Source organism: Streptomyces coacervatus (genome assembly GCF_029223485.1).
Lineage (GTDB): Bacteria > Actinomycetota > Actinomycetes > Streptomycetales > Streptomycetaceae > Streptomyces > Streptomyces coacervatus.
This window is the reverse complement of sequence record NZ_JARHTP010000003.1, coordinates 227,798-283,006: the sequence shown is the minus strand read 5'-3', so window position 1 is coordinate 283,006 and position 55,209 is coordinate 227,798. Positions and strand designations below refer to the sequence as shown.

Below are 55,209 nucleotides of genomic sequence, written 5' to 3'. Positions count from 1 at the left end.
CGACGGGTGACCGACGACCCGGAGCTGCTGCGCGTCCTGGAGGCGTCGGTGGAGGAACTCGTCCGGGGCATGGGGGAGATCGGCGGCGCGGTCGACCTGCCCCAGCTCGACTGGGCGTCCGGGCCACTGCAGCGCTGCTTCCCCGTGTACGTTTTCGTGGCCGCGCTGCCGTACACGCGCGCGTACCACCGTGCGCGGGGCGTCCCGGACGACGTCTCCCGGCGCACCCTCGCCGACCTCGGACGGAACATGGCCGTGCATCGCAGGCGGCACCGCCGGGCCGGCGTACAGGCGCCCTGGTGGCTCACCCACCACTTCCGGGGCGAGCTGTACCAGTTGGGGCGGCTGCAGTTCGAGCGGGCACGGCACGGACAGCGCACGTCACGGGTGCTCGCGTCGGCCGGTCTGGACGTGGCACCCGGCACGCCCTGTCTGAACGTCCACATCCCCGACTACCTCGGCCCGCTGTCACCGGCGGCCTGCGAGCGCTCGCTGGCACTGGCGGCGGAGTTCTTCACGCTGCACTATCCCGAGGAGAAGTACCGGGCCGCGCTGTGCCACTCGTGGCTGCTGGACCCGCAGTTGAAGGAGTATCTGTCGGCGGACTCCAACATCGTGCGGTTCCAGGACCGCTTCCGGGTCGCCCGTGAGGACCGGGAGCCGGCCGACTCCGAACCGGTCCAGTTCGTGTTCGGCGACCCGGAGCTGGCGGTCGAGAGCCTGCCCCGGCGTACGGCGGTGGAGCGGGCGGTCGGGGACCACCTGAGGGCGGGCCGGCACTGGTACATCGGGCACGGGTGGTTCCCGCTCTAGTTCCTTCCAAGGCTGTACGGCTCCACGGTGCTCCGGCTCTACGGTGGCGCGAAATTCCGCTCTGCGGCGATGAGTTCCGCAGCGGCGGCCGGTCTACCCCTGTGACAGCACGACGAACCGCTCACCACAGGAGAACCAGATGTCCGAGACCACCGCCCGCGTCGCTTCCGTCCCCGTCGTCGCCGAGTCCGCGACCGCCCGAGGCCGCCGTGCCCGGATCGCCCTGCGCACCGTGCAGGTGCTGCTCGCCCTCTTCTACGGCATCGCGAGCGCCCTGCCCAAGCTGATCGGGAACTCCTACGCCGTCGACGCCTTCGACAAGATCGGCTGGGGCAGCGCGGGCATGTACACCATCGGCGCCCTCGAACTGGCCGGTGCGGTGGCCCTGTTGATCCCGGTGCTGCAGTCGGTGGCCGCGATCGCACTGAGCGCCCTGATGGTCGGAGCGTTCTTCGTCCAGGTCGTCGTCTTCGGCGGTGAGAACGCCGCGACCCCGCTGATCCTGATCGTGCCGCTGGCCCTCATCGCCTGGGCTCGGCGGGGTTCCACCAGGGAACTGCTCAAGCTCGTACGACGACGGGTGTGAGCCCCGACGACGCAGGTGGCGTCCGGTCCGAGCCGGACGCCACCTCCGTGTGCCCGGGTCAGTGCCCGCCGGGACGTGCCGTACCGCCGCCCATCAGGCCCCGTAGGCGCTCCATGTCGCGGCGGTCCCGCTTGGTCGGGCGGCCCGTGCCGCGGTCGCGGATGCCTGCCGGGGCGAAGGGCTCGCGGGGCGGCGGGGGCGGGGAGTTGTCGACGTAGCACTGGGCGGCCACCGGGGCGCCGACCCGCTTGCGGATCAGCCGCTTGACGATGACGATCCGCTCCCAGCCCTCCTGCCGTACGCGCACTTCGTCGCCGATCCGCACGGTGTGCGCGGGCTTCACGCGTTCACCGTTCACATGCACATGCCCGCCCTTGCAGGCGGCCGCGCCGAGCGAGCGGGTCTTGGCCAGACGTACGGCCCAGATCCAGCTGTCGATCCGCACGGTCGCGCCGTCCGCCGGGCCGGCGGCCTCTGCGGCGGCGATGGCCGCGGCGATCTTGGGGTCGACCGCTGCGGCATCGACGGCCTCGGGATCGACTGCCTCGGGGCCGTCGGCCTGGGGAGCCGCCTGCGCTGCGGAGCCCGGCCCGCCCCTCTCCTCGTCAGCTTCGGGAGCCATGCTCCCGACCTTAGTCCCCCGAAGCGGTTGAACCGGATGGATTTCTGTGTCCACGCGGCGGCGCGCGTCACCGCCCGCGTTCCACGTACTTCTTGAAGTGCTGCAGATCCGTGCGGACGAGCCTCTCGATCGTGCTCGCCTGGGCGAATCCTCTGGGACCGCCGAATTCCGCCCTGAGGGCGTCGGGGTCGTACTCAAGGCGTGCCTGGACCCGGGTGTGGGTCCGGTCGATCGGCTGCAGGGAGAAGGAGCCCGTCAGCTCGGGGGCGCCCATGGTGTGCCACTCCATCACGCGTTCCCCGCGGCGGTCGGAGAGCTCGGCCTCGAATTCACGGGGTCGGCCGCCGGCCTCGACGTCCAGATGTGCTCGCCCTTCCGCCTCCGTATGGGCGCCCCGCACTCCCTCCACGAAGCGCGAATAGTTCTCCACCCGGTGGAGGCTGTCCCAGGCCTGGTCGATCGGGACTCCGACATCGACGTGTTCTTCGAGGGTGCTCATGGCCCACCTCCAGGTTCGGCTCATGGCGCATGGCCCGTTGTCCCCAGTGTGCGCCCGGCGGCTACGTCGTGCCGTTCCACTCGTACGGCCCGCCGCCACGCCATTCGATCAGTTCGGGGTCGTCGACGGCCTGGTCCTCCTCGGCGGGCAGGCCCGCACCGTGCAGGAAGTCCAGTACGTCGAAGAGGTTGTACGCGGTGCCGACGCGCTCGCCGCGGATCGTCACACGCCGTCCGCCGTCCGATTGCGGCGGAAGCACGACGACAGGGGGTTGCACGTCCATGACTCCAGCATGTGCCGGGACGGGCGGACCTGCCGCTCGGTGTCCGCCCATCCGGTGGTCATACCGTTGAGGCATGAACAGCCTGGCCGAGCTCGACACCCGGGTCGCCGGGTGCGCCGCATGTCCTCGCCTCGTGGAGTGGCGGGAGCAGATCGGGCGGACCAAACGGGCCGCCTTCCAGGACTGGACGTACTGGGCGCGGCCGGTGCCCGGCTTCGGGCCCGCCGACGCCTCGCTGCTGATCGTCGGGCTCGCGCCAGCGGCCCACGGCGGCAATCGCACCGGCCGTATGTTCACCGGCGACCGCTCCGGGGACGTGCTGTACCGGGCGCTGTACGACGTGGGGCTGGCCTCGCAGCCCACCTCCGTCACCGCCGACGACGGTCTCCAGCTGTACGGCGTCCGCGTCACCTCGCCAGTGCACTGCGCCCCGCCCCAGAACAAGCCCACCCCGGGGGAGCGGGACGCCTGCCGGCCCTGGCTGGTCCAGGAGCTCGCGCTGCTGCGGCCGACCCTGCGCGCGGTCGTCGTGCTCGGCGCCTTCGGCTGGCAGGCCGCGCTGCCCGCGTTCGCCGAGGCGGGCTGGACGGTGCCCCGGCCGCGGCCCGTCTTCGCACACGGCACGCGCGTGCCGCTCGACGGCCTCGACCTCTTCGGCTGCTTCCACGTCAGCCAGCGCAACACCTTCACCGGCAAGCTCACCCCCGAGATGCTGCGGGACGTGCTGCGCACGGCGGGGGAGGCGGCGGGGCTGCCCGTCCGGACCGGCCGGAAATGAGGCGGCGAGGCGGCGGCAGAGAGATTACGGTGCCCGGATGGGCCTCTACCCGGAGATCGAACCGTACGACCACGGCCTGCTCGATGTCGGCGACGGCAACCGCGTGTACTGGGAGACCTGCGGAAACCCGCACGGCAAGCCCGCGCTGGTCCTGCACGGCGGACCGGGCTCGGGCTGCACGCCCTACTTCCGGCGGCTCTTCGACCCCGCCGCCTACCGGATCGTGCTTCTCGACCAGCGTGGCTGCGGACGCTCGACGCCGCGGGCGAGCGCGTACGACACCGACATGAGCGTCAATACGACCGCGCATCTCATCGCCGATCTGGAGCTGCTGCGGCGGCACTTGGGGATCGGGCGGTGGCTGGTGTGGGGTGTGTCGTGGGGGTCGGTGCTGGGGCTGCGGTACGCGCAGACGCATCCGGGCGTCGTGAGCGAGCTGGTGCTGACCGGTGTGGCGACCGGCTCCAATCCCGAAGTGGCCTTGCTGAGCAGGGGACTTGGGCAACTCTTCCCGGAGGCCTTCGAGCGGTTCGTGGGTGAACTGCCGGAGGGCGAGCGGGACGGCAACCTCGCCGCCGCCTGCAACCGTCTGCTGGAGTCGCCCGACCCCGAGGTGCGGGCGCGTGCCGCGCGTGCCTGGACCGACTGGGAGACGGCGACGATTCCCGCGCCGCCGAGGTCGGTCGAGCGGTTCGAGGACCCGGCCTTCCGCATGGGCTTCGCCCGCACCGTCACCCATTACTGGGGCAACGACCACTTCCTGGGCGAGGGCAACGACGAGGGCGTCGTCCTGCGCGACGCGCCTCTGCTCAAGGACATCCCGGGCACCCTCGTCCAGGGCAGTCTCGACTTCGGCAACCTCCTCGGCACCGTCTGGCGTCTCCACCACGCCTGGCCCGGCAGTGAGCTGGTCGTCGTCGACGAGGTCGGGCACGATGCCGGGGCGCCGGGAGTCGCGGATGCCCTGGTGGCGGCGACGGACAAGTATGCGGTCACTCGGAGGCGAGCTGCGCGCCGAGCTTCTTCAGCTGGGTGCTGACGACCGTGTCCGGTACGACGGCCGCTTCCTTGCCTCGGCCCGACACGCTGAACATCGCGACCGTCGCCCCCTGCCGGACGGCCACCACCGCGTACGGAACCCGGACGGCGTCGTCGTATCCGTCCCCCGTCACCAGCTGAGTCAGCCGCAGGGACACGGACTCGTCGCCGTAACCGGGGGCGGGCCGGACCTTGACGCCTTCGTAGGCGAGGTCCGCGGTGACGTCCTTGAAGCTCCCGCACTTCGCGGCGGCCGTCCGCAGCTGGTCCATCACGCGCACCGCGTCCGCGACGCGGTGCGACGAGAGGGTCAGCCGCGTCGGCCTGCCGGCCTTCTTCGGGTAGACGGACCGGCCGACCCGCGCGGTGGCGGTGAAGCCGCTGCCGCCTCCCACCGCGTGCATGACGGGAGCGCACTCCTCGGGATCCGTCGCCTTGTGCGACGAGCCGACGGACGTGAACGAGCGCTCCACCTCGTAGCCGTCGAGGTCGGTCCCCTTGACTGCGGCCTGTTCCAGGGCCGTCGCGGTCAGCGTTCTGGCCTGCGCACCGGAGGTCCCGGTCCTCGCCGTCCTGTCCGGCGCGGCGCCTTTCTGCGAGTCGTCCCCGGATCCGCATGCGGCCAGCAGGCCGAAGGTCATGAGCATGGCAATGGAGATGCCGCCGAGTCGTGCTGCGCGCGCCACTGTTGTCCCCCGCCTGATTGATCGTCGAGCAGCAGAGTAGAGCGTCCGCGGTCGGGTCGGGACGGATTTTTTCACGGCGATGTCAGTCGCGCGTCTCGGTCTCGCCGAACAGATGCCGCACCGTGGACCGGTAGTTGGTCCGCACGTGGGCCAGCGCGTGCGCGCGGGCGCGGTCCGGGTCGCCGGAGGCGATTGCCTCGTACAACTCCCGGTGTTCCACAAGGAGTTGGGGCCACTCCTCGTTCCGCCGGGTCATCCAGCGCAGCCGGCCGGCGACCGGCTCCAGGGCTTCGGTCAGCAGGCTGTTGCGTGCCATCGCCACGATGCGGTCGTGCAGGCGGCTGTTGACGTCCGTGATCACCTCCGCGTCCCCCGCCTCCGTCGCGGCGGCCGCGAGGTCGAGCAGCTCCTGGACCTGGGCCAGATCCTCCGGTGTCGCGCGTGCCGCGGCGAGCCCGGCGGCGTAGACCTCCAGTGCCTCGCGCAGTTCGAAGAGCTCCTGGACGTCGTGCGGGGTGAGACGGCGTACGACCGTGCGGCGCGGCGTCTCGAAGTGGACGAACCCTTCGGCGACCAGCGCGCGGATCGCCTCGCGGACCGGCACCCGGGAAACCCCGAAGCGCTCGGCCAGCTCCCGCTCGACCAGCCGGTCGCCGGGGCGGAGACTGCCCGCGATGATCTCCTGCCGCAGGCTCGCCAGGACCCGCTCGCGGACCGCGCCCAAGGGTTCGATCTTCGTCGTCGTGGAGCTCATGGAGCCATCTTCGCCGACTCCGGGGGTGTTTTACCGATCGTTAACAATGGCGACATCGGTCGGAATGCTTGACGGCGGGACCATGTCCGCAGTTTGGTATACCAAACGGCTGCCGTCCTCCACCCTCCGCTCCCGTCCCATGGAGGCCCCGTGTCCCTCGCCGACCGCGCCGAAGCCACCGGCGCCCCCGCGTTCGTCCCCGATCCCCGGCTCACCAACGAAGACCTCGCGCCCGCCGAGAAGCGCAACTGGAAGGTCTTCGACCTCTTCGCCATGTGGATGTCCGACGTCCACAACCTCGGCAACTACACCTTCGCCGCCGGCCTGCTGGTCCTCGGCATGAACGTGTGGCAGGTCTTCACGTCCCTGCTCGTCGGCTTCGTGATCATCTACATCGGAATGAACTGGATGGGGAGGATCGGCCAGGCCCACGGCGTCCCGTTCCCCGTCGTCAGCCGCATCAGCTTCGGCGTCTGGGGCGCCAACATCCCGGCCCTCATCCGGGCCGTGATCGCCATCATGTGGTACGGCATCCAGACCTACCTGGCCTCCGTCGCCGTCAACGTGATGCTGCTGGCCGCCTGGCCGGGACTGGAATCCTGGACCCACCACTCCTTCCTGGGGCTCGACGCGCTCGGCTGGGTCTCCTTCGTCTCGCTCTGGCTGATCCAGGCGCTGATCATCAGCCAGGGCATGGAGTCGGTGCGGAAGTTCCAGGACTTCTGCGGCCCGGCGATCTGGCTGGTGATGATCGCGCTGGCGGTGTGGGTGCTGTGGAAGGCCGACTGGAGCATCTCGCTCACCTCCACCCCGCACCCGGTCTCGACCGGCGAGCAGTGGCGGCAGTGGTTCGGCGCGATCGGGCTGATCCTCGCCACATACGGCACGCTGATGCTCAACTTCTGCGACTTCTCCCGCTTCGCGCCGGACTACCGCACCGTCCGCCGCGGAAACTTCTGGGGCCTGCCCATCAACTCGACGGCGTTCGTGGTCGTTTCGGTGATCGTCACGGCCGGCTCGCTGAAGGTGTTCGGCACGGCGATCACCGACCCCGCGGAACTCGTCGCCAAGATCGGCAACACCTGGGTGCTCGTCGTGGCCGCGTTCACCTTCGCGGTCGCCACCATGGGCGTCAACATCGTCGCCAACTTCGTCTCACCGGCGTACGACCTGGCCAACGTCTGGCCGCAGAAGATCACCTTCAAGGTCGGCGGCATGATCAGCACGGTGGCCGCCCTGGTGGTGACGCCGTGGAACCTCTTCTCCAACCCGACCGTCGTCAACTACTTCCTCGGCGGCCTCGGCGCCTTCCTCGGCCCGCTGTTCGGCGTGATCATGGTCGACTACTACTGGGTCAAGCGCGGACGCGTGGATGTGAACGAGCTCTTCGACGCCACGCCCGGCTCCCGCTACTACTACCGCAAGGGCGTCAACCCGAAGGCCCTGTGGGCGTTCCTGCCGTCGGCGGCGGTCGCGGCGGTGCTGGCGCTGGTGAAGACGTTCAGCGACGTGGCCCCGTACTCGTGGTTCATCGGCACGGCGCTGGCGGCCGGGCTGTACCTGGTGATCTGCCGGTCCGAGCGAACCGCTTCTGCCCCCGCCCCCGAGCCGACTGCCGTGGAGGTCTGACGGACGTGCGGATCGTCGTCACCAACTGCAACACCACGCAGGAGATGACCGAGGAGATCGTACGAGGTGCCCGGGCCGCCGCAGGCCCGGGCACCACCGTGCTCGGACTGACCCCCGCGTGGGGACCGGAGTCGGCGGAGGGCTGGCTCGACAGCCATCTGTCGGCCGCGGCCGTCATCGATCTGCTGCGGACGTATGACGGCCCGTCCTACGACGCCGTCGTGATGGCCGGGTTCGGGGAGCACGGGCGGGAAGGCGTACGGGAGTTGGTGGACGTACCGGTCGTCGACATCACGGAGGCCGCGGCACATCTGGCCTGTCTGCTCGGGCGGCGGTACGGGGTCGTGACGACGCTGGAGCGGTCCTGCGGCCAGATCGAGGACAGCCTGGAGCTGGCGGGGGTGGGGCGCAACTGCGCCGCCGTCGTCGGGACCGGGCTGGGGGTTCTCGACCTGGGCGACGCGGACCGTACGGAGGCGGCCTTTCTGACGGCTGCCGAACGGGCACGGGAGGCCGGGGCCGAGGTCCTGGTGCTCGGGTGCGCCGGGATGACGGGACTGCAGCGGGTGGTGGGGGAGAAGCTCGGGCTGCCGGTGGTCGACGGGGTCGGGGCGGCCGTGAAGCTGGCGGAGTCGCTGGTGGCGCTGGGGCTGACGACCAGTCGGGCGGGGAGTTATGCGAAGCCGGTGCCCAAGAGGAGGGCGTGGGGTGCACCCGCCCACGCAACCCGTGATCAGGGTCACCCACAATGAGCGCATGAACCTTCCTGACGGACTCCCCCCGGTCGCCGACGGACTCCACCTGTGGTCCCCCGGCCACGCGGGCACCTGGGGCTTCGCGAACTGCCTGCTCATCACCTCCGGCGAGCAGGCGGCCCTGGTCGACACCCCCTACGACCGCCCGATGACCGAGGCCCTGCTCGCCGCGGCCCGCCCGGTCCTGCCCGCGGGCGCGGCCGCCGTACGGACGATCGTCAACACCCACGTCAACGGCGACCACACCTTCGGCAACGCCTGCTTCCCGGGCGCGGACATCATCGCCACGAAGGCCAGCGCCGAGCACCTCTGCCGCGAACCCTCCCCGCAGCAGATGCACTTCCTCACCCATCAGACACCGGCCGACGCCCCCCTCGGCTGGTACGCGCGCGAGCACTTCGGCCGCTACACATACGAGGGCGTCGACGCGGTCCCGCCCACCACCACCTTCTCCGGCCGGTACGAGCTGACGGTGGGCGACATCGAGGCCGAACTGATCGAGGTCGGCCCGGCGCACTCGGCCGGCGACCTCATCGTCCACCTGCCCGCGCAGCGGGTCGTGTGCGCCGGGGACGTCCTGTTCGCCGAGGACCACCCCGTCCACTGGGACGGCCCGCTCGCCCGGGTCGCCGCGGCCTGCGAGACGATCCTGGCGCTGGACCCCGAGGTGGTCGTACCCGGCCACGGCCCGCTGATGAGCGTCGATGACGTCCGCGGCTACGTCGCTTACGTGCGGGAGCTGGAAGCCCTGGTCCACGCCCGCCACGCGGCCGGCGCCCCCGCGGGCGAGGCCGCCGCGGACATCCTCGCCTCCGGTTTCCACGACCACCTGGGCCTGCGGGAACGGATCGTGATCCTCACCGCGGTCGAATACCGGCACCTCGACGGCGACACCGGGGAGGTGGACGTCGTCGGGCTCGCCGCCCAGGCGGCGGACTGGGCGTACCGGGATCACGGGCCCGGGCGGCCTCAGCCGCTTGTCTGAAGCAACAGTCTTGTGTGAAGCGGTAGTTCAAGGCCGCCACACATACCGCACGTCCGGCTCCCGCTCCTCGTTCCCGCTGCCGTCCGTGTACTCGACGGCGACAAAGCCGTGCCGCTCGTAGAACCGGTGGGCGGGCCTGTTGACCTGGAAGGTCCAGAGGCCGAGCCCACCGGGACTCCGCTCCTTGGCGAGCGCGACGAAACGGTCACCGATGCCGCGCCCCCGCCAGTCGGGGTGGAGGTAGAGCTGGGACAACTCGTCGTCGTTGAGCACCATTACGCCGACGATGCCGCCTTCCGCTCCGGTATCTGCGACCCAGGTCTCCCGCAGCGGCACCACCACGTCCCGGAAGTAGTCGCGGACGTCGTCGGGGGAGCGGGGACTGACGACCGTGGGCAGGGCGGCGGCGAAGGAGGTCAGCCAGACGTCGGCTGCTGCGGCGGCGTCGGGGGTGGCAGCTCGGCGGAGGGCGACGTCGGCGACTTCGGAGCGGCTCACGGCCGTGCCTCCTCCGGGACGACGGCGGTCGCCGTGATCTCCACCAGCTGCCCGGTGTACCCGAGACACGCCACACCGATCAGCGTCGAGGAGTGCGGCCCGACGCTGAGCCCGGACGCCTCGACGACGTCCCAGACGGCGGACATTACTGCGGTGTCACTGCTCACGACGTACACGTCGGTCGCCACGACATGCGCCAAGTCGCTGCCGACGGAGCACAGTTGCTCCTTGAGATTCACCAGCACCTGCTCGGCCTGCCGCACGGGATCACCCTCCCCGACCAGCTGTCCGTCGGCGTCGAGGGGGACAGAGCCGGCGAGGAAGGCGAGCTTGGTGCCGGCCTCGACGACGGAGGCGTGGGAGTAGGTGGGCGGCGGGAAGAGGGCGGGGGAGGTCACACGCCGTATCAAGAGATCCGCTCCTTGAATGGACACACGAGAACCCACCGATCCTCGGGGCCGTCGGCCGGGGGCGCATCCGAATTTCCCCTCCCTCAAGGGTCGTCCCGATCCGGAAGGGATCGGTCGATCGGGTCCTTCCATGCGCACGAAGCACCTGGGACGCTTCACGGCGGCGGGGTTCTAGCGGGCCCTGGGTATGCCGGGCGGCTGCAACACCCACGCCGTCCCCGAACTGCGTTATTCACAAGAGGAGTTGGCCGTGCCCAGCATGCCGGCGGCCGCCCCGCACCGACCGTCGTGGCTCGTCTCCTCAGTTGAGGCCGGACACACAGAACACGCAGCATGCCGACCGACAGGAGCGCAACCGTGCCTGCCCTCACCGACTCCGCCTTCCTCGGCTTCATGGCCGACCGTCTCGCCGCGCTCCCCACCGTCCGGGCCGTCGCCCTCGGTGGCTCCCGGGCGCAGGGCACCCAAAGGCCGGACAGCGACTGGGACTTGGCGATCTACTACCGAGGCCCATTCGACCCCGCCGACCTCCGTGCCGTGGGCTGGGAGGGCGAGATCTCCCAGGTCGGGGGATGGGGCGGCGGCGTGTTCAACGGAGGCGCCTGGCTGACCGTCGACGGGCGGAGGGTCGATGTCCACTACCGCGATCTCGACGTCGTCGAGCACGAGTTGGCGGAGGCGGAGGAGGGGCGGTTCCGGGTGGAGCCGTTGCTGTTCCATCTGGCCGGGATTCCGAGCTATCTGGTCGTCGCCGAACTGGCGATCAACCGGGTGCTTCGAGGGGAGGCGCCCCGGCCCACCGCGTATCCGGAGAAGCTACGTGTCTCCGCCGCAGACCGCTGGCGCGGCACCGCCTGCGCCACCCTCTCCTATGCGAAGGCCAACCACGCCCCGGCGGGCCGCCTCACGGAGGTCGCCGGCGCCATCGCCACGGCTGCCGTGCAGATGGGGCACGCCGTGCTGGCGGCGCGGGGAGAGTGGGTGACCAACGAGAAGCGGATGCTGGAGCGGGCCGGGCTGCGGGGTGTTGACTTGACGGTCGAGCAACTGGGCACGGATCCAGAGGTTTTGGCGCAGGGAATCACCGATGCAGAGGCTCTTTTCGCGTCCACCTTCGCAGCCGCTGCCACCTCTGCGCACGTTGCCACTTGAGCTGCTCGGTATGGCGGTCGGGCGAATAATCCTTCGAGTTGCCGTAGTTGTCACTGCTAACGTCCCAGACGTGGCGAAACTCAATCAGATCATCGCAGTGGAGAAGGGCATCAAGTCCAAGGCTCATCAGGACCTGACGGCCGCTCACCACGGGCTGCAGAAGCCCGCATTGCTGGCCGGTATCTCGCGTACGTACCAGCCGAAGGACGAAGAGGGCGAGCAGTTGCCGCCCGAGTCGACGCGAGTGCAGGTGCAGGCCGAGGGGGTGTTGCGGGAGACCGCGGCGACCCTGACCCGGCTGTTCGACGTGACCGCCACCAAGGACTGGGCCAACTGTGCCGCCCGTGCTGATGTGAAGGTGGACGGGCGGGTGTTGGTCGCCGATGTTCCCGTGTCCTATCTGCTCTTTCTCGAGAAGCAGCTTGTCGATCTCAACACCTTCGTACGGAAGCTGCCCGTCCTCGACGCCTCCGAGTCGTGGATTCAGGACCCGTCCACCGATGCGTGGAAGACCGAGCCGGTGCGGACTCTTCGTACGAAGAAGGTGCCTCGCAACCATGTGAAGGCGGAGGCGACCGAGAAGCATCCCGCCCAGGTCGAGGTCTACTACGAGGACATTCCCGTCGGGTACTGGACCACCGTGAAGTTCTCCGGTGCACTGCCCGCCCGTCGCGTCAATGAACTCCTCGACCGCGTCGAGAAGTTGCAGCAGGCCGTGAAGTTCGCGCGCGAGGAAGCGAACGGTGTCGACGTCGTCGACCAGAGGGTCGGTGACGCTGTGTTCGGCTACCTCTTCGGATAGCGGGTAACCTCAAAGACTCCCCGGTCCCTGCGACCGGGGTGCGCGAAGAGCGCAAGCTGAAGCTGAAGCTTGTCGTGACTGCGCGGTTCCAGTGGAGGTTCGAGTCCTCCCCGCGGCATCAAGAGCAACACAGGCAATCCCCGTGCCGCGGTAGCCCAACCGGCAGAGGCAGACCGCGATCAATCTCAGACTCTCGCTCCAGACTCAGCATTCGCCGTCGATCGCCGGATCGACCGGGTTCAGGCCCCAGCGCGTCGAAATGCTGGTTCAAGTCCAGTCCGCACAGCTCGATGTGCGGTGGTCCAAAGGCAGGACGCGACGACATCACGACTGACCTGGACTCTCAAGTGTGCCGGCGTGCGAACATGGGCGGCATCCCAGGGCCCGGGGGCAGGCTACGCCCCCGGGCCCGCCTTCGTTTCCGCGGTCGCGCAGCTGCCGTACCGGGATTGTGTTCATAAAGAACACGCCTTTCCCTTCGATCGTCACATCGCGGAAATACGAGCGTTCCCATCCCTCCAAGTACGCGATCTACCGTGGACACCACAACCGTCCACAGCCCGGCCACCGTCGCCCGAAGGCTCACCCCCGCCCTCGTCGAGACGACAGGAGCCCCGTGTCCCGCCCCGCCGTAACGTCCGTCCTGCCGCCCTGGCTCGCCCACGCCCTCCGTGCCCAGCGCGGGCCGGTTCCCTGGAGCGCGGTCGTGCGCGGGGCCCTCGCCGCCGGCCCCCTCCTCCTCGCCGCCGTCCTCCTCGACCGCACCTCCCTCGGCGTCGTGGCCGCCATCGCCGCCATGCTCGCCGGGATCAACGACCGGCCCGGCAGCCGCCGCGCCTCCGTCAGGCGGCTCGGGGTGCCCGCGCTCGCAGGAGCCGGTGGGCTGCTCGCCGGGACGTACGCCGGGGAGCACATGGGGGCGGTGGCGCTCACCCTGCTCCTCACCGGCATCGGGCTCCTCGCCGGCGGCATCAGTGCCGTCGGGCCTGTAGCCTCCGGCGCCGGTACGCAGCTGCTCGTCGCCTCCGCCATCGGGGCCGGGATGCCGGGACCGGAGGAGGGGTGGCTGCGCGCCCTCGCCTTCCTGGCGGGCGCCGGGTGGCTGGTTTCGCTCCGGCTTGTGCTGCCCACCCCCGGTGCCATCGCCGGCGACTTCCGGTTCGACGGGGAGCGGGATGCCGTAGCGGCTGTCTACGACGCCATCGCCGATCTCCTCGACGCCGCCGGGTCGGACGACGGCACCGCCCGCCGTGCCGCGCTCACCGCCGCCCTCGACCATGCGCAGGACGCCCTCGCCGGGCCCCGGCTGCGGAGGTACGCCTCCTCCTCCGCCGAGCGGCGGCTGCACGCGCAGTACGCCGCCGCCCTCCCGCTCGCCGAGGCCGCGACCGCGCTCGCATGGGCCGGGGAGGCCGTGACCGGACGGGCCTCCGAAGGGCCCCGGCGGCTCGCCGCCGCCGTACGGGAGAACACGCATACCGGGCCGCTGCCCGCACCCAGCCGCTCGGCTGCCGCCCTGCGCGCCCTCGACGATGCGCTTCTCCACGCCGCCGACGCCTTCGACCAGGGGGAGGCGCGTGACCTGCACACCCGAAGGCGTACGGCAAAGACCCTCTTCCGTATCGCCTTCGGCGCCGGCGGGCGGGAATACGGTCTCCGCGTCGCCCTGTGCTTCGGGGCCAGCGCGGGCGTGGCGCAGGCCCTGCACCACGCCCGCTGGTACGGGCAGCACGCGCACTGGTACTGGCTGCCCGCCACCGCCGTCTTCCTCGTCAAGCCCGACCTCGGGCCGCTCGCGTCCAGGGTGCTGAACCGCGCGGCAGGCACCGTCCTGGGGGCTGTCGTCTTCGCCGGCTTCGCTGCCGTACTGCCCCGGCCCGAAGGGCTCATCGCGCTCGTGGCCGTCAGCGGTGCTCTGATCCCCGTCGCCACGCGGCACTTCGCGGCCCAGACCGCGGTCGTGACCGTGCTCGTCCTCGCCCTGGTGATGGTCGGCGGGGAGCCGCAGGCCTCCGTCAGCCGGATCGGCGAGACGCTGCTGGCCTGCGCGATCGTGCTGATCGTCGGACATCTGCCGATGCCGGGGCAGCGGGGCGGGGGAGTACGGTCCCGGCTCGCCGCAGCCGGCAGTGCCGCGCACGCCTACCTCGCGCACGTTCTGGGCGAGTCCCGCGTCCTGAGCGAGCCCCATGTCCTGAGCGAGTCCCGCGCCGGCGCCCCCGACTCCCGCGCCATCCGCTGGACCCTCCGCCGCGAGGCCTACCGCACGCTCGCCGAGGCCCGTACCGCCATCGCCCTCGCCGCCGCCGAACTCCCCGCGCTCGCCCGGCACTCGGAGGGCGCGGGCGAGGTCGTCGACACCCTGGAACGGCTCGTGGACGCGACCACCGCCTGCGCCGTGCACCTCGACGACTCGGGTCGCCTCTCACGCGGGGACCGTGATCAACTCGCCCAACTGCTCGGTGAGTTAGAGCACAGCCGCGAGCGGACAGGGCTACGGCTGCCCGAGCTGCCCCTCGCCGTGTAGCGAACAGGGGCGGCGCCCCGCAGTCCTGCTCCCGCTGCGGGACGCCTGCCTCACCGGTTGGCAGCACGACTCCTGCTGAAACAGCTGCGGCTACTTCTGCGTCCAGACCTGGTTGGCCTGAGTACCGCCGCCGTAGCAGTCCCATATCTGCAGCGGTGCGCCGTTGCCGGAACCCTCGGCGTCCAGGCACTTCCCGGAACGGGGGTTGGTGATGGTGCCGTTGGCGTTGAACTGCCACTGCTGGGCGCCGGTGCCGTTGCACGACCACAGCCGCACCTTGGCGCCATTGGCCGTGGAACCGGCCGCCACGTCGAGGCACTTGCCGGACTGCGGGTTGACCAGGGTGCCGCCGGTCCGCGTCCACTTCTGGTTCCAGTCGGTTCCGCAGTCCCACAGCTGGACGGGGGTGCCGTCGGCCGTGCCCCAGTCCTTCAGGTCCAGGCAGCGGCCGCTCTGCTGCCCGACGAGCGTGCCGGACGTACCGCCGCCGCCACCGTCACCGCCGCTGGAGCCGTTGGAGTCGTAGGAGAAGGAGTTCACGGCCAGGCCGGGGCCGCCGACCCAGGGCTCGAAGCCGAACTGCACGCTGGTCATGTACCACGCCGACGACAGGTAGCCGCGGCTGAGCGAGTCGCCGGTGAAGTCCTTGATGTTCACCGTGATCGCATGCGTGGGCTGCTGGCGGACGTAGGAGACCGTGTTCCAGGCGGTGCCGCTGCCCTGGCGGCCGTACCAGACGTCCCAACCCGCGCCTTCGATCCACGCCGTCCCCACCTTGGTGCCGAACGGTGTGGGCGATCCGGAGTGGTTGGCCCAGATCATCATCTCCTCGCCGTTGTTCTGGCCCGACGGGTTGGGGCTGGTGTCGAACCAGATGTCGTACGCGGCGTCCCACTGTCCGTCGGCGGTCGAGAAGTCGACGCTGGACTGCGGGTTGCCGAACGCCGACACCTGCAGTGGCAGGCCGTTGCCGCTGGAGCAGTTGCCGTAGTGGCAGCCGGCGTAGATCGACGGATACGCCGCCGGCGCACCGCTGGTGCCCACGTCGTGCCAGCCGGTGGTGACCTTGAAGCCGTCGTCCGACACGTCGATGCACTGGGGGATCGAGTCGCCCCACTCGTTGTTCTGGACGACGTACTTGCCGCCCGAGACCTTCATGCTGTCGGTCCTGCCGCACAGCGTCGTGTTCGCGGACGCCGGCGAAGCACCGGCCAGGGAGAGGGCAACCAGGAACAGGGCAGTCACGACTGCCGCGACCGCCGCAGCCTCATGGCGCGGCTTCATGCGCGATCTGGGCATGGGAATCCTTTCGATCGAGAGGTGGGAGCGCTCCCATATGCGGAACGCCGATGCCGGAACCTTCCGGAACTGAAATGAGGGGGATCGCGCCGAGACGGCTTGTCAGCGCCGCCTGAGAGGCGGGACCAGTGCGCGGCATGCGAGCTCGCCCAGCTCACTCACGCCGCGACACATGAAGCCAGCGAGCTGATGGGCTGTCAAGCAGTCTGTACGCGTTCACTTGTTGAAGGCGATGGCGACCTCGGTGTCTTCTGGTGTCCTTTGAGTTCACCGGTCGAACAAGGCCCTTGCTGATGCGTCCGGGCGGGACTAGGGTGCCGTCCCGGACAAGTCACTAGCTAGTAGCTACTAACCAACTCGCCCTGGTAGCCACTGGACGGTTCTGAAGGATCTGAAGGAAAGGTCTTGGCGAACATGGCTGAAGGGGCGCCCTCGTACCGGCGCGACCGGCCTCGGCTGCCGGCCGCCGAGCGACGGCGCCAGATCATCGACGTGACATCCGCGCTGATCGCCGATCGCGGTTACTGGGGCCTGTCGATGCAGGACGTGGCCGATCGGTGCGGGCTCACCGTTCCCGGTGTGCTGCGCCACGTCGGCTCGAAGACCGGCTTGCTCGTCGCGGTGCTGGAACACCGGGATGTCGACGATGCCCGGTCGCTTCGCGCACAACTCGGCGTCGGTGAGGAGGAGGTTCCGGACGAGTGGTCGGCCGGCGGCCCCGAGGGAGTCGGCCTGCGGCAGTTGTGCTCGGCGACGATGCGGCGCAATGCCGAACAGCCGGAGATCGTACGGCTCTTCACCGTGCTGGACGCCGAGTCGTTGGCGCCGAGCCATCCGGCGCATGCCTATTTCGTGAAGCGGCAGAAGCAGGCGACAGCTGCCTTCGCGTCCCTGGCCAGGGATCTCAGTGACCGTCCGCAATCGCTCGCCCGGCAGATCGTGGCGATGATGGACGGCCTGCAGATCCAGTGGCTGCGCTCGCCGCAGACATTCGACCTGGTCCGGGAATGGGAGGCTGCCGCAGAGGTGCTGTTCGGCGGACCAGGGGGATCCGGGTGACCGCGGGGTGAACTCCCGGGCAGCGCACGGAAATTCGCACGACAGTTCCTGTCCCGCCCAGCACACTGGTGCCTTCGTGTCCCGGTCCAAGGAGAGGTTCATGCCCAGACTCCCGCACCTGGTCGGTACCACCACGGCCGCCGTTGCCTTAGCGGTGCTCGCAACCGCACCTGCGTCCGCAGACGAACCGACCGTGTCCCAGCCGCGCATCGTCGCCCACTTCGACCTCACGGCCGGTCAGACGCCGGAGAACATAGCGGTCGAACCCGATGGTTCCGCCGACCTGACCTTCGCCTCCGCCCGGCAGGTCGCCCATGTCACCCGGGACGGGAACACCACGATCCGTGCGACCCTGCCCGACGAGCCGAACCCGAACACCCCCGTCCTGAAGGCCGCGACGGTCTTCGGTATCGCCCGCGCCCACGACGGCACGCTCTACGTCGACTACGCCACCGGCACCGGCAAGACCGGCATCTGGCGCATCGCCCCCGACGGCAGCGCGCCCCGGCAGATCGCCCAACTCCCCACGACCGCACTGCCCAACGGCCTCGCCCTCGACGAGCGCCACGGCGTGCTCTACGCCGCCGACTCGGCGCAGGGCATCGTATGGCGGGTTCCGCAGGCCGGGGGCGCGCCGACCGTGTGGGCCAAGGACACCGCCCTCGAACCGGTCCCCGTCACGGGCGCCGGCTTCGGTGCCAACGGCGTCAAGGTCCACGGCGGCGCCGTATGGGTGTCCAACAGCGACCGGGGCACGCTGCTGCGCATTCCCGTACGGCCGAACGGCTCGGCGGGCGCGGTGGAGACCCGGGCGACCGGGCTCGACCACGTCGACGACTTCACCTTCGCCGGACCCTACGGCGACACCGTCCTCGCCGCTCTGATCGGCGACAACGAGGTCGTCGAGGTACGTCCGGACGGCACCCACTCGGTCGTTCTCACGCAGGGAGACGGGCTGTCCAACCCGACCTCCGTGGCCGTGTGCGGCAGCACGCTCTACGTCAACAGCGCCGCGTACTTCACCCAGCAGGACCCGAACCTGCTGCTGGCCCACCTGGACCATGGATAGGGGCACTCACTGCCCCACCCGCACCCACACCGGCGCATGGTCCGACCCCGGCTTCCCCCGCCGGTCCGCCGGATCCGGCCCCACTGACGGCAGCCGCAGCGTCCCGTCGCCCGGGAGGCCCGTCCCCGCCGCCGTCACCCGGTGGACCAGACGGTGGCTCACCAGGATGTGGTCGATCAGTTCGCGGCGCCCGGAGTTGATGCGGGAGTAGCGCTGCTCGGCGGGGATCAGCGGGGCCACGTCCCACAGCCGCTGCGCGTCGCCCTGGTCCGGCTGGTCGTAGCCCGGAGTGCCGATCTCGGAGCCCGGCGGGCCGAGCAGGATCTGGGTGGTCGCGGCCTGCACCTCGTCGTTCATGTCGCCCAGCACGGCGACGTCCCGTTCGCGCCCGTCCCCGGCCAGCAGGTCGTCGGCGAGCGCGCGCAGGGCCGTAGCCTCGGCGGCGCGGCGGTAGAGGGCGTAGGCGCCGTAGCGGGCCCGTTCGCCCTCGTCGTGGGGGAAGAAACGGCCTCCCGGGTACGACAGCAGTTTCGACTTGAGGTGGGCCACGGCGACCCGCAGCGGGCCGGTGTCCGTCGCGATCTCGACCGCCAGGAAGCCGCGTCCCGCAGCCGACACCTGTGCACCGGAGTCGTCCTCCTGGACCGGCTGCAGCTTCGCCGGGAACGCGTTCGTGTCGGCGACCACCTCCACCGCCGTACGACTGAGGAAGCCGACGCGGATGCCCCGGCCGTCCGAGTGCCCGGACAGCGCGACCTGCCAGTCGCCGTCCAGCATGCCGACCAGGTCGTCCAGGGCTTCGGGCTCGCCGACCTCCTGCACACCGAGCAGCGCCGGGTCGAGCTCCGTGATGACGGCGGCGAGAGCGGCGAGCTTCGTCTCGTAGGCGGCCTTGTCCTTGGGCCCGAAGGGGCTGCCGGGCCGGTACAGATTCTCCAGGTTCCAGGTGCCGAGGAGCATGCCGGGCCCCTTCCAGAAGCCGTGCGGCGAGCTGTGGTGAGGACAGGGTCCCCGAGACCGGTGGTTTCCGCGACCGGGCGGGACGGGATGCGCGGTTAGGCTCACGCCACCCGACGACGGCGCCGTACGTTGGCGGGATGACCGACTCTCCCGCCGACCTCGTCATCACCGGATGCACCGTCCTCGTACACGACGACCAGGAACGGATCGGCTTCGAGGAGGAAGCGGCCGTCGTCGTACGGGACGGGGTCGTCGAGTCCGTGACGACCGCCTCCGCGGTGCAGGACCTCGCCGCGGCCGAGCGCATCGACGGGCGCGGCCAGCTCGCCATGCCCGGCCTGGTCAACTGTCACACGCACGCCCCGATGGTCGCGCTGCGCGGCGTCGCCGAGGACCTGCCCACCGAGGAGTGGTTCAACGACGTCGTCTGGCCCGTCGAGTCCAACCTCACCGAAAGGGATGTGGAGTTGGGGGCACGGCTCGCCTGCGCCGAGATGATCCGCGGCGGCGTCACCTGCTTCGCGGACCACTACTTCGCCATGGATACGGTCGCCGCCGTGGTCGAGGAGTGCGGGATGCGGGCCCATCTCGGGGAGGCGTACTTCTCCTCGCAGGGGCCCCAAGGCCGGGAGAAATCCCTGGAGTTCGCGCTACGACACCGGGGCGGCGCCGGTGGCCGCATCACCACCGCCCTCGCCCCGCACGCGCCCTACACCGTCGACGACGCCGACCTCGCCGCCACCGCCGAACTCGCCCGCGTACACGGCCTGCCCGTCCACATCCACGCCGCCGAGAACCGCGACCAGACCGACGTCAGCCTCGACCGCCACGGCGGCACCCCCATCGAGGTCCTGCAGCGCACCGGCATCCTCGACACCGACGTCCTGATCGCCCACGGCACCGGCATCGTCGATCGCGATCTGCCCGTTCTCGAAGGCGCCACCGGCCGCGTGGCCGTCGCCACGGCGCCCCGCGGCTACCTCAAGTTCGCCTGGCCCACCACCACGCCGGTCCGCGCCCTGCGCGACATCGGCATCCCCGTCGGACTTGCCACGGACGGCGCCGCCTCCAACAACTCCCTCGACGTGTGGGAGTCGATGGCGCTCACCGCCCTCATCCAGAAGCACACCACGGGCGACCCCCGCTGGCTGACGTCCCGTCAAGCCCTGCACCACGCAACGCTGCAGAGCGCCCGCGCGGTCGGCCTCGGCGACACTCTCGGCACGCTGCAGCCGGGCCGACGGGCGGACATCGTCCTGGTCGACCTCACCGGCCCGCACACCCAGCCCGTCCACGACCTCGCCGCGACCCTGGTCCACAGCGCCCGCTCCTCCGACGTACGGACGACGATCGTCGACGGGCGGGTACTGATGCGGGACCGGGAGCTGCTCACCCTCGATGTCCGGGCGGTCGTACGGGAGTTGGGGGAGCAGATGCCCGCACTCCTCGACCGCAGCCATGGCCGCCGGATCCAGGATTACAAGACCTAGAAACCAGCCCCGGAGAAGCACTTTGCCGCCAACCAGCGGTGACCGGGCAGTCGCACTGAGTACTTTCACGGTACACAGGAAGGCCGGGACGTACGGGACGTACTCGTCTGACGGGAGGCCGGCCGGTGGAGCTCACGATCGATGTGGCGGTGCTGCTCGCTGTCGTCATCTTCTTCCGGGCACGCCGCAAGCCACTGGCCCGAACCCGCTCCGACGCGTGGCTGACCGTCTTTCTCGCCCTGGCCTTCGGCGTGCTGATCGCCCCGACCACCTTCGGCCAGGGCGTCTTCCATGTCGTCGGTCAACTCGCCCAGGGGATATCACAGTCGACGAACCCCTGAGCCCCGGCCCCCTACGCTGAACCCCATGGATCCCGCCGACGGCCTTCTCGACCACCCCTACGACGTCTACCGGCGGTTGCGCGACACCGCACCCGTGCACCGCATCGCCGGACCGGACGGCACCCCCGCCTGGCTCGTCACCCGCTACGACGACGTGCGCGCGGTCCTCGCCGACCCACGGCTCTCGCTCGACAAGCGGCATGCCGTGCCCGGCACCTACAAGGGCTTCTCCCTGCCGCCGGCCCTCGACGCCAACCTCCTCAACATGGACCCGCCCGACCACACCCGCATCCGCCGCCTGGTCGGCCGCGCGTTCACCACACGTCGCATCGAGGCCCTCCGTACGCCCATCCGCCGCACCGCCGACCAACTCCTCGACGCCCTCGGCCCGCACGGCACCGCCGACCTGATCGCCGCCTACGCCGCGCCCCTGCCCGTCACCGTCATCTGCGACCTGCTCGGCATCCCGGACCGGCACCGCCTGGACTTCCGCGTCTGGACCGACGCGCTCGTCGCCCCGGATCCGGCTGCGCCGCCCGAGGCCGCCAAAGAAGCGGTGGTGGCCCTGCTCGGCTACTTCACCCTGCTCCTCGCCGACAAACGCGGCGAGCCCGCCGACGACCTGCTCTCCGACCTGATCGCCGTACGCGACGAGGGCGACCGGCTCAGCGAGGACGAACTGATGTCCCTCGCCTTCCTCATCCTCTTCGCCGGCTACGAGAACACGGTCCAGCTCATCGGCAACGCCGTGCTCGCCCTGCTGCAACACCCCGAGCAGCTGGCCGCCCTGCGCAAGGACTTGTCCCAACTCCCCGCCGCAGTACAGGAGTTCCTCCGCTACGAAGGTCCCGCTCTGCTCGCCATCCGGCGCTTCCCCGTCGAGGACGTGACCATTGGCGGTGTCACGATCCCGGCCGGCGAGACGGTCTGGGTCTCCCCGGCCGCCGCCGACCGCGACCCCGCCCGCTTCCCCGACCCGGACCGCCTCGACCTCAGCCGCGACGCCTCCGGCCACCTGGCCCTCGGCCACGGCATCCACTACTGCCTGGGCGCACCGCTGGCCCGCGCGGAGACCGAGATCGCCGTGGCCGCTCTGCTGGAGCGATTCCCTGAGCTCGCCCTCGCCGACCAGGAGGTGCACTGGCGTCGCTCCCTGCGCGCCCGCGGCCTGGTCGAGCTCCCGGTGACGTACTGAAAAACCTCAGAACACGCCGCCCCCGGCACCGACGTTCTGCCCCGTCACCCAGCGTGCCTGTGGACCGGCGAGGAAGACGGCCACATCCGCCACATCACCGGGCGCGCCGACCCTGCCGAACGGCGACATACCGGCCGCCACCTCTCGGTCCCTGTCCTCCTCCGTGCACTCCACCAGCGGTTTGGGGAGCGCGTCGGCGGCGTTGGCGACCACGATGTCCAGCGAGCCGAGTGTCTTCTCCGCCTCGTCGAACAGGCGCAGGACCTCGGCCGGGCGGGAGAGGTCCGCCCTGATGGCGACCGCGGTGCCGCCCTCCTCGGTGATCGCCCGCACCGTCTCGCGGGCCCGGTCCTCGCTGTTGACGTATCCGACCGCGACCGCCGCGCCGTTCGCGGCGAGCCCGGTGGCGATCGCGCGGCCGATACCCCTGGAGGCTCCGGTCACGATCGCGGTCTTGCCCTCAAGCTGTCCTTCGAGTCGATCAGGTACGGTCCGGTTCCTCCTGGAAGTTCTCAGCCGGCAAATCTTCCACGGCAGCGATGAGTTCCGCCCTCGCCTCCAGTCACTACCCACAGCGGACCGTTGCACAGGAGGGGCCATGTCGCTTCCGGAGATCGTCTTGCGCGAGCAGTGGCGTGCCGTACGCGAGGAGCTGCTCGTCAAGGAGAAGGCGGCCACGCGCGCGCGTGACGCCCTCAATGCCGAGCGGCGCAGGCTGCCCATGGTCGAGGTGGTCAAGGAGTACGTTTTCGAGGGCGGCGACGGGAAGGCCACCCTGCCCGACCTGTTCGACGGGCGGCCGCAACTTGTCGTCCACCACTTCATGTTCGCGCCCGAGTGGGACGCCGGCTGCCGCAGCTGCTCGGGGTTCCTGGACCAGATCGGGCATTTGGCGCATCTGAAGGCGCGGGGGACGACGTTCGCGGCCGTCTCCCGGGCGCCGTACACAAAGATCCTGCCGTTCAAGGCGCGGATGGGGTGGACGGTGCCCTGGTACTCCTCGTACGGCAGCGACTTCAACCGCGACTTCGAGGTGACCCTGGAGCGCGCGGGGGAGCCGGTCGAGCGGCCCGGCGTCAGCTGTTTCCTGCGGGACGGGGAGCGGGTGTTCCACACCTACTCGACATACGAGCGCGGTCTGGACGGGCTCGGCTCGACCACCAGCTTCCTGGATCTGACCGCGCTGGGCCGGCAGGAGGAGTGGGAGGAGCCCACGGGACGCGCGTCCTCCCTCGGGGCGCCCGCGGGCAGTGAGCACGTCCGGTATCACGACGAGTACGAGGAATGAAACAGAAAGTAGTCGAAGAGTGACGGGGATCTTCACTAAGTGACCGGATCCTCACACTCCGCGGTGAACGCGTGTCAACTACGTCTCAGTCCGGCAACTGAGCGAGGCGTTCGGCCCCTGGAAGGCGTTAACTCCTACAAGTACGACGCTTTCTGGAGGTGCAGGATGGTGAACGGGCGAACAGTGCTCGAACGCTTTCCCGCGGGCGGGCCGCGGGGATCGTGGCCGGCTGAGGAGTTCGCGCATGCGCGGCGCCTGGAAGGGATGGCCGCCGAGGTCGTCATGGACCTTGCGACGGACACGTTCCTCGTGGTCGTCCGCGGCGAGGCGACCGTCGACGCGGTCGCGTGACCGCTGCGCATCGGCGTCCGCTCATCCGGCCTTCGGCACCGGCGTCGTGAACTGCTCGGCCTGGAGCGAGTACAGCTCCGCGTAGATACCGCCGCTCGCCAGCAGCTCCTCCGGGGTCCCGGACTCCGCGAGACGGCCCTGCTCCAGGACGTGCACCAGGTCCGCGTGACGCACCGACGCCAGCCGGTGGGTGATCAGCACGACGGTCTGGCCGGCCGAGGCCAGGGCGCGGATCTTCTCGAAGACCTCCAGCTCGGCCCGTGCGTCCAGGGCCGCCGTCGGCTCGTCCACGACCAGGATGCGGCCGCGCCGGTAGGCCGCCCGCGCGATGCCGAGCCGCTGCCACTGGCCGCCGGACAGCTCGTGGCCGCCGCTGAAGTTGCGGGCCAGCAGGGTGTCCAGGCCGCGCGGCAGGTCCTCCACCACCTCCTCGGCCCCGGCCTCGGTGAGTGACTCGGCCAAGCGCTCCTCGGTCAGGGGCGCCGAGGAGCGGCCGACGGCGACATTGACGCGGGCGGTGAACGGCCACCGCTTGAAGTCCTGCGCCAGCATCGCGACCCGCTCGGCGAGCTGATGCCGGTCCGCGGTCGCCGCGTCCACGCCGTCCCACAGGATCCGGCCCCCGTCCGGCTTGTACAGGCCCGCGAGCAGCTTGACCAGGGTCGTCTTGCCGGAGCCGTTCTCGCCGACCAGCGCCACGATCCGGCCGAGCGGGAGCGTGAGGGTGACGTCGTCGAGGGCCGGGCGGGCGGACTCACCCGGGTAGCTGAACGTGACGTTCTCGAAGCGGATCTCCCGCGGGTCCTCGGGCAGCGGGGCGCCGCCGACGGGGATCGCCCGCTGCGCCGCCTCGACGTACAGCTTCTGCAGATCCCCGACGAACAGGGCTTCCTCGTGCAGCGAGTTGACGGCCAGGACCATGTTGTCCAGGCTCGACGACCCGGTCCGGATCGCGATCACCGCGGTGCCCGCCACCGACAGCGCCATCGCCCCGCCGAGCAGCAGCCCGCCGAGCGTCGCGTACGTCGCCACGGTCGCCAGGCCCGTCCAGGCTCCCGCGATCAGCCCGGTGCGCGCCGCCAGCCGGGCCAGCCGCGCCTGCTCGCCTTCCGCCGTCTCCGCCATGGCCCGGAAGTGCCGCAGCAGGAAGGGGCCGACGCCGTGGACGCGGATCTCGGGCGCCGCCGCGGGCTCGGTGAGCAGACCGCTGATCAGCTGTCCGGCCCGGGCGTGCTGCACCCATGTGTGCCAGGACTCGTAGCGCCGCCGGGCGTTCGTCAGCGCGCTCCACGCGCTGGGCAGCGTCATCGTCACGAGCAGCGGAAGCAGCGCCGGATGCAGCACCGTCAGCACGCCCGCGGCCGCAACCAGCGAGATCAGTGCGTTCACCGCGCGCGTGGCGTACGAGATCATCCGCCGCGCCGATCCGGCGCCGTACTGCGCGGTGTCCAGCAGCTTGTGGAAGGCGTGGTCCTCGATCGCGGACAGCTCCACGGCCGCCGCCCGCTCCAGATACCGCTCGGTGGCCACCCGCTCCACCTTGGGCTCCAGGCGCCCGGTCGCATACGTCGAGGCGGCCCGAAGCAGCGCCGAGAACAGGGTCACGGCGGCCAGGGTGGTCAGCACCGGTACGGCGCCGCGCAGCCGGTCCCCGATCGCGCCACCGCTGATCAGCCGGCCCAGCACACTGTTCATGGCGAGCAGACTCACCGCCTGCGCCGCACCCCGGCCCGCCTCGGCAGCCAGCACGATCCGCGCCGCCCGCCGGTCGGCCTGCCAGGCAAGGCGGAAACTCGACCCCAGCAGGGCCGGCAGCCGCGTCACCATGGCCCGGACGTTCAGCTCCAGAAACGCGTTCTGGTGCTGGCTCCAGCCCATGTCGTAGCGCAACGGCCCCCCGAAGAGCAGCTGTTCAGACTCGGAGACCTCGGGCGTGTCCTCGCCGCGCCGTTTCCCCCGCCCATCCGAGCGCAGTGCTTTCCCCCGCCGACCCGAGCCCTGTGATTTCGCCACCGTCGGTCTCCCCCGATGCACGTCGACGAACGGCCACTATCGCGGGACCGGCTCCTTCGGGGGAGAGCGCATGTCTCAGAGGGGCGAGCGCGCGGGCGTACGCCCTGGAAGAGCGCGATGTTTACGCAATCACGGGGGTCATGCGACGGCCGGCCGTGACCACGTCGGGGTCGTCCCCGTCACCCGGCACAGCGCCAGGTACAGCGGGATGGGCGGGGTGTAGGGGAGCGTGCCGCTCGGCCGGTGGATGAGATCGGGGACCGCCGGGGCGTCCGGAACCATCGCCCCGGCGGCGTACTGTGCGGGCGTCGGCCATTCCAGTGCGTAGTCCGAGTCGGACGGGACGAGCCACCACCAGTGCGCAGCGTCGGCGTACACGCATCCCACGCGCGGCAGCCGGGACAGTAGCTGTGGGCCGAAGCGGGAGGGCACCTCCACCGCGTCGCAGCCCATCGGGGCCGTCATGCCGTCGGGCACGGGAAGGCGCCGGGGCGTGCCCGGCGTGTGCAGTCCGCGCCGGAGGCGGACCAGTGTGTCCAGGCTCAGCACCCGGCCGCCGGACACAGGCCTCACCGCCATGCGGCCCCCGTCCCGTACTGCCCGTGTCGCATGTCCTGCCCGTGTCGTGCGTCCGCTTCGTCCTCGTCGCCCGAACCGTCGGCCGGGCCCGGCTTGGGGCGGGATCCCCAGCCCAGGTCGTTGCAGGGCCCGCAGTCATGAAGAGGGGTGTCGGCCTTGCGTGGAAGCTCCGCCCAGACCAGCAGCCCGGGGCCGTGTTCATGAGTGCCCCATGCGTCGCAGAGCGCGTCGATGAGGAGCAATCCCCTCCCGTGCTCCTCCTCCCGCCGCGCCCGCGACGCATGGGGCTCACCCGATGCGCAACCTTGGTCACGCACAGCTATGCGCACCAGCTCGTCGCCGTCGTGCAGCTCGCAGACGATGTGGCTGCTCGCCGTGTGCACGAGGGCGTTGGTGACCAGCTCGGAGATCACCAGAGTCGCGGTGTCGCAGATGTCCTCGCACACCGACCAGACGTTCAGCCGGGCCCTCGTCAGGCGTCTGGCCTGCGCGGGAGAAGCCGGGTGTGCGGCCAGCTCGAAGCGGAACCGGCGCTCGGCAGCGGCCCCTGCGGGGCGTGTACCGAAGCTGTGGGGGCGGCCTTCGGCGGCGTCTGTTGCTAAGCGCGCGGACGGAATCACGCTTGCCACTATCGCCCCGGCGTGAACACTTGGCAAGTGTCACTCTGAAAATTGCAGAGTGGCCTGTGATGATGTGGAAGGCCGTGGCACACTGCTCGCAACAGCACGTCAAACGGCGCCAGTTGGGATCAACGGAGACCCGTACGAAACCGTACAGATCTTCGAATAGGTCTTCGAATGGCGCCGTATGGCTGTCAGCATGCCTTTTGGATTCTCAGCGGCCACGGGAGGTGGAGCGTGAGCGAGCCGCGGTCCGCGCCGACGGTCGGTCAAGTCGTTCTCGGCCGCCGTCTGTTGGACCTGCGGGAGCACGCCGGCCTCAAACGCGAGGAAGCCGCCCGTATCCTCCGCGTCGCCCCCGCCACCGTCCGCCGCATGGAAATGGCGGAGGTCGCCCTCAAAATCCCCTACCTGCAGCTGCTCCTGAAGTCCTACGGCGTCTCCGCCGAGGAGGCCGATGTCTTCGTACAGCTGGCCGAGGAGGCCAACAGGCCCGGCTGGTGGCAGCGGTTCCACGACATCCTGCCCGGCTGGTTCTCCATGTACGTCAGCCTGGAGGGCGCCGCGAGCCTGATCCGCTCCTACGACCCCCACTTCGTCCCCGGCCTGCTGCAGACCGAGGAGTACATGCGCGGAGTCCTGCGGTCGGGCGCGGTCGGCCAGACCAGTCCCGAAGACATCGAGCGCCATGTCGCCCTGCGCATACAACGCCAGGAACTGCTCACCCGTCAGGACGCGCCGCGCTTCTGGGCCGTCATGGACGAGACCGCGCTGCGCCGCCCGGTCGGCGGCCCGGAGGTGATGCGTGCCCAGATCGAGAGACTGCTCGAGGCCACGAAGCTGCCCAATGTGACCGTGCAGGTGGCGCCCTTCGCGGGCGGGCCGCACCCCGGCACGTACGGGCCCTTCGTGCTGTTCCGATTTGCCATGTCAGAACTGCCGGACATGGTCTACAGCGAGTACCTGACCGGCGCCGTCTATCTCGACGCGCGCGCCGAGGTGGCCGCCCACCTCGAGGTCATGGACCGCATGGCGGCGCAGGCCGCTACGGCACATCGCACGAAGGAGATCCTCGATGATCTCCGCAAGGAGTTGTGAATGGATCGCATCAAGCCGCGCAAACACGTCTACAACGGGATGCCCGCACGGGAGTTGGGCAGCGAGGGCTGGCTCAGGCCGTGGAGCGGCGGCAACGGCGGCAACTGCCTGGAGGCGATGAAGCTCGCCGACGGCCGGATCGCCGTCCGCCAGTCCACCGACCCGGACGGGCCGGCGCTGATCTACACCACCGACGAGATGACGGCGTTCATCGAGGGAGCCAAGGCGGGGGTGGCGGACTTCCTGCTGTCGTGATGTGTTGTTTTAAAATGATGAATCATCGATTAATGGTTGAGATCGACACCGGCAGGCCGCTGTCCGCCTTCGGCGGCAGCACCCGGCACAGTGCCTCCAACGCCGCCCCGTACGCATGCTCGGAGGGTGTCGCATACCCCACGACCAGGCCGTCCCGGGCCGCCATGTCCGTTGCTGGGTGCCGGAATTCGGCCAGCCCGTCCAGGGCGAGGCCCTGCCAGGCGGCGGCCTTGAGGGCGGACCGTTCCGTGCCGGGCGGCAGCCGCAGCACCGCGTGCAGGCCCGCCGCGACCCCGGTGACCTCGATGTGCGGGGCGTGCGCGGCGAGCGCCGCGACGAGGCGGTCGCGGCGGCTCCGGTACCGCTGCCGCATCCTCCGTACATGACGGTCGTACGAGCCGGAGACGATGAAGTCGGCAAGGCTCAGCTGGTCGAGGACGCTCGCCCACGCCTCCCGCTCGCCCTTGGCCGCGAGCACACCGTCGACGTACCGACCGGGCAGCACCATCCAGCCCAGGCGTACGGCCGGTGAAAGGCTCTTGCTGACCGATCCGATGAGGATCACCTGCTCGGGGTCGAGCCCCTGGACGGCCCCGACAGGCCTGCGGTCGTAACGGAACTCCCCGTCGTAGTCGTCCTCCACCACGACCCCTCCACGCGCGCGTGCCCAGTCCACCACCGCGGCCCGGCGCTCCGCGTGCAGCGGCCCACCGGTCGGGAACTGGTGCGCGGGCGTGAGCAGAACGGCCCGCTCCCGCGCCAACCGGTCGACGCGCGCGCCCTGTTCGTCCAGGGGGAGCGATACGGTCCGCACGCCCGCGGTCGCGAGCAGCTCCCGGTGGAACGGCAGCCCGTACGCCTCCACGGCCAGCGGCCCGGCGAGAACCCGGTCCCGGCCGCCGAAGAGCAGCCGCAGCCCGTGCGCGAAACCGGAGCAGATCACGATCCGGTCCGGCTCGGTGCGTACACCACGCGCGCGTGCCAGATACTCCGTGAGCGCCTCCCTCAGCTCGATCAGGCCGGCGGGATCACCGGGGCCGAACACCTCGTTGGGCGCCTGCTGCAGGGCCCGCCGATAGGACGCGAGCCAGGCCGTACGCGGGAACGAGGACGCATCCGGGGTGCCCTGGCGCAGATCGTGGCGAGGGCCACGCGCGCGTGGAGGCGACGTTCTGGGCGCCCCCTCCGCCTGCCGCAGGGGTTCGGCACGGTCTGCCACCCGGGTGCCCGAGCCCTGACGGGCGGTCAGCCAGCCCTCCGCGACGAGCTCCGCGTACGCGTCGGCCACCGTGTTGCGGGCGACACCGAGGTCGGCGGCGAGCGAGCGGTACGGGGGCAGCCGGGTGCCGGGAGCGAGCCGCCCATCGCGCACGGCCTCGCGCAACGCCCCGATGAGCGCGGCACGCCGCCCACCTGCCTCGGCCAGCTGGAGATGCAGGTCCGCCCCGATCCGCTCGGCGGAATTGACCCATGATTTTGCCATGAAAATGCACCCTAACGTGGGTCTTTCCACTGCGTAGGTTGAAGCACATGACGACGAACACGACGAATATTCCCCTAGCCGCGGCCGTGGCCGAAAAGACCCGCCTGGACTTCGCGAAGTCCGCCCCGAAGGTCTTCCGCGCCCTCATCGGCTTCGACGCCGCCGCCCGCGAGGGCCTCGACCCTGCCCTGGTGGAACTGATCCAGATCCGCGCCTCGCACCTCAACCACTGCGCCTACTGCCTGCACATGCACACGGGCGACGCCCGCAAGGCCGGCGAGAGCGAGGACCGGCTGCACATGGTGGCCGTCTGGCGCGAGGCCCGCCACTTCTTCACCGAGCGCGAAAAGGCCGCTCTCGCCCTCACGGAGGCGGTGACGCTGGTGGCCGACGCCGGTGTCCCGGACGAGGTCTACGCGCAGGCCGCGGCCCACTTCGACGAGCAGGAACTGGCCCATGTGCTCGCCCTGATCCTCACTATCAACACCTGGAACCGGGTGGCGATCTCGACGGGCAAGGTGGCAGGCACGGACGAGCGGACCCGCCGCTAGGGCCTGGCCGGCGGGGCAGGTCGGCGGGGCAGGTCGGCTACAAGGTGCGGCGCGTCTCGGCCGCCCGGAGCGGGGGCATGGGGGTTCGCCTCTTGGGGCCGTGCCAGGGCCCGCGACGCCGAGCTGATCCGTCGGACAGGTCCTGACCTTCGGGCCGCACGGGAGCCGCCGGGCTACACCGTCATGGGCCGGTCGTACGGCCCGATCGGCGCCGGCAGCCGTGAACTCCCCGTCAGATGCCGGTCGACGGCCGCCGCCACCGCCCGCCCCTCCGCTATCGCCCACACGATCAGCGACTGCCCCCGTGCGGCATCCCCGGCCGCGAACACGCCGGGCACGTTCGTCGCGAACCCGGCGTCCCGGGTGATCGTCCCGCGAGGCTCCATCGCCAGCCCCAGCTGGTCGACGAGCCCGTCCTCCCGGTCCGGTCCGGAGAAACCGAGCGCGAGCAGCACGAGGTCGGCGGGGAGCGTCCGCCCGGTGCCCGCCAGCGGGCGCCGCCGCGCGTCCACCTCGACCAGGTGCAACGACCGCACATGCCCGTCCTCGTCGCCGGTGAAGCGGAGCGTGGACGCCGCGAACAGCCGCGCGTCCGCGTCCGCCGCCGGCGCCGTCTCCAGATCCCGCGCCTCCTCGTGCGCCGCCGACAGCCGGTAGATCTTCGGGTACGTCGGCCAGGGCTCGGCGTCCTCGTCGCGCCCGGCGCCGGGCTGGGCGTAGATGTCCAACTGTGTGACGGACGCGGCACCTTCACGCACCGCGGTCCCCAGACAGTCCGCCCCCGTGTCACCGCCGCCGACGATGACGACGTGCTTCCCGGCGGCGGACATCGGGGAGCTCTCCAAGTCCCCTTCACGCACCCGGTTGGACAGCGGCAGATACTCCATGGCCTGCTGTATTCCGGCCAACTCCCGTCCCGACACGGGCAGTTCACGCCACGCGGTCGCCCCCGTCGCGATCACCACGGCGTCGTACCGCGCCCGCAGCTCCGCCGCCCCGACATCCCGCCCGACCGCCGTCGACGTACGGAACTTGGTCCCCTCGGCCCGCATCTGCTCCAGCCGCCGGTCCAGATGGTGCTTCTCCATCTTGAACTCGGGGATGCCGTACCGCATCAGCCCCCCGAGCCGGTCGTCCTTCTCATACACGGCGACGGTGTGCCCCGCCCGCGTCAGCTGCTGCGCCGCCGCCAGCCCGGTGGGCCCCGACCCGATCACCGCGACGGTCCGCCCGGACAGCCGGTCCGGCGGCCGCGGCGGGGCGAACCCCCGCTCCCAGGCCTGGTCCGCGATGGCGACCTCGACGTTCTTGATGGTGACCGCGGGCTGGTTGATGGCGAGCACACAGCCCGCCTCGCAGGGCGCGGGACACAACCGCCCGGTGAACTCGGGGAAGTTGTTCGTCGCATGCAGCCGGTCGGCCGCCTGCCGCCAGTCGTCACGGCTGACCAGGTCGTTCCACTCGGGGATCAGATTGCCCAGCGGACAGGCGTCGTGGCAGAACGGGATGCCGCAGTCCATGCAGCGGTCGGCCTGCTTGTTGATGATGGGCAGCAGCGCCCCGGGGACATAGACCTCGTCCCAGTCCCGGACCCGCTCCGCGACCGGTCGACGGGGCCAGTCCTGGCGAGGCGTGGTCATGAATCCCTTGGGATCGGCCATGGCCGTCTTCCTTGCCTACGCATGCGACGAGCCGTGCGTCATCGGGCGGCACTCTTTCGGCCACGATACGACTACCCGGCCATCTGCGCAGAGGGGACGGACAGCGCTTTCCGCCCCGCCTTTCTCAGGATTCCCCCAGCGCCCGCCCGGAACCTCTCAGCTGTCGCTCAGCCCTCTCAGGTCAGCGCCAGCACATACGCCACCGCCGAACCGGCCGAGGCGACCATCCGGACGTGATTCCAGAACGTCCACTCGCGTATGTACGACGGCCAGTACGCGGCCGCCTCCGGGGTGCCCGGGTCCAGCTTGAGCAGCGCGTCGTTGCGCGGCACGTTCGCGACCATGGTCACCCCGAACGAGCCGAACAGATACAGCGCGCTGCCCACCAGCAGCTCCACTCTCCCGTCGTCCGGCCACAGCACGAACGTCACCACGGCGAGCACCGCGCACAGCACCGCCGACCCCACGAACACGAGCATGAACGCCGGCATCACCGCGGTCACATTGATCGCGTTCATCGCGGCCACACCCTGCGCCGGCGGCAGCGCGGCCAGCCCCTTCATCACAAACGTCGAGAAGCCGCAGAAAACCCCGGCCACCAGACCGGTCCCGAGCACACCCAGCACCGTCAGCCAGAAGTACGGTCCATCGATCATGTCGTCAACTCCCCCGTCGAGCCGAGATCTTCCCCGGCGCCTCCCGTCACCACAAGTGATATCCCGTACGAGCACAGTGACCATGGCCGAACAGCGCGGGCGCATGCGCAAGCGTCCAGCCATGATCCACCGGCCCGCCACGAGCGCAACGCCCCTTGGCCTTTCATGGACCGACCCCGGTCATGCGTCAATGGACCTCCCTTGCGCCAACAACCTCCACCCTCCGCCGACAACCTCCGACCTCGGCCAACAGCCCCGCCCTCCCTCAACCGACCCTCGCCCTTCCCGATCGCCACCCCCGCAACACCGTCTCCACCCCCGCCCCGATCCGCCGCCGCGCCTCATGCCGCGGCACTCCGCTCATCAGCAGTTGGTCGTACGGCGTGTCCACATGCCGTACGGACGCCGTGACCGCCGAGACCACCGCCCCCTCGGACAGTGCCTGCCCCGCCGCGCTCCGGCCCACCCGCCCGCTGCCCCGCACTGATGCATGCGCCGCGATCACCCGGGCCCGCTCCGCCGGGCACCCGGGAAACAGCCGCCGTATCTCCGCCGCGAACGCCTCCGTGAACCGCAGGTCCTCCGCGGCCCGCCGCCGGGCGTCCCGCACCCGGCGCCGTCGCCGCGCCTCCGCGTCCGCCAGGCACCGCTGCTCGGCCCGGGCGAGCCCCGCCTCCTCGACCAGGATGCCCTGCCGCTCGTAGCGCGATTTGCGCCGGTTGAAGCGCACCACGACCGCCGACAGCGCACTCTCCTCCCGCGACCGCCGGGTCAGCGCCGTGTCGCCGCGCGGCAGGAACACCAGATGCCCGAGGTCGGCACAGTCGAGACAGCGCGGCGCCCCCTCCTCCAGCACGAGCAGCGGCAACGGCCCTGCATGGCACTCTCCGCAGTGCCGTCTCTTGAGCGGCTGGAAGACGACAAGCCCGGTGCGGGACGCAGGAGTTGCAAGACGTGCCATAGATGCTTCATTCCCCCCGACAGCACTGTGGACTACCGCGAAATCACGCCCTCTGCACCCTCGCCCGCCGTCCCTCCTCCACGCCGCCCTCCCGCAGGTGCGAGGCGCATCCCGGTCCACGGCCGGCGCATCATGGGCCATGTGCGACTCGAAGCGATCACCTGGGACCGGCTCGGCGACCTCCTGGCCGAGCGCCTGCTCGACCTCAAGCCGGCCGACGGCAGCTCCTGGCCCCGCATAGCGTTCGACGGCGCCCCGGCGGCGCGCCCGGGAGACCTCGCCGCGCGCGTCGCCGAGGCCCTGCGCGTACGCGGCCGCCCCTCGCTGACCGTCGGCGCGGAGGGCTTCCTGCGGCCGGCCTCGCTCCGCCTCGAGTACGGCCACCGGGACGTCGACGCCTATTACGACGGCTGGTTGGACACCGGCGCCCTGTGGCGCGAGGTGTTCGGCCCCCTCGAATCCGGCGGTGACGGACGCGTCCTGCCCGACCTGTGGGACCCGGTCACCGACCGCGCCACCCGCACTCCCTATGCCCAACTCCCGCCCGGCGGCTTCCTGTTGCTGCACGGCCCCCTCCTGCTGCGCCACTGGTTCCCCTTCGACCTGACCGTCCACGTCCTTCTCTCACCCGGCGCCCTCCGCCGCCGCACCCCGGAGGCCGACCACTGGACGCTCCCCGCCTTCGAGCGCTACGCGGAGGAGACCGACCCGGCCGGCGTGGCCGACGTCCTGGTACGGGCCGACGACCCCCGTCATCCGGCGTGGAGGGGCTGATCGACAGACCCGGCGCTCCCCGGCTGCTCGTTACCGCGGGGTTCCGGGTGCACGGGGCGGGCCGCGCGGCGAGAATGTAGGGCGCCGGGACTACGGGACCAGCGGTGCGTTCCCGCGCCGCGCCGGCCTTCCGGCACCCGGGAGGTACTCCATGACCACCGCCTCAGACATCATGCACCGTGGCGCCCAGTGGATCCCCGCCCACGAAACACTGGACCGCGCGGCCCAGCTGATGCGCGAACTGAACGTCGGGGCCCTGCCCATCAGCGACCAGAACGAGCGGCTCTGCGGCATCCTCACCGACCGCGACATCGTCATCGGCTGCGTGGCCATGGGTCACGACCCGGCCAAGGTCACCGCAGGCGAGATGGCCCACGGCACCCCCCGCTGGATCGAGGCGAACGCCGACGTCGGTGATGTGCTCCGCGAGATGCGGGACCACCAGATCCGCCGGCTCCCCGTCATCGAGAACAAGCGGCTCGTCGGCATGATCAGCGAGGCCGACCTGGCCCAGCATCTGACGGAGGAGCAGATCGCCGACTTCGCCCACAGCGTGTACGCGCCGGGCACCACACGCTGACCTGCCCGACAGGGCTCGTCACAGCCAGCCGCTGCGCCGGAAACCGCGGTACAGCACCAGGCACGCCACCGACATCACGCCTATGACCAGGGGGTACCCGAACCTCCAGTGCAGCTCCGGCATGTTGTCGAAGTTCATGCCGTACACACCGCAGACCATGGTCGGTACGGCGATCACCGCGGCCCAGGCCGTGATCTTCCGCATGTCCTCGTTCTGCGCGACCGTGACCTGCGCGAGGTGGGCCTGCAGGATCGAGTTGAGCAGCTCGTCGAAGGCGGCGATCTGCTCCTTCGCCCGCATGAGGTGGTCGAGGACGTCCCTGAAGTAGGCCTGTATCTCCGGGTCGACCACCCGGATCGGCCGGGTCGCGAGGTCCTCGACCGGGCGGCCGAGGGGGACGACGGCCCGCTTCAGCTCCAGGAGTTCACGCTTGAGCTGGTAGATCCGGCCCGGATCGGCCCGCGCGCCGTTCTCCGCGAACACGTCCATCTCCACCTGGTCGATGTCCGCCTGCACCGAGTCGGTGACGAGCAGATAGTCGTCGACCACATGGTCCGCGATCGCGTGCAGCACCGCGGCCGGCCCCTTTGCGAGCTGCTGCGGGTCGGACTCCAGCCCCTCGCGCAGCGGGCCCAGCGAACCATGCATCCCGTGCCGGACCGTGATCACGAAGTCCTCACCGACGAACACCATGATCTCGCCGGTGTTCACCACCTCGCTCGTCGCCGTCAGCTCCTCGTGCTCGACGTAGCAGACCGTCTTGAACACCGCGAACAGCGTCTCGCCGTACCGCTCCAGCTTCGGGCGCTGATGGGCCTCGATCGCGTCCTCGACCGCCAGCGGATGCAGGTCGAAGAGCTCGGCGATGCCCGCGAACTCCTGGTCCGTCGGCTCGTGCAGGCCCAGCCACACAAACCCGTCACCGTTCTTCCGCACCCGTTTCACGGCGTCGACCAGATCACTGCCCTCCGGCACCCGCACGCCGTCCCGGTACGTAACGCAGTTCACCACCGAGGAGCCCAGCGGGGACCGGGCCGGGTGACTCAGGTCGACGCGCGGGCGCCGCCGGGCCAGCCGTGCCACCTTGCGCAGGCCGCCGACCTTGCCGAGGTGCGTGACCTTCCGCAGATTCCCTGCCATGGACATCTGGATCTCCTTGCGTGGATCTCCGGGCTCGATGCGCCGTTCGCGGTTCGCCAGGTGGTGAGCCGCCTGTCTGTGCCTTGGCGCGCCAGTTTGCCAGGTCTGTGTAAGGGGCGGGTGAGCCTGTGGGAGCAGGGCATTCCGTTTGGTTCCCGCCTGTGGACGACCGGCCTGCGGAGAGGCCGCTGACGGAAGAAGGCCGGCCGTCCCGGCGCAGACGACGAGGCACCGCGTCGCCGTCGCCACCCTTTTCGACCCCACCACCTTCAGGCACCTCGAACGGCTCGGCATCGGCTCCGGCCGGCGCTGCTGGGAGGTCGGCGCGGGCGGCACCTCCGTGGTGTCCTGGCCGGCCGAGAAGGTCGGTCCGACCGGACAGGTCGTCGCCACCGACATCGACACGTCCCTGCTCGCCTCCGTGGCCCGCCCGCCGGTGGAGGTGCACGTCCACGACGTGAGCGCCGAGGAACCGCCGGGCGAGGGCTTCGACCTGGTGCATGCCCGGCTCGTCCTCGTCCATGTGCCGGACCGCGAACGGGCGTTGCGGTCGATGATCAAAGCCCTGCGCCCCAGCGGCCGGCTTCTGATCGAGGACGCCGACCCCGCCCTGCAGCCCCTGGTCTGCCCCGACGAGCACGGCCCCGAGCAACGACTCGCCGACCGTCTGCGGCACGGCTTCCGCCGGCTGCTCGCCGACCGGGGCGCCGCCTCCCACGCCTGCTCCGCGAGGCCGGCCTGCGCAGCGTCGAGGCCTATGCGTACTTCCCTCTCACCTCCCCGGCCTGCGCGAACATCGAGGCCGGAGGGATGGAGCTGGCCACGGCCCCGATGATCTCGGCGTGGGGGCGCAAGGCGTAGCCCTGCGAGTGGTCCTTCGGGCGGCGGCCGCGGCCAGACCCTTGCGGACCGTGGGCGACGGCACCAGCCTGAAGAACATGACGGACAACACGACACGTCTCGACCATGTCGTCCTGTGGGTGCGCGACCCGGTCGCCGCGGCCGACTTCTACGAGAAGGCGGTCGGACTTCGGCCCCTGAGGATCACCGAGTTCTCCTCGGGAAAGGCGTCGTTCCCCTCGGTCCGGCTCAACGACGAGACCATCCTCGACCTCATGCCCCACTCCATGGCGGAGCACATGAAAATGCTCCCCGACGCAGCCGACAGCGCGGGCCACCCCGTCAACCATGTCTGCCTGGCCCTGCCCGGCGACGACTTCGACGCCCTGCGCAGCCGCCTGGAGGAACGCACCGTACCCGTCTCCGAGTTGTCGTACGACTCCTACGGCGCCCGCGGAAATGCCACGCGCAGCTTCTACTTCCGGGACCCGGACGGAAACGTCTTCGAGGCCCGGCACTACGACTAGCGAGGGTGCCCACACGCTTGTGCGCGCGTGGGCACCACCTTGCTCACACGGGCCGTACGCCGTTCAGCGCCCCATGCGGATCGAGTACGTACTTGCGGCCGGCGCCCTGGTCGAACTCGGCGTAACCGCGTGGTGCGTCCTCCAGGCCGATGACGGTCGCGTTGACCGCCTTGGCGATGTGCACACGCCCGTGCAGGATCGCCATCATCAGGCTCCGGTGGTACTTCATCACCGGGCACTGTCCGGTCGTGAAGTGGTGGCTCTTGGCCCAGCCGAGACCGAGGCGCACCTTCAGCGTCCCGGACTTCGCGTCCTCGTCGATCCCGCCGGGGTCGTCCGTGACATACAGCCCGGGGATACCCAGCGCACCGCCCGCGCGCGTGATGCCCATCAGCGAGTTGAGCACTGTCGCGGGCGCCTCGGGGGTGTCCGGGCCGTGAGCCCGGGCCTCGAAGCCGACCGCGTCGACCGCCGCGTCCACCTCCGGCTCCCCGAGGATCTGCGCGAGCTGGTCCTCGACGCCGCCCTGCGAGACATCGACGGTCTCGCAGCCGAAGCTCCGCGCCTGCGCGAGGCGTTCGGCATTGAGGTCGCCGACGATGACCACGGCGGCACCCAGCAGCTGCGCCGATGCGGCCGCCGCCAGACCGACCGGGCCCGCCCCGGCGATGTACACCGTCGAACCGACACCGGCGCCCGAGCTGACCACGCCGTGGAAGCCGGTCGGGAAGATGTCCGACAGCATGGTCAGATCGAGCAGCTTCTCGCGCGCCTCGTCCCGGTCGGGGAACTTCAGCAGGTTGAAGTCCGCGTACGGGACCATGGCGTACTCGGCCTGGCCGCCGACCCAGCCGCCCATGTCGACATAGCCGTATGCCGCCCCGGGGCGGGCCGGGTTGACGTTCAGACAGATGCCGGTCTTGCGCTCCTTGCAGTTGCGGCACCGCCCGCAGGCGATGTTGAACGGTACGGAGACGATGTCGCCGACGTCGAGGAACTCGACGTCCGGACCCCGCTCGACGACCTCTCCGGTGATCTCGTGTCCGAGCGCCAGCCCCTCCGGCGCGGTCGTCCGCCCGCGCACCATGTGCTGGTCGCTTCCGCAGATGTTGGTGGCGAGCACCTTGAGGATCACACCGTGCCGGCACTTGCGGCCGACGTTCTCCGGTGCGACCCCCGGCCCGTCCTGGAGTTCGAGCGTCGGGTAGTCGATGGTCCTGACTTCCACCGCGCCCGGCTTGAGATACGCGACTGCCCTGTTTCCGCTCATGCGTGATCGCCGTCCCTTCGGCTCCGAGCCTTCGGATGCCAGTGGCTGTGCGCATGGCGGAGTCTGCTACCGCCTCCGCTTCCCGACCACCCTTCGCGCGCCCCCAGAGCCCGTGTCTCAGAACAGGGGCTCGGGCAGCACCCCCTCCAACGCGAGCAGCTTGCGCTTCGTCTCCAGCCCGCCTCCGAACCCGCCGATGCCCCCGTCGCTCTCCACGACCCGGTGACAGGGCACGACGACCGGCAGCGGATTGGACCCCATCGCCACCCCCACCGCCTGGGCCGCCCCCGGCTGGCCCACCCGCCCGGCGAGGTCGCCATAGCCCACCACCGCGCCGTACGGGACGCCGGAGGCCAGCTCGCGCAGCACCTGCCGGTTGAAGCCCGAGATCAGCGACCAGTCCAGCGGCAGCTCGAAATCGCGCCGCTCGCCCGCGAAGTACGCCCGGACCTGCCCTATCGCCTCGGCCAGCAGCGGCGAGTCGGGTGCCTCGACGGGCTCGCAGCCCAGCCGCGACACCAGCCGCTCGAGCGCCTTGTCGCGCACCGCGTCCGTGGCGTGGAACACGACGTTGACCAGGCCTTCGCGGGTCGCGGCCAGCAGCAGCGGACCGATCCCGGTGCCGACCACGGCCCACACGACCTGCTGTTCGTACTGCCCATCGCTGTCCATGCGCCCACCGTACGACCCGGCACTGACAACGCCGGGGGAGCGGGGCTCAGGGCTCCTGCAGCTCGGTCTCGACCACGTCGGGCTCGTTGGTGATGATGCCGTCCACGCCGTACCGGGTGGCCCGCCAGGCGGTGCCCGCGTCGTTGACGGTCCATGTGAAGACGTTGAGCGGTTTACCATGCGGTCCCTTGAAGGCGTGCACGGCGGAGACGTAACCCGTCGAGATCGAGCCGAACGAGGGATTGACCCCGTCGGTGAAGCGCGCATACGCGGCCAGCTCTGAGATGCGCGGCGTACCGAGGAAGGCCGTATGGACGGCCGGCTTCAGGTCGTGGACGATCCGCAGGCTGTCCGCGCTGAAGCTCTGCACGATCAGCCGGTCGGCCAGGTGCTGCCGGTCGAGCCAGCCCTCATTGCTGAGGAGTTTCAGGGTCTGCTGCTCGATGCCCGGGTACAGCTGCGGGTTCTTGATCTCCAGGAGCAGTTTCTGGTGGTTGTGCTCGATACGGCGCATGTACTGCTCCAGCGTCGGCACGCGCGTGCCCGCGTACCGGTGGCTGAACCAACTCCCCGCATCGAGGCGCGCGATCTCGGCCGCGGTGAAGTCCTTCACCTTCCAGGACGTCCGGCCGGGAAAGACCTTCTCCACGTCGGTCGTGCGCTGCAGGCTGTCGTCGTGGATGACGACGAGCTCGCCGTCCTTGGTGCGCTGGACGTCGTTCTCGACCCAGGGGATGCCCAGCCGGGCCGCCTTGTCGATGGAGACCAGCGTGTTCTCGGGCGCGTAGGCGGAGGCCCCTCGGTGGCCGATGACCAAGGGCCGCCCGTCGATATCGCCGGCCCGGGCGTCGGAGCCGGGCAGTAGCAGGGCGGCGGTCCCCAGGAGCGCGGTGGTGATGGCGGCGACTGCGCGCGCGTGCATGCGTACTCCTCGCGTCGGATGAACACGGACAGCTCAACTGTGACAGCAGAGCGTCAACGACGCCGGGGTACAGAACGACCACACAATGAATGGAGTTGCCCAAGTCCGCTCACTGGTGCCGCACAACTGAGGCAACGACGTGTTTCTTTGCCGGAAAATCGTTCGACCATTCTGGTGGGGGTCATACTCTCTGCCTCAACCCTGACCGCTCGGGCGGTCCTGGGAGGGGGCGTATTTCAGGGAATTCCGGGACGTAAGAGGGCGGGAAGGGCAGCCGCGCATGCAAGGCACGGTCGACGGATTCAGCTACGGACTCGTCACACCGCTGGTGGCCTATCTCATGGCCTGCCTCGGCGGCGCCCTGGGTCTGCGCTGCACGACCAGATCCATGCTCGTCGCGCACTCCTGGCGGCCCGGCTGGCTGGCCCTCGGGGCGGCGGCCATCGGCTCCGGCATATGGACCATGCACTTCGTCGCGATGATGGGGTTCACGGTCAAGCAGGCGCCGATCCACTACGACCAGGCGACGACGTTCGCCAGCCTCGGGGTCGCCATCCTCATGGTGGGCGTCGGGATCTTCATCGTCGGCTACAAAGGCGCGAAGGGAACGGCCCTGTTCACCGGCGGCACCATCACCGGCCTGGGAATCGCCTCGATGCACTATCTGGGCATGGCCGGAATGCGCCTGAACGGAAAGCTGGAGTACAACACGCTGACCGTCGCGGCCTCCGTCGTCATAGCAATGGGCGCGGCGACCGCCGCCCTGTGGGCGGCCGGACAGGTCAGAGGGTTTTTGTGGAGCGTGGGCGCGAGCCTCGTCATGGGGCTCGCCGTCAGCGGCATGCACTACACGGGCATGGCAGCCCTCAGCGTCCATCTCCACGGCACGACCGCCCCAACCTCCGGAGACTCGGCCGCCGGGCTGCTGTGGCCCATGCTGATCGGCCCGCTCGCCTTCCTCCTCCTCGCCGCCGTGGTCGTCATGTTCGACCCGCTGATGGTCATGGGCAAGCCCGTCCTGACCCCCGTCGAGAACAAGCCCGGAGTCCCGGCCCACCCCGCCGTCCACCACCCGACCCACCGCCCCCAGCTCCGCCCGGCCCGGCAGCCCGGCCGACGCAGCTCCCGCACTCCGCAGAACCGCTGATCGGCCCGCATTGTCAGTGCCGGGTCGTACGGTGGATTCCATGCGGCCCGTTTCCAACATCGAACGCACGGTGGCGCCCTTCGAGGTCGTCAGCCCCTACCAGCCCAGCGGCGACCAGCCGACGGCCATCGCCGAGCTCGCCCGGCGCATCGAGGCAGGCGAGAAGGACGTCGTCCTGCTCGGCGCGACCGGCACCGGCAAGTCCGCCACCACGGCGTGGATGATCGAGAAGCTTCAGCGCCCCACCCTTGTCATGGCGCCGAACAAGACCCTGGCCGCCCAGCTGGCGAACGAGTTCCGCGAGCTGCTGCCGAACAACGCCGTCGAGTACTTCGTCTCGTACTACGACTACTACCAGCCCGAGGCCTACGTCCCCCAGTCGGACACCTACATCGAGAAGGACTCCTCGATCAACGAGGAGGTCGAGCGCCTGCGCCACTCCGCGACCAACTCGCTGCTCACCCGCCGCGACGTCATCGTGGTCGCCTCGGTCTCCTGCATCTACGGCCTCGGCACACCGCAGGAGTACGTGGACCGCATGGTCCCCCTCAAGGTCGGCGACGAGATGGACCGCGACCAGCTGCTGCGCCGTTTCGTCGACATCCAGTACACACGCAACGACCTGGCTTTCACCCGGGGCACCTTCCGCGTCCGCGGCGACACCATCGAGATCTTCCCGGTCTACGAGGAACTCGCCGTCCGCATCGAGATGTTCGGCGACGAGATCGAGGCCCTCTCCACCCTCCACCCGCTCACCGGCGAGATCATCAGCGACGACGAGCAGCTGTACGTCTTCCCTGCCTCCCACTACGTCGCGGGCCCCGAGCGCATGGAGCGGGCCGTCAACGACATCGAGAAGGAGCTCGGGGAGCGCCTTGCGGAGCTGGAGAAGCAGGGCAAGCTCCTGGAGGCCCAGCGCCTCAGGATGCGCACGACGTACGACCTCGAGATGCTCCGCCAGATCGGCTCCTGCTCCGGCGTCGAGAACTACTCGATGCACTTCGACGGCCGCGAGCCCGGTTCCCCGCCGAACACCCTGATCGACTACTTCCCGGACGACTTCCTGCTCGTCATCGACGAATCGCACAACACCGTCCCGCAGATCGGTGCCATGTATGAGGGCGACGCCTCCCGCAAGCGCACCCTCGTCGACCATGGCTTCCGGCTGCCCTCCGCCCTCGACAACCGCCCGCTGAAGTGGGAGGAGTTCCAGGAGCGCATCGGGCAGACGGTCTATCTGTCGGCGACCCCGGGCAAGTACGAGCTCTCGCGCGCCGACGGCGCCGTGGAGCAGATCATCCGGCCCACCGGCCTGATCGACCCGGAGGTCGTGGTCAAGCCCACTGAGGGTCAGATCGACGACCTGGTGCACGAGATCCGCACGCGCACCGAGAAGGACGAGCGCGTCCTGGTCACCACCCTCACCAAGAAGATGGCCGAGGACCTCACGGACTACTTCCTGGAACTCGGCATCCAGGTCCGCTATCTGCACAGCGACGTCGACACGCTGCGCCGCGTCGAGCTGCTGCGCGAACTGCGCTCCGGCGAGTTCGACGTCCTGGTCGGCATCAACCTCCTGCGTGAGGGCCTCGACCTGCCCGAGGTGTCCCTGGTGGCCATCCTCGACGCCGACAAGGAAGGCTTCCTGCGCTCCGGCACCTCCCTGATCCAGACCATCGGCCGAGCCGCACGCAATGTCTCAGGCCAGGTCCACATGTACGCCGACAAGATCACCCCGGCGATGGAGAAGGCCATCGAGGAGACCAACCGCCGCCGGGAGAAGCAGGTCGCCTACAACACTGCGAACGGCATCGACCCCCAGCCGCTCCGCAAGAAGATCAACGACATCGTCGCGCAGATCGCCCGCGAGGACGTCGACACGGAGCAGCTGCTCGGCTCGGGCTACCGCAAGCTGAAGGACGGAAAGGGCGCCAAGGCTCCCGTGCCCGCCCTCGGCGGCAAGGCGGCCGGCGGAGCCAAGTCCGCCAAGGGCAAGGCCAAGGCCAAGGAGACGGTTCCCACCGACCGTCCCGCGGCCGAACTCGCCGACCAGATCGAGGAGATGACGGCGCGTATGCGCGCCGCCGCCGCCGACCTCCAGTTCGAGATCGCGGCCCGGCTGCGCGACGAGGTCTCCGAGATGAAGAAGGAGCTGCGCCAGATGAGGGAGGCGGGCCTGGCCTGACCTCCCGCAGCCGCCGCCGGACCTCCCCGGACCTCGGCATAAGCGCTCTGTGTTGCAAGACCGACACAAAGCACGGGTGGGGGTGCGGCACGGTCGGCGGCCCTGCGTAGGGTTTTGGTCAACCGCGGACTCTGCGGCAACAGGGGACAGTTCGAGAGGGGAATCAGCGCGTGACCGTCAACATGACCAAGGGTCAGGCCATCAGTCTGCAGAAGAACGACGGAGGCAGCCTGACCGCGGTCCGCATGGGTCTCGGCTGGCAGGCGGCTCCCCGGCGCGGCCTGTTCGGCTCGCGCACCCGGGAGATCGACCTGGACGCCTCCGCCGTCCTGTTCGCGGACAAGCAGCCGATCGACGTCGTCTTCTTCCGCCACCTGGTGAGCGACGACGGCTCCGTACGCCACACCGGTGACAACCTCGTCGGCGGTGTCGGCCAGGGCGGCGACGACGAGGCGATCCTCGTCGATCTGGCCCGCATCCCGGTCCACATCGACCAGATCGTCTTCACCGTGAACTCCTTCACGGGCCAGACCTTCCAGGAGGTGCAGAACGCGTTCTGCCGTCTGGTCGACGAGACCAACGGCCAGGAACTCGCCCGCTACACGCTGGCGGGCGGCGGCGCCTACACGGCCCAGATCATGGCGAAGGTGCACCGCTCGGGCCCGGGCTGGACGATGACGGCCATCGGCACCCCGGCCAACGGCCGCACCTTCCAGGACCTGATGCCGGCGATCCTGCCGCACCTGTAGGGCGACCCGGCCAGGGCCTGCCCCGAAGGCAGGCCCTGGCCGGCACACGACACGACACACCAGCGACACAGGGGGACGAGGGCGATGACGGCCGAGCTGGTGCGGGGGCAGAACCACCCGCTCTCCCACGCCCGTCTCGAGATCCGGGTCTCGGCCGGCACACCGATCGTGGCCTCGGCCACGCTCAGCGACGAGAACGGCAGGGCCCGCGGCGTCGAATGGGTGGCCCACCCGGGCGCCTCCACCCTGCCCGGGCTCGAGGTCTCCAAGCAGGCGGCCGCCGACCACCGTCTCGCGGTGGACCTGGACGCCATGCCGGAGGCCGTGCACCGCGTCAATGTGCTGCTCGCCCTGCCCACGGGAGGCGGGGGAGGCCCGGTCCGCTTCGGTACCGTCGCCGCCCCCTTCGTCGCCGTCACCGGCCTCGACGGCACCGAAGTCGCCAGCTACACGATCACCGGTCTGGACGCCGAGTCCGCCGTCGTCGCCCTGGAGCTCTACCGGCGACAGGGCGCCTGGAAGGTGCGTGCCGTCGGCCAGGGGTACGCGGGCGGCCTCGCCGAGCTCTTCGCCGACCAGGGCCTGCCCGAGGCCCATCGCCTCGCGGGCACCATCAACGAGGCGGTGGCTCAGGGCCTGGCCCGCTCGGTGCCGGCACCTCCGCAGCGCACGGCGGACGGCGACCGCACACGCCAGGCCGCCGCACCGGCGCTCGGCCCCGACCAGGGCGGCCCCGCGACACCTCAGGGCGCCCCCGGCCCCGTACCCCCACAGCCCACGTCTCCGTACGGACCGCAGGGCACGCAGCCCGGATACCCCGCGGACTCTGCCACGGTCGCGCAGCCGTCCCCGCCCACCGCCGGAGGACCGGTCGGCTACAGCCACCCGGGCCAGCAGACCGCCGCTCCGCCACCGCCCCCGCCGACCGCGCCCCCGGCCCAGCCGGGACAGCCCGCGCAGCCCCTCGCGGGCGACGCGACCGGCTGGTCCATGGACGAGCGGCTGTACAACCAGATCTGGGGCATGTTCGAGGACCTGGCCCGCACCACGGCCGCGTACCGCAGCGCCGTCGACTTCGCCGACTCGCGCATGGAGAAGGAGCTCGACCAGGCCCTGTCCGATCCGCGCAGCAGGATCGGCGGACAGGGCGACGCCGCGCGCGAGGCGGCCCGCACCAAGCACGTGCAGCTCGTCGACCAGGCCAGGGCGGCGCTCGACCGGGACCTCGCCCAGCTCACCGCCGAGGCCGAGGTCGTCGAGCCCGCGCTGCCGCCCGCGTACGCGCACTGGGACAACCCCGTCTGGCACGGCTACCGGGTGCCGATGGAGATGCCCATGGCCCTGCGCCTGGGCGATCTCTCCCTGCCCGAGAGCGAGCTGCTGCGCATCCCGATGCTGGTCCGCCTGCCGCTCGAACGCGGCCTGTGGATCGACAGCGGACGCCCAGGATCACTCGACGAGTCGTTCGCGGACGCCCATGAGCTGGGGCGCCTCGCGATGGACACCGCGGTGACGCTCGCGGCGCGGCTGCTCGCCGTCCATCCGGCGGGCGAGTTCACCGTGCACGTCATCGACCCGGCCGGCTCCGGGGCTCAGCCGCTCGCGCCGCTCGTGCAGACCGGCGTGCTCGCGACCCCGCCCGCCCTGGGGGCGGCGGGGGTGGCGGACGTCCTGACCCGGCTCACCCAGCGCGTCGACCTGGTGCAGATGGCGGTGCGTGGCGGTGCGGCCGACTCGCTGCCGCCCGGCTTCGACACCGCCCAGCAGCTCCTGATCGTCAACGACTTCCCGCACGGCTTCGACGACCGTGCCGTGACCCAGCTGCGCTACCTCGCGGACGAGGGCCCGGCCGTGGGCGTCCACCTGATGATGGTCGCGGACCGCGAGGAGGCCGCCGGCTACGGGCCTTTGCTCGACCCCCTGTGGCGTTCGCTGCTGCGACTCACCCCGCTGCCCGACGACCACCTCGCCGACCCTTGGGTCGGCCATGCCTGGACGTACGAGCCGGCGCTCGTGCCGCCCGGCAGCCAGGTGCTCCAGCAGGTGCTCACCCAGGTGGCAGCGGCTCGCTCCAAGTACAGGTAAAGATGCCTTGAGCAGGCATTTTGACCTTTGCTTTGCTAATCACTTTACCTTTCCTTGGTGATTGGGGTACTGTTGTCCTCACGGAGGGGAGTACTCCCTGTCGACTGCGGCGTACCCGTCAATACGGATCAGGTTCAGCCCTGATCCCGGGGCGTCGGCCCACCCTGGGTGGAAGAGACCTCCGGCAGCGCGACGACGCTGGTTATTTGCCGTTACGTAATGCCGGAGGCGCAGTGGATGTTTCCCCGACCCTGTGGGTCCTGACCATCGTGGGCCTTGCCGCCCTGATCGCGGTCGACTTCTTCATCGGCCGCAAGCCGCACGACGTCTCGATCAAGGAAGCCGGGATCTGGACGGTCGTCTGGATCGCTCTCGCCGGGCTCTTCGGGCTCGGTCTGCTCGTCTTCGGCGACGGCCAGGCCGGCGGCGAGTTCTTCGCGGGCTTCATCACCGAGAAGTCCCTGAGCGTCGACAACCTCTTCGTCTTCGTCCTGATCATGGCCAAGTTCGCCGTGCCCTCGCAGTACCAGCAGCGGGTGCTGCTCGTCGGCGTCCTGATAGCCCTGGTCCTGCGGGCGATCTTCATCGCGGCCGGCGCGGCGATCCTCGCCAGCTTCGCATGGGTCTTCTACCTCTTCGGCGCCTTCCTCATCTGGACCGCCTGGAAGCTCATCCAGGAGGCCCGGGCCGACGAGGAGGACGAGGAGTTCGAGGAGAACAAGCTGCTCAAGGCGGCCGAGCGCCGCTTCGGCGTCGCCGACCGCTACCACGGCACCAGGCTGTGGATCGAGCAGAACGGCAAGCGCGTGATGACGCCGATGCTGGTCGTGATGCTGGCGATCGGCACCACGGACGTCCTGTTCGCGCTCGACTCGATCCCCGCGATCTTCGGCCTGACCCAGGACCCGTACATCGTGTTCACCGCCAACGCCTTCGCGCTGATGGGCCTCAGGCAGCTGTACTTCCTGATCGGCGGACTGCTGAAGAAGCTGGTCCACCTCAGCTACGGCCTGTCGATCATCCTCGGCTTCATCGGCGTCAAGCTGGTGCTGCACGCGCTGCACGAGTCCGGCGTCCACGTCCCGGAGATCTCCATCCCGGTCTCCCTCGGAGTGATCTGCTCGGTCCTGATCGTCACCACGATCACCAGCCTGAGGGCGTCGAAGAAGAAGGCGGCGGCCGAGGCGGCGCAGGAGCAGAGCGAAGGCGCTCCGAAGGACAGCATCCAGGCCTGACTACGACGGGCGTAGAAACAACCACCACCGGGAGCGGTGCGCGGCGAATTGCCGACCACCGTTCCCGGTGCTTCGTTGAGTGCTGAGCGCTTCCGCCCGGGAGCGCCCCTGCCGGGTGGAGGCACCGTGGACGCACCGATGAAGTTCGTGCAGATCATCGACTTCGAAACCGAGCGCATCGAGGAGATGCGTGAGCTGGTCCAGGAAGCGGACAGGCGTGCGTCGACCCGCAGCGGCGGTCCGACGCACCGCCTGGTCCTCCAGGACAGGAGCCAGCCGGGCCGCTACCTCGTCCTGATCGAGTTCGACTCGTACGACGAGGCCATGCGCAACAGCAGCGATCCCGAGACGAGCAAGATGGCCGAGCGGATGGCCGCGCTGTGCAGTCGGCCACCGTCCTTCACCGACTGCGACGTACGGGAGATGACCGAGCTGAAGTGACCGACCCCGGGCCCCGCACCGCCGGAGTGCGGGGCCCGCAGGCCTCTGAAACCATCGCTGCATGATCGCTCGGCTCAGGTCGCTCACGACACGGTGGACGACCGTCGTGCCGGTGCTCGCGATCGTCCTGCTGGCCTTCACCTGGGGGCGTGATCTGCCGGGGGCGGTCGTCGCCCTGGTGACAGTCGTGCTCGCGGGCGCAGTACTGGCTGCCGTGCACCACGCCGAGGTGGTCGCCCACCGGGTCGGTGAACCCTTCGGCTCTCTCGTGCTCGCCGTCGCCGTCACGGTCATCGAGGTCGCCCTGATCGTCGCCCTCATGGCGGACGGGGGCGACAAGAGCTCGACCCTGGCCAGGGACACGGTCTTCGCAGCCGTGATGATCACCTGCAACGGCATCGTCGGACTCTGTCTGCTCGTGGCCTCCCTGCGCCACGGCACCGCGGTCTTCAACCCCGAAGGCACCGGCGCCGCGCTCGCGACCGTCGCGACCCTGGCCACGCTCAGCCTGGTGCTGCCGACGTTCACCACCAGCAAGCCGGGCCCGGAGTTCTCCGGCGTACAGCTCACCTTCGCCGCGCTCTCCTCGCTGATCCTTTACGGCCTGTTCGTCGCGACCCAGACCGTGCGGCACCGCGACTACTTCCTCCCCATCACCCGCCATGGCGGGTGATCACTGCGGACGACCACGCCGACGCACCGACCGCCCGCACCACCTGGATCAGCCTGAGCCTGCTCGGTCTCGCACTGATCGGCGTGGTCGGGCTGGCCAAGGGCGTGTCGCCCACGATCGAGTCCGGAGTGGAGGCCGCCGGACTGCACCACGCGGTCGTCGGCGTGATCATCGCCCTGCTGGTGCTTCTCCCCGAGACCATCGCGGCCCTGCGCTCCGCCCGCCGCGACCGGGTGCAGACAAGCCTGAATCTCGCCCTCGGCTCCGCCATGGCCAGCATCGGCCTGACCATCCCCGCGGTCGCCCTGGCATCCATCTGGCTCTCCGGCCCACTCGTCCTCGGCCTCGGCTCCACGCACATGGTGCTGCTCGCCCTGACCGTGGTGGTGAGCTCCCTGACAGTGGTCCCGGGCCGTGCCACGCCGCTGCAGGGCGGGGTCCATCTGGTGCTGTTCGCGGCGTACTTGGAGCTCGCGGTCAATCCATGACCGGCTCCGCAACGACCACCGGCACCGGACGCGTCTCGGGCAGCAGCGCGAAGCACCCCAGGCTCAGCAGCGCGATCCCGGTCAGATACGCGCCCACGCCCCACGGCACCCGGCCTCCGTGCTCGGCGAGCGCGGTCGCCGCGATCGGTGTGAACGCGCCCCCGAGCACCCCGCCGAGGTTGTAGCCGACAGCCGCCCCCGTGCAGCGCACCCGCGGCTCGTAAAGCTCGGGCAGATACGCGGCGATCACTCCGAACATCGTGACGAACGCGAGCAGCGCCCCCAGGAAGCCGGCGAACATCAGCAGCGGCTCACCGGTCGCGAGGAGGTAGACGGTCGGAAACATCCACAGAGCGGCGGCGGTGCATCCGGTCAGACACATCGGCCGCCGCCCGTAGCGGTCCCCGAGCAGCGCGGCCAGCGGCGTGAGCGCGCCCTTCACCACCACCGCGGCCATGATGCAGGTCAGCATGACGATACGGCTGACTCCGAGCCGGTCCGTCGCGTACGCGAGGGACCAGGTCGTCACGGCGTAGAAGATCGCGTATCCGACCGAGAGCGCCCCGGCTGTCAGCAGCACGAGCCGCCAGTGGTCGCGCACGACCTCCGCGAGCGGCACACGCGCGTGGTCGTCGATTTCGAGGAAGCTGGGGCTCTCGGTGAGCGACGACCGCAACCACAGCCCCACCGCGGCCAGCACCCCCGCCACCCAGAACGGCACCCGCCATCCCCACTGGGCGAACTGCGCGTCGGACAGCGTCGCCGACAGCGCCAGCACCACACCATTGGCGAGCAGGAACCCCAGGGCGGGCCCGACCTGCGGGAAGCTCGACCACAGTGCACGTCGTTCGGCGGGCGCGTGCTCGGCGGTGAGCAGCACGGCCCCGCCCCACTCCCCGCCGAGCCCCAGCCCCTGCAGAAAACGCAGGACGAGGAGCAGCACGGGGGCGGCCACACCGATCGAGTCGTACGTCGGCACACAGCCGACGGCGATCGTCGAGGCGCCGGTCAGCAGCAGTGAGCCGACGAGGACAGGCCGGCGTCCGCGCCGGTCCCCGATGTGCCCGAACAGCACCGACCCCAACGGTCGCGCCACGAACCCCACACCGAATGTGGCGAAGGCGGCGAGCGTCCCCGCCACCGGTGAGAACGTCGGGAAGAACAGCGGCCCCAGGACCAGCGCCGCGGCGGTCCCGTAGACGAAGAAGTCGTAGAACTCGATGGCCGTCCCGGCGAGCGAGGCGGCCGCGAGCCGCAGCATGGAGGGTCTCGTCACGGTGTGTACGTCGCGCATGCCGCGTCAACTACCCACGGTCACCACCGGTTACGGGGGCGCGTGGGCGTGATCGGGCCTCGTCAGTACGTGACGGTGATGCGCCGGGCAGGGCCGTCGACGCGGACGATGCCGCCATAGGGAATGACGAGTTGTGGATCGGTGTGACCGAAGTCCACGTCGAAGACGATCATGGTGTTGGGGGCATACACCTGCATGGCCCGCAGCACGGCCTCGCGCTGCCCGGCGGCGTAACGAGCGGCCTCCTCAGGGCTGTTGGGCTGCTCGAAGGACCAGGTCTTGGCGCGGCCCATCAGCAGAGCGGAGAAGCGCTGCAGGAGCCCGCGCTCGCCCATGTTCCGGAGCGTCCGGAAGACCTCTGCGGCGCTGGGCATTTCCTCGGAGGTCTCCAGCAGCAGCACTCCGCCGTCGTACTCCGGCAGGTCGTGCGAGATCTCCCTGTCGGCCATCAGAAGCCAGCCCAGGATCTCCAGACAGCCGCCCCAACTGCGCCCCTCGGCCACCCGGTCGGGGTTCACCCATGTCCATCCGCTGCCGGGTTTGGTCTCAGGTTCGGTGTCGAAGGTCGCCGGTTCGGCCCAGTCGCGGTTGACGTCGCCCCACCGCCCGGCGGGCTTCAACTCGTACTCGCCGGAGGCGAACAGCGCCGCCCGCAGGGATTCGGCGGTCAGCTCATCCATGGCGACCGGTCGGCCGAGCGCGGTCATCACCGTCGCGCCGTGGTAGCCGACGATTCCCGTGTTGCGCAGGTACATGAGCAGGTTCGTGTTGTCGCTCATCCCGAAGAACGGCTTCGGATTGGCCCGGATCAACTCCCGGTCCAGCAGCGGCAGAACGGTGATCTGGTCGTCGCCGCCGATCGACGCGATCACGGCCTTGATGTCCCGGTCGGCGAACGCGGCGTGGATGTCATCGGCACGCTCCTGCGGGGTCGCACCCATCCTGCGGGTCGACGGGTACTCGACCGGTTCGAGCGCGAACTCCTTGCGCAGCCGCTCCAGGCCCAGTTCGAAGGGGCGCGGGAAAAGTCCGGGCAGGCCGCTTCCCGGCGAGATCACGGCTATGCGGTCACCGGGTGACGGCTTGGGCGGGTACGAGATCGTCGTCATGCGGGGAGGGTACGGACCGACGCGCCCGCGGCGCACCGTGATAAACCGGGTCCGAACAGCGGTCCTGTGCGGATCGCCGTACCCGACCGGACCGGAGGAACCGTGCCCCGCACCCTGGCCAACGCCCCGATCATGATCCTCAACGGGCCCAACCTGAACCTGCTCGGCCAGCGCCAGCCGGAGATCTACGGCAAGGACACCCTGGCCGATGTCGAGGCCCTGTGTGCCAAGGTGGCGGCCGCGCACGGCGGCACGGTGGACTTCCGGCAGTCCAACCACGAGGGCGAGCTGGTCGACTGGATCCATGAGGCACGCCTGAACCACTGCGGGATCGTGATCAACCCCGGGGCCTACTCCCACACGTCAGTTGCGATTCTGGACGCACTCAACACCTGTGACGGACTGCCGGTGTTGGAGGTGCACATCTCCAATATCCACCAGCGCGAGTCGTTCCGGCACCACTCGTACGTCTCCCTCCGCGCCGACGGCGTCATCGCCGGGTGCGGTGTGCAGGGCTATGTGTTCGGCGTGGAGCGCGTCGCGGCGCTGGTGGGGGCCGCTCAGGCCGACGCGTAAGCCTCGGTCACCAGGCGCGCGAGTCTTACAGACGCCCCGCCTCCACGATCCGCCGCAGGAAGCGCTGCGTGCGCTCCTGCTGCGGATCGCCGAAGACCTGCTCGGCGGTTCCGCGCTCCAGGACCACCCCTGAGTCCAGAAAGCAAACCTGGTCGGCGACGTCCCGGGCGAAGCCCATCTCGTGCGTGGCCAGCACCATGGTCATGCCGTCGTCCTTGAGGTCGCGGACGACGGTGAGGACTTCACCGACGAGTTCCGGGTCGAGGGCTGCGGTGATCTCGTCGAACAGCAGCAGCCGGGGGCGTACGGCGAGGGCGCGCGCGATCGCCACGCGCTGCTGCTGACCGCCGCTGAGCCGGTCCGGGTATGCGTCGGCCTTCTCGCCGAGCCCGAGCCGCTCCAGGAGCTCCCTGGCGCGCGCCTCCGCCTCCTCACGGGACACACCGTGCACGCGCCGAGGGGCGAGGGTGATGTTGTCCAGGACGGTCATGTGCGGGAACAGGTTGTACGCCTGGAAGACGACGCCGATGCGGCGCCGTACCGCGTCCTGGTCGACGCGCGGATCGGTGATCTCCTCGTCGTCCAGCCAGATCGCGCCGTCGTCGATCTCCTCCAGGAGGTTCGCGCACCGCAGCAGCGTCGACTTGCCGGAACCGGAGGCGCCGATCAGCGCCGTCACCGTGTGCGGGGCGACCTCCAGGTCGACGTCCCGCAGGACGACCGAGTCGCCGAAGGTCTTGCGCACGGACTCCATGCGCAACACGGGTGCGTCGCTCACAGTGCTCCTCCCTGGGCCCGTCGGCGGTCCATCCGGGCCGTCACCCAGTCCGTGAACCGGGTCATCGGGATGGTCAGCGCCACGAAGACCAGGCCCGCGACGATGTACGGCGTGTAGTTCAGGCTGCGCTGGGCGATGATGTCGGACGCCCGGACGGCGTCGATCGCACCGCCGATCGACACGAGCCCGGTGTCCTTCTGGAGGGACACCAGGTCGTTCAGCAGTGGCGGCACCTGTCGGCGTACGGCCTGGGGCAGTATCACGTGCCGCAGCGCCTGCCGGTTGGTCAGACCCAGCGAGCGGGCCGCGGCGCGCTGGGACGGGTGTACGGACTCGATGCCGGCGCGGAACACCTCGGCGACGTACGCCGAGTACGTGAGCGTCAGCGCCGTACCGCCCAGCAGCACGGGGTCGACGGTCACGCCCTGGAGGCGCAGCGCGGGCACACCGAAGATGACGATCATCAGGTTGATGATCAGCGGCAGACCGCGGAAGAAGTCCGTGTATGCGGCCGCCAGCACCCGCAGGGGAAAGAACACCGGTCCGCGCAGGGTGCGCGCGATGGCGATCAGCATGCCCAGGACGAGCACCAGCGCGCCGACGATCAGCAGCAGCCGGACGTTGAGCCACAGCCCTTCGAGGACCTTCGGGAAGGCCTCACGCGCGTAGTGCGCGTCGAAGAAGGTCTCCTTGGTGCGCTGCCAACCCGGCGCGCTGACCACGACCACGTACAGGACCGCGGCCGTGACCAGAGTCGACAGTGCGGCGATCGCGGTCGCGCGACGGGCACGCACGCGCTTGTGGCGCTCGCGGTCCAGGCGCCGCTGCGAGGGGACGTACGTGTCGTCCCGGCCGGGCATGTCGCCTTCGTCGTCCGCGCTTCCCCGGCCGGAATCGTCCTTCACGAGCGTCACTTGAGCACCGGAGCGTCGACGGCGTCGGACAGCCACTGCTTCTCCAGCTTCGCCAGCGTGCCGTCCTTGCGCAGGGCGTCCACGGCCGACGTCACGCAGGAGGTGACGTCGCTGCCCTTGTCGAGGACGAGCCCGAACTGCTCGGGCTTGGCTCCCTGGTTCTCGAACTGACCGACGATCTTGGCGTTGGTCACCTGGGCCGCGGTGACGTAGAAGGCGGTCGGCAGGTCGGTGACGATCGCGTCCACCTGGCCGTTCTTGAGCGCGGAGATGGCCTGGTCGTTCTTGGAGTACACGGCCGCCTCCTGGGACGGCTTCACCACGTCGCTGATGTAGTTGAGGCTCGTCGTGCCGACCTGGGCGCCCAGCTTGAGGCCCTTGAGATCCGCGATGCTCGTCACCTTCGCGGCCTTCGAGTCCTTCAGCGCGATGACGGCCTGGCGCACGTCGTAGTAGCCGGAGGAGAAGTCCACGGCCTTCTTGCGCTCGTTGCTGATCGACACCTGGTTGATGTCGAAGTCGAAGGTCTTCTCGCCGGGCGCGAAGGCCTTGTTGAAGGGCACGCTCTGCCAGACGACGGCGCTCTTGTCGTAGCCGAGCTGCTTCGCCACCGCATAGGCGACCGCCGACTCGAAGCCCTTGCCGTTGGCGGGCTTGTCGTCCTTGAACCACGGCTCGTACGCGGGCTCGTCCGTGGCGATCGTCAGCTTCCCGGACGTCTTGGTGGCCAACTTGCCCTTGGCGCAGGTCTTCGAGGCCGACCCGGACGGTGTGGCCGCCGCTTTGTCCTCCGGTTGCGGAGCGCAGCCGACAGCGGTGGCGAGCAGGCCTATGGTTGCCGCGGCGACGGCGCGGCGCAGTGCGCGAGGGGCAAGGTGCATGGCGGGAGAGTGGCAGTCCCGCGTCCCGTTTGTCGAGGTCACGACGGGAATTGTCCGCATAGTGGGAACGTGTGTTGCGGTCCTGTGAACACTTCCTGAGAGAACGCCGGGGCCGCCGGTCGAGGGCGGGGATCGAAAGACCGGCGGCCCATACCGCGCAGGAGCCGTCATCCTGTGCGGGGC

Annotated in this window: 56 protein-coding genes and 2 pseudogenes (1 of these 58 running past the window's edge); 32 read left to right on the top strand and 26 right to left on the bottom strand. The window is 70.1% G+C overall.

Annotated features, from left to right (window positions below; translation table 11 throughout):
• Both P2Q00_RS08850 and P2Q00_RS08845 read left to right on the top strand, forming a co-directional pair.
• On the top strand, positions 1–813 hold the 3' portion of the coding sequence (locus P2Q00_RS08850; protein ID WP_275771214.1) for an acyltransferase domain-containing protein. The gene continues 87 nt to the left of window position 1, outside the view; 813 of the gene's 900 nt are visible here — the last part of the coding sequence; the start codon falls outside the window, past its left edge; the stop codon is at positions 811–813.
• 139 nt (positions 814–952) lie between these two features.
• Entirely contained in the window at positions 953–1,399 is a 447-nt protein-coding gene (locus tag P2Q00_RS08845) for a DoxX family protein (protein ID WP_275771213.1), read from the top strand.
• Positions 1,400–1,457: 58 nt separating this feature from the next.
• Here P2Q00_RS08845 and P2Q00_RS08840 read toward each other — a convergent pair whose 3' ends face one another.
• The 3 genes from P2Q00_RS08840 to P2Q00_RS08830 form a co-directional block, all read right to left on the bottom strand.
• On the bottom strand, positions 1,458–2,021 hold the full coding sequence (locus P2Q00_RS08840) for an RNA-binding S4 domain-containing protein (protein ID WP_275771212.1): 564 nt from the start codon (positions 2,019–2,021) through the stop codon (positions 1,458–1,460).
• Positions 2,022–2,088: 67 nt separating this feature from the next.
• Entirely contained in the window at positions 2,089–2,520 is a 432-nt protein-coding gene (locus P2Q00_RS08835; RefSeq protein WP_275771210.1) for an SRPBCC family protein, read from the bottom strand.
• Between the two features lie 61 nt (positions 2,521–2,581).
• A complete protein-coding gene (locus tag P2Q00_RS08830) occupies positions 2,582–2,803 on the bottom strand; it encodes a hypothetical protein (RefSeq protein ID WP_275771209.1) in 222 nt (73 codons plus the stop codon).
• Positions 2,804–2,876: 73 nt separating this feature from the next.
• On the opposite strand from P2Q00_RS08830, the gene P2Q00_RS08825 reads away from it, so the two are divergent.
• Together P2Q00_RS08825 and pip are read left to right on the top strand one after the other, a co-directional pair.
• The gene (locus P2Q00_RS08825) at positions 2,877–3,581 is read left to right on the top strand and encodes a uracil-DNA glycosylase (RefSeq protein WP_275771207.1); all 705 of its coding nucleotides are present in this window, start codon (positions 2,877–2,879) and stop codon (positions 3,579–3,581) included.
• Positions 3,582–3,618: 37 nt separating this feature from the next.
• Positions 3,619–4,620 carry a prolyl aminopeptidase gene (gene pip / locus P2Q00_RS08820; protein ID WP_275771205.1) on the top strand — a complete coding sequence of 334 codons (1,002 nt, stop codon included), beginning with the start codon at positions 3,619–3,621 and terminating at the stop codon, positions 4,618–4,620.
• Here the strand turns inward: pip and P2Q00_RS08815 are convergent.
• Positions 4,574–5,305 carry a hypothetical protein gene (locus P2Q00_RS08815; protein ID WP_275771203.1) on the bottom strand — a complete coding sequence of 244 codons (732 nt, stop codon included), beginning with the start codon at positions 5,303–5,305 and terminating at the stop codon, positions 4,574–4,576. The genes pip and P2Q00_RS08815 overlap by 47 nt on opposite strands.
• Before the next feature lie 82 nt (positions 5,306–5,387).
• Positions 5,388–6,059 carry a GntR family transcriptional regulator gene (locus P2Q00_RS08810; RefSeq protein WP_275771202.1) on the bottom strand — a complete coding sequence of 224 codons (672 nt, stop codon included), beginning with the start codon at positions 6,057–6,059 and terminating at the stop codon, positions 5,388–5,390.
• 150 nt (positions 6,060–6,209) lie between these two features.
• Here P2Q00_RS08810 and P2Q00_RS08805 point away from each other — a divergent pair, with 150 nt between their 5' ends.
• Genes P2Q00_RS08805 through P2Q00_RS08795 form a run of 3 tightly spaced genes read left to right on the top strand, consistent with a single transcriptional unit; the run spans position 6,210 to position 9,428 of the window.
• A complete protein-coding gene (locus tag P2Q00_RS08805; protein WP_275771200.1) occupies positions 6,210–7,688 on the top strand; it encodes an NCS1 family nucleobase:cation symporter-1 in 1,479 nt (492 codons plus the stop codon).
• A gap of 5 nt (positions 7,689–7,693) precedes the next feature.
• Positions 7,694–8,440, top strand: a complete 747-nt coding sequence (locus P2Q00_RS08800; RefSeq protein ID WP_275771198.1) for an aspartate/glutamate racemase family protein — start codon at positions 7,694–7,696, stop codon at positions 8,438–8,440.
• Positions 8,441–8,444: 4 nt separating this feature from the next.
• Complete coding sequence (locus P2Q00_RS08795) at positions 8,445–9,428, top strand: MBL fold metallo-hydrolase (protein ID WP_275771196.1); 984 nt, start codon at positions 8,445–8,447, stop codon at positions 9,426–9,428.
• Positions 9,429–9,455: 27 nt separating this feature from the next.
• Here P2Q00_RS08795 and P2Q00_RS08790 read toward each other — a convergent pair whose 3' ends face one another.
• Positions 9,456–9,926, bottom strand: coding sequence for a GNAT family N-acetyltransferase (locus P2Q00_RS08790; protein WP_275771194.1), 471 nt, complete (start codon positions 9,924–9,926; stop codon positions 9,456–9,458).
• Positions 9,923–10,336, bottom strand: coding sequence for a RidA family protein (locus tag P2Q00_RS08785; protein ID WP_275771193.1), 414 nt, complete (start codon positions 10,334–10,336; stop codon positions 9,923–9,925). The genes P2Q00_RS08790 and P2Q00_RS08785 overlap by 4 nt, the downstream gene beginning before the upstream one ends.
• A gap of 357 nt (positions 10,337–10,693) precedes the next feature.
• Here P2Q00_RS08785 and P2Q00_RS08780 point away from each other — a divergent pair, with 357 nt between their 5' ends.
• From P2Q00_RS08780 to P2Q00_RS08770, 3 genes are all read left to right on the top strand, one after another.
• Positions 10,694–11,488: a nucleotidyltransferase domain-containing protein gene (locus tag P2Q00_RS08780; protein WP_275771192.1), complete on the top strand. Its 795-nt coding sequence runs from the start codon at positions 10,694–10,696 to the stop codon at positions 11,486–11,488.
• 70 nt (positions 11,489–11,558) lie between these two features.
• A complete protein-coding gene (locus P2Q00_RS08775) occupies positions 11,559–12,290 on the top strand; it encodes a DUF7873 family protein (RefSeq protein WP_275771190.1) in 732 nt (243 codons plus the stop codon).
• Positions 12,291–12,906: 616 nt separating this feature from the next.
• The gene (locus P2Q00_RS08770; protein ID WP_275771188.1) at positions 12,907–14,817 is read left to right on the top strand and encodes an FUSC family protein; all 1,911 of its coding nucleotides are present in this window, start codon (positions 12,907–12,909) and stop codon (positions 14,815–14,817) included.
• Between the two features lie 90 nt (positions 14,818–14,907).
• On the opposite strand, the gene P2Q00_RS08765 is transcribed toward P2Q00_RS08770, so the two are convergent.
• The gene (locus tag P2Q00_RS08765) at positions 14,908–16,116 is read right to left on the bottom strand and encodes an RICIN domain-containing protein (protein ID WP_275771185.1); all 1,209 of its coding nucleotides are present in this window, start codon (positions 16,114–16,116) and stop codon (positions 14,908–14,910) included.
• 414 nt (positions 16,117–16,530) lie between these two features.
• On the opposite strand from P2Q00_RS08765, the gene P2Q00_RS08760 reads away from it, so the two are divergent.
• A complete protein-coding gene (locus P2Q00_RS08760) occupies positions 16,531–17,175 on the top strand; it encodes a TetR/AcrR family transcriptional regulator (protein ID WP_275771862.1) in 645 nt (214 codons plus the stop codon).
• Between the two features lie 100 nt (positions 17,176–17,275).
• The gene (locus P2Q00_RS08755; RefSeq protein ID WP_275771183.1) at positions 17,276–18,244 is read left to right on the top strand and encodes an SMP-30/gluconolactonase/LRE family protein; all 969 of its coding nucleotides are present in this window, start codon (positions 17,276–17,278) and stop codon (positions 18,242–18,244) included.
• Between the two features lie 6 nt (positions 18,245–18,250).
• On the opposite strand, the gene P2Q00_RS08750 is transcribed toward P2Q00_RS08755, so the two are convergent.
• On the bottom strand, positions 18,251–19,204 hold the full coding sequence (locus P2Q00_RS08750; protein WP_275771182.1) for an endonuclease/exonuclease/phosphatase family protein: 954 nt from the start codon (positions 19,202–19,204) through the stop codon (positions 18,251–18,253).
• 137 nt (positions 19,205–19,341) lie between these two features.
• Between P2Q00_RS08750 and P2Q00_RS08745 the strand changes: the two genes are divergently transcribed.
• The 3 genes from P2Q00_RS08745 to P2Q00_RS08735 all read left to right on the top strand — a co-directional run bounded on the left by P2Q00_RS08745 (position 19,342) and on the right by P2Q00_RS08735 (position 22,230).
• Positions 19,342–20,694 carry an amidohydrolase gene (locus P2Q00_RS08745; RefSeq protein WP_275771180.1) on the top strand — a complete coding sequence of 451 codons (1,353 nt, stop codon included), beginning with the start codon at positions 19,342–19,344 and terminating at the stop codon, positions 20,692–20,694.
• Between the two features lie 125 nt (positions 20,695–20,819).
• Complete coding sequence (locus tag P2Q00_RS08740) at positions 20,820–21,035, top strand: hypothetical protein (RefSeq protein ID WP_275771178.1); 216 nt, start codon at positions 20,820–20,822, stop codon at positions 21,033–21,035.
• 25 nt (positions 21,036–21,060) lie between these two features.
• Positions 21,061–22,230 (top strand): cytochrome P450 family protein, encoded by a 1,170-nt coding sequence (locus P2Q00_RS08735; protein ID WP_275771176.1) that lies wholly within the window; start codon positions 21,061–21,063, stop codon positions 22,228–22,230.
• Between the two features lie 6 nt (positions 22,231–22,236).
• On the opposite strand, the gene P2Q00_RS08730 is transcribed toward P2Q00_RS08735, so the two are convergent.
• On the bottom strand, positions 22,237–22,674 hold the full coding sequence (locus P2Q00_RS08730) for an SDR family oxidoreductase (protein WP_275771174.1): 438 nt from the start codon (positions 22,672–22,674) through the stop codon (positions 22,237–22,239).
• Positions 22,675–22,828: 154 nt separating this feature from the next.
• Between P2Q00_RS08730 and P2Q00_RS08725 the strand changes: the two genes are divergently transcribed.
• Both P2Q00_RS08725 and P2Q00_RS08720 read left to right on the top strand, forming a co-directional pair.
• Positions 22,829–23,518, top strand: a complete 690-nt coding sequence (locus tag P2Q00_RS08725; RefSeq protein WP_275771171.1) for a DUF899 domain-containing protein — start codon at positions 22,829–22,831, stop codon at positions 23,516–23,518.
• A 165-nt stretch (positions 23,519–23,683) separates the two neighbouring features.
• The gene (locus tag P2Q00_RS08720) at positions 23,684–23,869 is read left to right on the top strand and encodes a DUF8839 family protein (protein ID WP_275771169.1); all 186 of its coding nucleotides are present in this window, start codon (positions 23,684–23,686) and stop codon (positions 23,867–23,869) included.
• A gap of 21 nt (positions 23,870–23,890) precedes the next feature.
• Here P2Q00_RS08720 and P2Q00_RS08715 read toward each other — a convergent pair whose 3' ends face one another.
• The 3 genes from P2Q00_RS08715 to P2Q00_RS08705 all read right to left on the bottom strand — a co-directional run bounded on the left by P2Q00_RS08715 (position 23,891) and on the right by P2Q00_RS08705 (position 27,090).
• Positions 23,891–25,747 (bottom strand): ABC transporter ATP-binding protein, encoded by a 1,857-nt coding sequence (locus P2Q00_RS08715; RefSeq protein WP_275771860.1) that lies wholly within the window; start codon positions 25,745–25,747, stop codon positions 23,891–23,893.
• 273 nt (positions 25,748–26,020) lie between these two features.
• Positions 26,021–26,461, bottom strand: a complete 441-nt coding sequence (locus P2Q00_RS08710) for a hypothetical protein (RefSeq protein WP_275771167.1) — start codon at positions 26,459–26,461, stop codon at positions 26,021–26,023.
• Positions 26,452–27,090 carry an ATP-binding protein gene (locus P2Q00_RS08705; protein WP_275771165.1) on the bottom strand — a complete coding sequence of 213 codons (639 nt, stop codon included), beginning with the start codon at positions 27,088–27,090 and terminating at the stop codon, positions 26,452–26,454. Before P2Q00_RS08705 ends, P2Q00_RS08710 begins: the two co-directional genes overlap by 10 nt.
• Positions 27,091–27,318: 228 nt before the next feature.
• Between P2Q00_RS08705 and P2Q00_RS08700 the strand changes: the two genes are divergently transcribed.
• Both P2Q00_RS08700 and P2Q00_RS08695 read left to right on the top strand, forming a co-directional pair.
• Positions 27,319–28,179, top strand: coding sequence for a Sco1979 family transcriptional regulator (locus P2Q00_RS08700; protein WP_275771163.1), 861 nt, complete (start codon positions 27,319–27,321; stop codon positions 28,177–28,179).
• Entirely contained in the window at positions 28,180–28,434 is a 255-nt protein-coding gene (locus P2Q00_RS08695; protein WP_275771161.1) for a DUF397 domain-containing protein, read from the top strand.
• Between the two features lie 22 nt (positions 28,435–28,456).
• Here the strand turns inward: P2Q00_RS08695 and pdxR are convergent, their stop codons facing one another.
• Positions 28,457–29,917: a MocR-like pyridoxine biosynthesis transcription factor PdxR gene (gene pdxR / locus P2Q00_RS08690; RefSeq protein ID WP_275771160.1), complete on the bottom strand. Its 1,461-nt coding sequence runs from the start codon at positions 29,915–29,917 to the stop codon at positions 28,457–28,459.
• A 47-nt stretch (positions 29,918–29,964) separates the two neighbouring features.
• Between pdxR and P2Q00_RS08685 the strand changes: the two genes are divergently transcribed.
• Positions 29,965–30,468, top strand: a complete 504-nt coding sequence (locus tag P2Q00_RS08685; RefSeq protein ID WP_275771159.1) for a carboxymuconolactone decarboxylase family protein — start codon at positions 29,965–29,967, stop codon at positions 30,466–30,468.
• Positions 30,469–30,641: 173 nt separating this feature from the next.
• Here the strand turns inward: P2Q00_RS08685 and P2Q00_RS08680 are convergent, their stop codons facing one another.
• The 3 genes from P2Q00_RS08680 to P2Q00_RS08670 form a co-directional block, all read right to left on the bottom strand.
• Positions 30,642–32,129, bottom strand: coding sequence for a glutamate synthase subunit beta (locus P2Q00_RS08680; protein WP_275771158.1), 1,488 nt, complete (start codon positions 32,127–32,129; stop codon positions 30,642–30,644).
• Between the two features lie 176 nt (positions 32,130–32,305).
• A complete protein-coding gene (locus P2Q00_RS08675; protein WP_275771157.1) occupies positions 32,306–32,785 on the bottom strand; it encodes an anthrone oxygenase family protein in 480 nt (159 codons plus the stop codon).
• Between the two features lie 265 nt (positions 32,786–33,050).
• Positions 33,051–33,746 carry a DUF2293 domain-containing protein gene (locus tag P2Q00_RS08670; protein ID WP_275771155.1) on the bottom strand — a complete coding sequence of 232 codons (696 nt, stop codon included), beginning with the start codon at positions 33,744–33,746 and terminating at the stop codon, positions 33,051–33,053.
• A 132-nt stretch (positions 33,747–33,878) separates the two neighbouring features.
• On the opposite strand from P2Q00_RS08670, the gene P2Q00_RS08665 reads away from it, so the two are divergent.
• Complete coding sequence (locus P2Q00_RS08665; protein WP_275771153.1) at positions 33,879–34,520, top strand: nucleoside/nucleotide kinase family protein; 642 nt, start codon at positions 33,879–33,881, stop codon at positions 34,518–34,520.
• Between the two features lie 151 nt (positions 34,521–34,671).
• Positions 34,672–35,100, top strand: coding sequence for a CBS domain-containing protein (locus P2Q00_RS08660; RefSeq protein ID WP_275771150.1), 429 nt, complete (start codon positions 34,672–34,674; stop codon positions 35,098–35,100).
• Between the two features lie 18 nt (positions 35,101–35,118).
• Here P2Q00_RS08660 and P2Q00_RS08655 read toward each other — a convergent pair whose 3' ends face one another.
• Positions 35,119–36,246, bottom strand: coding sequence for a magnesium and cobalt transport protein CorA (locus tag P2Q00_RS08655; protein WP_275771148.1), 1,128 nt, complete (start codon positions 36,244–36,246; stop codon positions 35,119–35,121).
• 142 nt (positions 36,247–36,388) lie between these two features.
• Between P2Q00_RS08655 and P2Q00_RS08650 the strand changes: the two are divergent.
• Positions 36,389–37,101, top strand: a pseudogene (locus tag P2Q00_RS08650) (class I SAM-dependent methyltransferase).
• Positions 37,102–37,178: 77 nt separating this feature from the next.
• Positions 37,179–37,607 (top strand): VOC family protein, encoded by a 429-nt coding sequence (locus P2Q00_RS08645; protein WP_275771858.1) that lies wholly within the window; start codon positions 37,179–37,181, stop codon positions 37,605–37,607.
• A 43-nt stretch (positions 37,608–37,650) separates the two neighbouring features.
• Here P2Q00_RS08645 and fdhA read toward each other — a convergent pair whose 3' ends face one another.
• The 3 genes from fdhA to P2Q00_RS08630 form a co-directional block, all read right to left on the bottom strand.
• On the bottom strand, positions 37,651–38,877 hold the full coding sequence (fdhA, locus tag P2Q00_RS08640; protein ID WP_275771147.1) for a formaldehyde dehydrogenase, glutathione-independent: 1,227 nt from the start codon (positions 38,875–38,877) through the stop codon (positions 37,651–37,653).
• A gap of 117 nt (positions 38,878–38,994) precedes the next feature.
• The gene (locus P2Q00_RS08635; protein ID WP_275771145.1) at positions 38,995–39,549 is read right to left on the bottom strand and encodes a methylated-DNA--[protein]-cysteine S-methyltransferase; all 555 of its coding nucleotides are present in this window, start codon (positions 39,547–39,549) and stop codon (positions 38,995–38,997) included.
• A 46-nt stretch (positions 39,550–39,595) separates the two neighbouring features.
• On the bottom strand, positions 39,596–40,471 hold the full coding sequence (locus tag P2Q00_RS08630; RefSeq protein WP_275771144.1) for a glycerophosphodiester phosphodiesterase: 876 nt from the start codon (positions 40,469–40,471) through the stop codon (positions 39,596–39,598).
• A 280-nt stretch (positions 40,472–40,751) separates the two neighbouring features.
• Between P2Q00_RS08630 and P2Q00_RS08625 the strand changes: the two genes are divergently transcribed.
• The 7 genes and pseudogenes from P2Q00_RS08625 (at position 40,752) to P2Q00_RS08595 (ending at position 49,474) form a co-directional block, all read left to right on the top strand.
• Entirely contained in the window at positions 40,752–41,618 is an 867-nt protein-coding gene (locus tag P2Q00_RS08625) for an MHYT domain-containing protein (protein WP_275771142.1), read from the top strand.
• 40 nt (positions 41,619–41,658) lie between these two features.
• On the top strand, positions 41,659–43,803 hold the full coding sequence (gene uvrB / locus P2Q00_RS08620) for an excinuclease ABC subunit UvrB (RefSeq protein WP_275771140.1): 2,145 nt from the start codon (positions 41,659–41,661) through the stop codon (positions 43,801–43,803).
• Between the two features lie 170 nt (positions 43,804–43,973).
• Entirely contained in the window at positions 43,974–44,552 is a 579-nt protein-coding gene (locus tag P2Q00_RS08615) for a TerD family protein (RefSeq protein WP_275771139.1), read from the top strand.
• A gap of 84 nt (positions 44,553–44,636) precedes the next feature.
• On the top strand, positions 44,637–46,637 hold the full coding sequence (locus tag P2Q00_RS08610; protein ID WP_275771137.1) for a TerD family protein: 2,001 nt from the start codon (positions 44,637–44,639) through the stop codon (positions 46,635–46,637).
• 233 nt (positions 46,638–46,870) lie between these two features.
• Positions 46,871–47,872: a TerC/Alx family metal homeostasis membrane protein gene (locus P2Q00_RS08605; RefSeq protein ID WP_275771135.1), complete on the top strand. Its 1,002-nt coding sequence runs from the start codon at positions 46,871–46,873 to the stop codon at positions 47,870–47,872.
• Positions 47,873–47,998: 126 nt separating this feature from the next.
• Complete coding sequence (locus P2Q00_RS08600) at positions 47,999–48,313, top strand: hypothetical protein (RefSeq protein WP_425579530.1); 315 nt, start codon at positions 47,999–48,001, stop codon at positions 48,311–48,313.
• Positions 48,314–48,374: 61 nt separating this feature from the next.
• Positions 48,375–49,474 (top strand): annotated as a pseudogene (locus P2Q00_RS08595) (calcium:cation antiporter).
• On the opposite strand, the gene P2Q00_RS08590 reads toward P2Q00_RS08595, so the two are convergent.
• Together P2Q00_RS08590 and P2Q00_RS08585 are read right to left on the bottom strand one after the other, a co-directional pair.
• Positions 49,464–50,735 (bottom strand): MFS transporter, encoded by a 1,272-nt coding sequence (locus P2Q00_RS08590; protein WP_275771856.1) that lies wholly within the window; start codon positions 50,733–50,735, stop codon positions 49,464–49,466. The pseudogene P2Q00_RS08595 and the gene P2Q00_RS08590 overlap by 11 nt on opposite strands.
• Positions 50,736–50,830: 95 nt before the next feature.
• Positions 50,831–51,877 carry a S66 family peptidase gene (locus P2Q00_RS08585; RefSeq protein ID WP_275771133.1) on the bottom strand — a complete coding sequence of 349 codons (1,047 nt, stop codon included), beginning with the start codon at positions 51,875–51,877 and terminating at the stop codon, positions 50,831–50,833.
• Positions 51,878–51,979: 102 nt separating this feature from the next.
• Here P2Q00_RS08585 and aroQ point away from each other — a divergent pair, with 102 nt between their 5' ends.
• Positions 51,980–52,453: a type II 3-dehydroquinate dehydratase gene (gene aroQ, locus P2Q00_RS08580; protein WP_275771131.1), complete on the top strand. Its 474-nt coding sequence runs from the start codon at positions 51,980–51,982 to the stop codon at positions 52,451–52,453.
• A 25-nt stretch (positions 52,454–52,478) separates the two neighbouring features.
• Here aroQ and P2Q00_RS08575 read toward each other — a convergent pair whose 3' ends face one another.
• From P2Q00_RS08575 to P2Q00_RS08565, 3 genes are read right to left on the bottom strand one after another with little or no spacing between them, the layout of a single operon-like run.
• Positions 52,479–53,207, bottom strand: a complete 729-nt coding sequence (locus P2Q00_RS08575; RefSeq protein WP_275771855.1) for an amino acid ABC transporter ATP-binding protein — start codon at positions 53,205–53,207, stop codon at positions 52,479–52,481.
• Between the two features lie 20 nt (positions 53,208–53,227).
• On the bottom strand, positions 53,228–54,145 hold the full coding sequence (locus P2Q00_RS08570) for an amino acid ABC transporter permease (RefSeq protein ID WP_275771129.1): 918 nt from the start codon (positions 54,143–54,145) through the stop codon (positions 53,228–53,230).
• Positions 54,142–55,026, bottom strand: a complete 885-nt coding sequence (locus P2Q00_RS08565; RefSeq protein WP_275771126.1) for an ABC transporter substrate-binding protein — start codon at positions 55,024–55,026, stop codon at positions 54,142–54,144. The genes P2Q00_RS08570 and P2Q00_RS08565 overlap by 4 nt, the downstream gene beginning before the upstream one ends.
• Between the last annotated feature and the right edge of the window lie 183 nt (positions 55,027–55,209).

Coding starts and splice junctions, on each gene's coding strand:
- P2Q00_RS08845 (WP_275771213.1), top strand. CDS start 953: ATGTCCGAGACCACCGCCCGCGTCGCTTCCGTCCCCGTCGTCGCCGAG.
- P2Q00_RS08840 (WP_275771212.1), bottom strand. CDS start 2,021: ATGGCTCCCGAAGCTGACGAGGAGAGGGGCGGGCCGGGCTCCGCAGCG.
- P2Q00_RS08835 (WP_275771210.1), bottom strand. CDS start 2,520: ATGAGCACCCTCGAAGAACACGTCGATGTCGGAGTCCCGATCGACCAG.
- P2Q00_RS08830 (WP_275771209.1), bottom strand. CDS start 2,803: ATGGACGTGCAACCCCCTGTCGTCGTGCTTCCGCCGCAATCGGACGGC.
- P2Q00_RS08825 (WP_275771207.1), top strand. CDS start 2,877: ATGAACAGCCTGGCCGAGCTCGACACCCGGGTCGCCGGGTGCGCCGCA.
- pip (WP_275771205.1), top strand. CDS start 3,619: ATGGGCCTCTACCCGGAGATCGAACCGTACGACCACGGCCTGCTCGAT.
- P2Q00_RS08810 (WP_275771202.1), bottom strand. CDS start 6,059: ATGAGCTCCACGACGACGAAGATCGAACCCTTGGGCGCGGTCCGCGAG.
- P2Q00_RS08795 (WP_275771196.1), top strand. CDS start 8,445: ATGAACCTTCCTGACGGACTCCCCCCGGTCGCCGACGGACTCCACCTG.
- P2Q00_RS08765 (WP_275771185.1), bottom strand. CDS start 16,116: ATGCCCAGATCGCGCATGAAGCCGCGCCATGAGGCTGCGGCGGTCGCG.
- P2Q00_RS08760 (WP_275771862.1), top strand. CDS start 16,531: ATGGCTGAAGGGGCGCCCTCGTACCGGCGCGACCGGCCTCGGCTGCCG.
- P2Q00_RS08755 (WP_275771183.1), top strand. CDS start 17,276: ATGCCCAGACTCCCGCACCTGGTCGGTACCACCACGGCCGCCGTTGCC.
- P2Q00_RS08750 (WP_275771182.1), bottom strand. CDS start 19,204: ATGCTCCTCGGCACCTGGAACCTGGAGAATCTGTACCGGCCCGGCAGC.
- P2Q00_RS08745 (WP_275771180.1), top strand. CDS start 19,342: ATGACCGACTCTCCCGCCGACCTCGTCATCACCGGATGCACCGTCCTC.
- P2Q00_RS08735 (WP_275771176.1), top strand. CDS start 21,061: ATGGATCCCGCCGACGGCCTTCTCGACCACCCCTACGACGTCTACCGG.
- P2Q00_RS08725 (WP_275771171.1), top strand. CDS start 22,829: ATGTCGCTTCCGGAGATCGTCTTGCGCGAGCAGTGGCGTGCCGTACGC.
- P2Q00_RS08720 (WP_275771169.1), top strand. CDS start 23,684: ATGGTGAACGGGCGAACAGTGCTCGAACGCTTTCCCGCGGGCGGGCCG.
- P2Q00_RS08715 (WP_275771860.1), bottom strand. CDS start 25,747: ATGGGCTGGAGCCAGCACCAGAACGCGTTTCTGGAGCTGAACGTCCGG.
- P2Q00_RS08710 (WP_275771167.1), bottom strand. CDS start 26,461: ATGGCGGTGAGGCCTGTGTCCGGCGGCCGGGTGCTGAGCCTGGACACA.
- P2Q00_RS08695 (WP_275771161.1), top strand. CDS start 28,180: ATGGATCGCATCAAGCCGCGCAAACACGTCTACAACGGGATGCCCGCA.
- pdxR (WP_275771160.1), bottom strand. CDS start 29,917: ATGGCAAAATCATGGGTCAATTCCGCCGAGCGGATCGGGGCGGACCTG.
- P2Q00_RS08685 (WP_275771159.1), top strand. CDS start 29,965: ATGACGACGAACACGACGAATATTCCCCTAGCCGCGGCCGTGGCCGAA.
- P2Q00_RS08680 (WP_275771158.1), bottom strand. CDS start 32,129: ATGGCCGATCCCAAGGGATTCATGACCACGCCTCGCCAGGACTGGCCC.
- P2Q00_RS08675 (WP_275771157.1), bottom strand. CDS start 32,785: ATGATCGATGGACCGTACTTCTGGCTGACGGTGCTGGGTGTGCTCGGG.
- P2Q00_RS08670 (WP_275771155.1), bottom strand. CDS start 33,746: ATGGCACGTCTTGCAACTCCTGCGTCCCGCACCGGGCTTGTCGTCTTC.
- P2Q00_RS08665 (WP_275771153.1), top strand. CDS start 33,879: ATGGGCCATGTGCGACTCGAAGCGATCACCTGGGACCGGCTCGGCGAC.
- P2Q00_RS08660 (WP_275771150.1), top strand. CDS start 34,672: ATGACCACCGCCTCAGACATCATGCACCGTGGCGCCCAGTGGATCCCC.
- P2Q00_RS08655 (WP_275771148.1), bottom strand. CDS start 36,246: ATGTCCATGGCAGGGAATCTGCGGAAGGTCACGCACCTCGGCAAGGTC.
- P2Q00_RS08645 (WP_275771858.1), top strand. CDS start 37,179: ATGACGGACAACACGACACGTCTCGACCATGTCGTCCTGTGGGTGCGC.
- fdhA (WP_275771147.1), bottom strand. CDS start 38,877: ATGAGCGGAAACAGGGCAGTCGCGTATCTCAAGCCGGGCGCGGTGGAA.
- P2Q00_RS08635 (WP_275771145.1), bottom strand. CDS start 39,549: ATGGACAGCGATGGGCAGTACGAACAGCAGGTCGTGTGGGCCGTGGTC.
- P2Q00_RS08630 (WP_275771144.1), bottom strand. CDS start 40,471: ATGCACGCGCGCGCAGTCGCCGCCATCACCACCGCGCTCCTGGGGACC.
- P2Q00_RS08625 (WP_275771142.1), top strand. CDS start 40,752: ATGCAAGGCACGGTCGACGGATTCAGCTACGGACTCGTCACACCGCTG.
- uvrB (WP_275771140.1), top strand. CDS start 41,659: ATGCGGCCCGTTTCCAACATCGAACGCACGGTGGCGCCCTTCGAGGTC.
- P2Q00_RS08610 (WP_275771137.1), top strand. CDS start 44,637: ATGACGGCCGAGCTGGTGCGGGGGCAGAACCACCCGCTCTCCCACGCC.
- P2Q00_RS08590 (WP_275771856.1), bottom strand. CDS start 50,735: ATGCTGCGGCTCGCGGCCGCCTCGCTCGCCGGGACGGCCATCGAGTTC.
- P2Q00_RS08585 (WP_275771133.1), bottom strand. CDS start 51,877: ATGACGACGATCTCGTACCCGCCCAAGCCGTCACCCGGTGACCGCATA.
- P2Q00_RS08575 (WP_275771855.1), bottom strand. CDS start 53,207: ATGGAGTCCGTGCGCAAGACCTTCGGCGACTCGGTCGTCCTGCGGGAC.
- P2Q00_RS08565 (WP_275771126.1), bottom strand. CDS start 55,026: ATGCACCTTGCCCCTCGCGCACTGCGCCGCGCCGTCGCCGCGGCAACC.